Raw genomic sequence first — 55,594 nt, 5'->3', positions numbered from 1 at the left:
CGGCCCGCACCGCGCGCGAGGCCACCCGCGACCGGCTGACCGCCGCCAGCCTCGCCCGCCTGACGGCTTCTGAACCGGGGCCCGACAACGATTTAGCGGATTTCCCGGCCAACGCCCGCTTCGCCCTCGCCACGCTCCCGGCGCTCACCACCCGCCCCGACCAAATCAAACCCCTCCGCCAGACCATCCTCAACCTCGCCGTCCGCGGCAAACTGGTGAAGCAGGACCCGACCGACGAACCGGCGTCGGAGTTGTTGAAGCGGATCGCGGCGGAGAAAGCCGCAATGAAGGGGCGTAAGGGCGCTAGAACAAGGAATGAAGTTGCTTCAATTGCGCCTTCGGGCATGGCTATTCCGCTCCGCTGGGAGTCCGTGCGTTTGGACGCAATTTCAACTTTCGAAAATGGTGATCGAAGTTCCAACTACCCCAGCGGGCCTGACATCAAATCTGAGGGCATCCCATTTTTCAGCACTAAAAACCTCTCGGATCACCGCCTCGGCTTCACCGACTTGGATTTCATAAGTCCTGAGAAGTTTAGCTCTTTGCGCAGCGGGAAGCTGAAGAACCTAGATGTTCTAATCACCCTTCGCGGCTCAGTTGGTAAATTCGGATTGTTCAAAGCGACTGAACATATAACCACGGGCTTCATAAATGCTCAGTTGCTTATCATTCGCTGCCTTGATCCTAAGATAGTCCCATACCTCGTGACTTGCATGCAGTCGGATGATTTTGAGCAACAGATCGCTCTGCTATCAAGTGGCGCAGCCACACCACAATTATCGGCAGGCAAACTCGCTGAAGCCATGATCCCCCTCCCACCCCTCGCCGAACAACACCGCATCGTGGCGAAGGTCGATGCCCTCATGGCCCTTTGCGACCGGCTGGAGGCTGCCCTCACCACCGCCGACACCACCCGCGCCCGCCTCCTCGAAGCCCTCCTCCACGAGGCGCTAGCGCCGGTTGCCGAAGCGGTCTCGGAGGCGGCGGAATGAACTCTTCACCACGATCGACCTGACGAGGCCCCATGCCAATCGCCACCGAGCAAATCCTCGACGTCCTGCGCCAATACGGCATCTATCCGCTCGACGACGACTATGCGGAGATCGACCTGCCTGGGATCGGCGTAATCGAGGAAGGGGAAGGCGTGTATTCCACCTCGCTGAATGAGGTGCTTGGGCGTGGCGACGAAGGCGAAATGGCTTATCCCGATTGGCCTCTCGCCGACGACCCAAGGATGCGGGAGTGGTTAGACGAACTTGAAAAGATCATGGGCGGATCAAATCGTAAATTCCCGGTCCATCGGAAACCCCGCCGAGCCGAACAGCCCGAACCGCATTGCGCCTGGTACTGTCCGGTCCACTTTTTCGGCCACGGTTGGGGCATCTACATCCGCGAAAGCTGCATTCTGTCGCACGCGCTCGACATCGCCACGTTTGTTGACTGGCGGGGTGTCCATCTTCCCCATGGGGATATTGCGCACCACCTACTGCGCAGCGCCTTTTACGTTTTCTTTCTGCACGAGCAGTTCCACCACAAGGTCGAAAGCCTCGGCCTGCGGCTGCTTATTTCGACTGCCAGCGACCGTTATCGACCCTACAAGACCAATGTCTATCGCCGCACCTTCAACACCTCAGACTGCATTGAGGAAAGCCTTGCCAACGCCGAGAGCTATCGCCGCCTGAACGAGCCGCGCTATACCCGGCGCGTCGACCCGGCGATCCGTGCGGGACTCCGGCGCTATCTGAAATGGTCGATCCCACAGCAACCGCTAGGCTATAGGGAGGGTGTAAACTTTCTGTTGGAATCGCCGTATCGTGATGGGCTCTACGACCTGCAATCACAAATGCTGGACGGCAGGCTTCCAACAAGCACGCCGAAGGCAAACTGGTCTGTCGCGCCCAACATGATCACCTCCCTCGCCGACATCACAGATGACATCTACGTCGTTCTGCCGAAGGGCGCGCGCCCGATCTTTCGCCCGACAAGTGTAGACCCCGGCTCCACAGTGTCGAGCCAGGCGTTGGAAGGTGCTTTGACCCGGCACTATGGCTATCGGCCCGTCGCCGGCGGGAAGGGATCGCACGTCAAGCTGAAGAAGCCGGGGTCACCGACGATCATCCTGCCCGGAAATCGGTCGACGGTTTCGCCGGGCGTCGTGAAGAACGTGCTCCAGGCGCTTGGCGGGCATCCGATTTCGCGCCTCCCCGATCTGCTGGATGGAAAGATAGCCATGCATGTCTGAGCCATTGTTTCTATCGCTTAACTCCAGCTCAACCGCCGCACCAGCAGATATCCTGCGTCGCCCGGATCCCGATGTTGTGCGCTGGGACAACGAACATGCGCTTCGGAGGTGAAACCATGATCCGCCTTGCCGATATCTGGCCTATTGCAGACGTCGAGACCTACAAGCTGCACTTCGCGCGATGGAACCAGGAAAGCCAGCCGCTTGAGGTATGGGCGCGGGACAGGCGCGAATGGCAGGGCTGGCAGGAGTACCGACCGGCCCGGAACGAATTCAACCGGCCCTTCATCTTCGCGCTGATCCAGTTCTATCACGAGACAGACAGCTGGCTTTTCGGCGGCGTCTACCGTGTGGTAGATCGCCTTCCGGAGCGCTATGTGATCGAACTGACGGATCAGGGACAGGGCTTTCGTGGCCGGCTCAAGATCGGCTCCACCTACCGGCAGCGGGCAACCCGCGTAAACTTCGAGAACCATTACGACGACCTCGAAGTGCAGGAGATTTTCCGCGAGCCCTATTCCGGCCGCGCCTTCCCCGGTTTCGAGGACATAGACCTCTCTTTCGAGGAACTCGAAGCGCTGGTGCGCAACGACCGCGCGGATTGGAAGGCTGCTCTTGCGAGCGTCAAAGGCATCTACCTGCTGACGGACACCACAACCGGCAAACGCTACGTTGGCTCGGCTTACGGCGATGAAGGTATCTGGTCGCGCTGGAGCAGCTACATTTCCAGCGGCCACGGCGGAAATGCCGAGTTGCGCGCCTTGGCGACAGATCCGAGCCTGGAGTATTGCCGCAGATCCTTTCGGTTCGCTCTCCTTGAATACCGGTCGAACCGCACGCCGGATGAGGTCATTATCGGCAGGGAAAACTTCTGGAAGCGCATTCTCCTCACCAGAGGTGAGCACGGCCTGAATCGGAATTGATAATGGGCATCAACCTCGTCATCGCCGTCACCGATGGCGACTGGTTCGACATGCTGCGGCGGCAGACGAACCTTGCCGAGGTCAATTTCTGGGCGCCGTCGGCGGCCAACTTCCGCGCCCTCGAGCCGGGTGAACTGTTCCTATTTAAGCTACATGCGCCGCGCAACGTGATCGTCGGCGGCGGCATCTTCGCCTACGCCAACGCGCTGCCGTGTTCGCTGGCCTGGGAAGCCTTCGGCGAGGCGAATGGCGCTCGATCGGCGCAAGAGATGCGTGCCCGCATCGCACGATACCGTCGGGCCGATCCGGGCGATCGGAGCGATTTCGAGATCGGCTGCCGTATCCTGACGCAGCCGTTCTTCTTCGCCGAGGCCGACTGGATTCCCGTCCCGCCAAGCTGGGCGCCGAATATCGTGTCCTTCAAGACCTACAATACCGGCGATGCCGAGGGACTTGCGCTATGGGACGCGGTGAACGAGCGGATGAGCCGGCCAGACTTCCCCGGAATGGCGGAACCCCAGGCTCGGTTCGGCGAGCCGCAGCTCATACGGCCACGCCTCGGGCAGGGAGCGTTCCGGGTGCTTGTCACTGACACCTACAACCGCCGTTGCGCGATCACACGGGAGCGAACCCTTCCGGCGCTCGACGCCGCGCATATCCGACCATATGGCGATGGCGGCGCGCACGAGGCGCAGAACGGGCTGTTGCTTCGGCGCGACGTCCACAGCCTGTTCGACGCGGGCTATGTCACCGTGACGCCCGACCTGCATTTCGAAGTGAGCCGCCGTATCAAGGAGGAGTTCGACAACGGGCGGCACTATTATGAGCTTCACGGGCAAACGATCCACGCTCCTGAAGATGCCTTGCGCCGCCCAGATCTCGAGGCGCTGCGCTGGCACAACGAACATTGTTTCCGGAGGTAGAGTATGTCGCGATGACCCGTACCGACCGGGACACCCTGATGCGGATGGCGGCTTTCGAGCATGTTCGAAGGCTGGGCGAGGTGCATGACCATCTGACCGCCAAAGAATTGAAACCGGGTTTCATTTTCGAGGGCGAGCGCATTCCGCTCGTCAATCCCCAGCGGGGCATCTTCAAGCCGCGACAGATGCGGTATCTGCTATCCATCAAGACGGTCTTTCCGCGACCAGGCGCGCGTGTTTGGTACGACGATCAGCGGGACGTTCACCGCCAGATCTTCGAGGGCGACGATATGGTCGAATACGCCTTCATGGGGCAGGACCCGGACGCGGCCGACAATCGATGGCTGCGCGAGGCGTTCGAGAATGGGACACCGGTAATCTATTTCCTCGGGATCGCGCCGGGCCGCTACCAGGCCATGTTCCCCGCATTCATTTCGGGATGGGACGCCAATGCCCTGAAGGCACGCGTCGCGTTTGGCGTGCCTGAGCAGGAATCGCTGTTCCCGCCGGAAAATGCCCTCGAACGGCGATATGCGCTGCGTGCGGTAAAGCAGCGGCTTCATCAGGCCTCATTCCGCGAAGCCGTCATAACGGCCTACGATGGCCGATGCGCCTTGTCAGGCTTGCCCGAACAGCGGCTGCTCGACGCGGCGCATATCATCTCCGACAAGAATGAGCGGTTGGGGCAGCCCATCGTCCCCAACGGCCTGCCGCTCTCCAAGATCCATCATGCCGCCTTCGACGCCCACCTAATCGGCATCGATCCCGACTATCGGCTACATGTTTCGGACCGGTTGCTGGACCAGAACGACGGTCCGATGCTCGAAGCCCTCAAGCAGTTGAATGGCGAATCCCTCCACTTGCCGCACCGGGTCAAGGACCGGCCGGACCGCGACCGGCTCGCCATGCGGTTCGAGCGTTTCAAGGCGGTGGCCTAGAATGCCCGCCTTCGCCCGCACCATCGGTATCGACTATTCCGGCGCGCAAACGCCAACGGCGAGCCTGAAGGGGCTGCGCGTCTATCTGGCCGAGGGCGGCGACCCGCCCGCCGAGGTGCCTCCGCCGCCGAGCCCGCGCAAATACTGGACCCGCAAGGGCGTTGCCTATTGGCTGGTCGAAAGCCTGTCCGGGGACGTTCCGACGCTGGTCGGTATCGATCACGGGTTTTCCTTTCCGCTGCGCTATTTCGAGGTTCACGGGCTCGAACCCGACTGGCCGGCCTTCCTCGACGATTTCAAGCGCCATTGGCCGACCGACGAGGAACATACCTACGTCGATTTCGTGCGGACCGGCGCCGCTGGCAACGGTGCGGCGCGGACGGGTAATGCCCGCTGGCGTCGTCTGACCGAGGAGCGGGCCGGCGGGGCGAAGTCCGTCTTTCATTTTGACGTGCAGGGGCAGGTGGCCAAGTCCACCCATGCCGGGATTCCGTGGCTGCGTTTTATTCGCCGGGAACTGGGCGAGCGTATCCATTTCTGGCCGTTCGACGGCTGGGACATTCCGCAGGGAAAGTCCGCCATCGCCGAGGTCTATCCCGCGCTCTGGTCCCGTAGTTTCGTACGCGAGGGCCGCACAGGCGATCAGCACGACGCCTATTCCATTGCCGCCTGGCTGTCGCGCGCCGACAGGGACGGCAGCCTCGCCGGTTTGCTTGCTCCGAATCTGACCGCGCCCGAGCGCAGCGTGGCGAGGGTGGAAGGCTGGATTCTCGGCGTTCCCGGCCTGATCCGCGAGAAAGACCGGATCAGGGTAAACTGACCGTCGCGACTTGATATAGGAAGGTGTTTAGTTTATACTAAACAACATGGCAAACAAGACAACCAAATCCAAAAGCGAGGCCGCCGACGATGTCAGCCGGGCGGTGCTCTATGCCCGTGTTTCGTCGAAGGAGCAGGAGAAGGAAGGCTTCTCGATCCCAGCGCAGATCAAGCTGCTGAAGGACTATGCAGCGCGCGAAGGGCTGTCCGCCGTCGAGGAATATGTCGACGTGGAGACAGCGAAGCAAACCGGTCGGACCAGCTTCTCCGAGATGATCGCGTTTCTGCGGGCCAATCCCCGGGTCCGGGACATCCTGGTCGAGAAGACCGACCGGCTTTATCGCAATCTCAAGGACTGGGTGATGCTCGACGACCTCGATGTCGAGATCCATCTCGTCAAGGAAGGGGCGATCCTGTCGCGCGACTCGAAGTCGTCGGAAAAGTTCATGCATGGCATCAAGGTGCTTATGGCAAAGAACTACATCGACAATCTATCGGAAGAGACCAGGAAGGGCATGCTGGAGAAGGCGGAGCAGGGCATCTGGCCCTCGGCCGCGCCGCTTGGCTACCGCAACGTGGACGGGGCCACCGGCAAGCGCGTGATCGAGCCCGATCCCGAGGTCGCGCCGCATGTGACCAGGATGTTCGAACGGTACGCGGCCGGCGGACTGGCATTGCGCGACGTGGCGAAAAGGGCGCGTGCAGACGGCTTCAGCTACCGCAAGAGCGGCAAGTCGGTGCCGACCAGCACGGTGCACAAGATCCTGCGCAGCCGACTCTACATGGGCGAGTTCGAATGGAATGGCCGTCTCTATCAGGGCAGCCACCAACCCCTGGTCAAGCGGGACTTGTGGGAGCGGGTGCAGGACATGATGGACGGCCGCAATGCCAGCAAGCATCGCCGCGTGAAGCACGATTTCGCCTTCTCGGGCCTGATCGCCTGCGGCCATTGCGGCTGCTCGGTGGTCGGCGAGATCAAGAAGCAGCGCTACATCTACTACCACTGCACCGGCTACAAAGGGAAATGCGACGAGCCCTATGTCCGGGAGGAGGTCCTCGAAGAGAAGTTCGGCGAGCTACTCGGCCAGTTGGCGTTCGACGACGAGGTTTTGGACTGGGTGCGCGACGCCCTTCACGACAGCCACGCCGACGAGAGGCGCGAGCACGAGGAAGCCATCGAGAAACTGCGCGCCGAATACGACCGGCTCCAGAACCGCATCCACGCCGCCTATGTGGACAAGCTCGACGGCACCATCGACGCGGCCTTCTACGAGAAGATGGCCACCGAATGGCGAGCGGAGCAGGAACGGTGCCTGCGCGACATCGAGCGGCACCAGGGCGCGGATCAGTCTTATCTGGATGAAGGCGTGCGCCTTATCGAACTGGCGCAGAACGCCCAGCGGCTTTTCGAAAAACAGGATTCCCGCAAAAAACGGCGTCTTCTCAATTTTCTAGTTTCGAACTGCTCATGGGCCGACGGCGATCTCTCGGTGACCCTGAAGCAACCCTTTGATCTGATTGCCGAAACAGCGATGCTCGACGCACAGAAAAAGGCCGCTGGAGAGGTCTTCAACGGCCTTTCTGTGAATTGGCTCCCCGGGCCGGACTCGAACCAGCGACAAAGCGGTTAACAGCCGCTTGCTCTACCAACTGAGCTACCGGGGAACACGGCAGTGCGCCTGATCTGTTAACCTCAAGCGCCGTGCGAGGCAGGGCTATAGCAAAGCGATCGCCGCCTTGCAAAGTCCGATTTCGTGAGATTGATACAAATCTCATAACGATCCGGTTAATGCGTTGGTGTATGCACCCTGCGTGACTATGTAGGCGTTTGCCGTTGGGCAGCCCGTATTTGAAAGAATGAACGGACGAATGGCCCGAATCAGACTTGGCAAGCGCTACTACAATGTGCCCGGCTCGAAGCCCGTGCGGATCGCCATCGGCGTTTTTCTGGTGCTGTTCGGCATGGTCGGCTTTTTGCCGGTGGTGGGGTTCTGGATGATCCCCATGGGTCTGTTGATACTGTCCATCGATTCCTACCGCATCAGGCGCATACGACGCCGCCTTGAGGTTTGGCGTGGCCGACGCGCCGCCGCAAAGGCCGCAGCGAAAGACGCGACCCGCCAAAAGGCAGACCGCGACCCGAAAGAAACCGGGTAGCCGATATACAGGCTTGCTTGATGAGTGCTTGAAATTGGAGGCCACGCCCGGAATCGAACCGGGGTAAACGGATTTGCAGTCCGGCACGTAACCACTCCGCCACGTGGCCTCACTGGGTACTACGCGCATATTCTAGCGCGTGTTTGCCAAGCGGGCGAGGCTATAGCACCCGAAGGACGCGCAAACAATCGGCATCAGGCCAAAAACAGCGTTGTGCCACACTGCGCAGCATTGCATTGTCAGTCACCGCGCTGCTGACTATAAGGCGGAAAAGCTCCGCAGTTTGCCCGTAGCTGCCCTCTCAGGCTCCATAACCAGGCTCAACCAATGCTCGATTTTGCATCCGCCCGTCACAACATGATCGAAAGTCAGATCCGCACCAATGATGTGACGGACCGCACCGTGCTGGACGCCATGGGCGCAACACCGCGCGAGCAGTTTGTGCCGGCCGCCAAGCGATCTATCGCCTATCGTGATGAGGATATGCCGATTCACACCGGGGAAGATGGCACAATCCGCTGCCTCATGGAGCCTTGGGTATTTGCCCGATTGCTCCAGCTTGCCGACATTTCGTCGGGTGATCTTGTTTTGTATGTGGGGGCAGGCCTTGGCTATGGTCCCGCTGTCGTCTCGAAACTTGCCGAAACCGTTGTGGCGCTTGAAAGCGACGCCGCATTGGTGGCGACTGCCGGGCAGAACCTGACCAAAGCAGGGGTGGACAACGTGGCGGTTATTGAAGGCCCGTTGCCCAAAGGCTGCCCGGCGCAGGCACCATTTGATGTAATCGTGGTGGAGGGTGCGCTTCCTGATGCGCCCGAAGCATTATGCGCGCAGTTGAAGCAGGGCGGCAGACTTGTGTGCGTTATTGGCCGCGGTCTTGCTGGCAAAGCTCATGTTTTTCAACGCTCAGGTGAAACGTCGAGCGCTCGTGCAGAGTTCAGTGCTGCCGTTACACCGCTGCCGGGCTTTGAACCGCCGAAGGGTTTTGTTTTCTAGCCGTTGTCGCGGATCGGCCTTACCGCGACGGGTTTATTGAGTTTCGACCGTTAGACAGGTCCACAACCTGCTACAGGGAAACCGCAAAACCGCCGGAAAATCGGCATAGAGTACAAGATTAGTGGGTTTCATCATTGAACCTGCCAGAGGCATTACACTATATAGACACAGACCCTATATAGGTCCGGCATACTCAAATTGCTGTGCACTGGCACACGCGGGGGGACGTTTTGACGACACATAGGGCTGATTTTCGCACGGGATTGCGCACTGAATTGCGCATGCGCCGCAGCAGCCATCCAATTATGGGGGCTGCTCTGCTCATTGCGGCTGCGCTGGTGTCGTCGTCTCACGCAGGGGCTGAAACGCTTAATGATGCCCTTACAGCTACTTATGCCAGCAATCCCACTTTGCAGGCTGCACGTGCTGAATTGCGGGCAACGGATGAAGGCGTGGCCCAGGCACTGTCAGGCTGGCGGCCGTCCATCAGTGCCACGGGCACATCTCAGTTTTCGCAATCCGACAACGAACTGGCGACAGGCGCCGGGTTCGGGGCCATCAACAGTACGCGCGACGACCGCACCACCAATACGGCGGCTGTTACCGTTCAACAGAATATTTTTCGCGGCGGGCGCACAACCGCTGAAACCCGTCAGGCGAAGTCACAGGTTGCTGCCGGGCGTGCTCAGCTTGCGGGCACCGAGCAGGATGTGTTGCTGAGTGCAGTTACAGCCTACATGGATGTGCTGCGTGATACCGCGACAGTTGCCCTCAACCGCAACAACGTCACGGTCCTTCAACGTCAGTTGGAGGCCTCGCAGGATCGTTTTGACGTCGGCGAGATCACCCGCACGGATGTGGCCCAGTCAGAGGCTCGCCTCAGCCGCTCGCAGTCAGCGCTTATCCGTGCTGAGGCCAACCTAACCAATTCGCGTGCTGCCTACGAGAACGTCGTGGGCATGGCACCGGGCACACTGGATGCAGCGCCTGATCTGCCGCCCTTGCCGGCAACGGAAGAAGAAGCGCTGGCCATAGCTATTGCCAACAACCCCACTCTGCAGGCCGCGCGATTTGCCGAGGAAGCCTCCCGTCACGCCATCCGATCTGCCAAGGGTGCTTTATTGCCGACGCTCACTGTGCAGGGCGACTACAGCTATTCTGAGAAACCAAGCTCATCGCTTGCCAACTCCGAGGCGGCGACGGTAACCGGGCGGCTGACCGTTCCGCTTTATCAGTCGGGCGCGGTGTACAGCCAGGTACGTCAGGCAAAACAGCTCAACAGCCAGCAGCGCCTTCAGATTCGCGCCGCCATGCGCTCCGTCGAAGAGGGTGTGGCCAGTGCGTGGGAAGCCTATCGGGCCGCAAATGCACAGATCACGTCTGACCGTGAGCAGGTGCGCGCCAACGAAATTGCCCTTGATGGTGTGCAGCAGGAAGCACAAGTAGGCTCGCGCACAACGCTTGATGTGCTTGATGCCGAGCAGGAGCTTCTGGATTCACGTGTGGCGCTGGTGACATCAGAACGCAATGCCTATGTGGCTGCCTATCAGCTTTTATCTGCAACCGGTCGGTTGAGCGCCGGGTATCTAGCATTGCCGGTGGAGCAGTATGACCCTGCCGCAAACTACGACCGGGTCAGTGACAAATGGTTTGGATTCGGCGTCACTGACGAGCCGGATGAGCTTGCTCCCGAATCAGGAACTGACGCTGCGGGCGACCTTTAAGGCTGATTTTGGTTTGGTTTACCGTCTGTCAGCCCAATCCTAGGGTCGGGTTAACACTTTTTCCCCAAACTTGAGGCTAATTACAGAGGCGGCTTCTGTGCGCCTTTAATTGGCCTGACGGCTGGGTTAGGGTTTTGCAGATCAAGGGGCCGGGACTTGTGTGCTGTTGTCGGGGTATTCCTAAGATGGAATATTTGGCAAAGCCACGCAGGAATTCCAACAGCAGGCGCTTTTGCGCGGGATGCGGTGAGTAAAACATGAGCGATCAAAGCACGCAGCAAGAACCATCCATGGAGGAGATTCTCGCCTCCATCCGCCGTATCATCTCCGAAGATGGTGACGAAAACGGCGCGGACGCAAAAGCCGCAGCACCTGATGCCCCAGATGGGGATGCGGATGGGGATGATGACGCAATTTCCGTCGAGGATATTCTTGAGGATGACGCTGAAGACGATGACGTTCTTGAGCTGACTGACGTGGCCGAGGCACCGTCAATTCCTGAACCAGAACCTGAGCCGGTGGTTGCCGCTGTTCATGAGCCAGAGCCGAAGTCGGCACCTGAAACACCCACAGACCCTTTTGACACCGGCGATGACAGCGACCTTATGGCTATAGACCGCACGCCGGACCCGGAGCCTGCTCCAAAGCCCGCACCTGTGGCCATGCCTGTCTCAGCCCCCAGGCCTGCATCCTCTGAGAAAATAGAATCCCAGGGTCTTATGTCGGAGGAAGCAGCTTCGGCAGCCACAGCAGCTTTTGAGCGGCTCTCGGACGACATGCGTATTTCATCTGACGGCACATCGCGGACCATGGAGGATCTGGTTCAGGATCTGTTGCGGCCAATGATGAAGCAGTGGCTGGATGAAAATCTGGCCTCCATCGTGGAAGCAGCCGTAGCAGAAGAAGTTGAACGGGTATCGCGCCGCCGCCGGCGGTAAAGCGACGCCCCCGAACGAGGGGCAGGGCGGTTGTACTTAGCCCTGCTTGCGTTAAAACCAGCCGGTTCCTATGCAGTACCTCGGACACGTTCCCGGTACTGACCAGGGACCGGCTTTTTTGTTTTCAATTCGCTTATCCAAGCCCTCACCAAAGAATGCGCGACCCGAAACACCATGCTTGAAAAAACCTTCCAGCCGCAGGCCGCAGAGCCGCGTATTTATGCCGAGTGGGAAAAGACCGGCGCCTTCAAGGCGGGACAGCCTGATCGGGTGGCGGCAGGGGCCAGGCCCTATTCGATTGTTATCCCCCCACCCAATGTTACCGGCTCACTCCACATGGGCCACGCGCTCAACAACACGCTGCAGGACATTCTGGTGCGGTTTGAGCGCATGCGCGGCAAGGACGTGTTGTGGCAGCCCGGCACGGACCATGCGGGCATTGCCACGCAGGCAGTGGTTGAGCGGCAACTGGCAGAGCAGGGCGACAACAAGGGCCGCCGCGACATGGGCCGCGATGCCTTTGTTGAGAAAGTGTGGGAATGGAAGGCTGAAAGCGGCAGCACCATCACGAATCAACTACGTCGGCTGGGTGCGTCATGTGACTGGTCACGCGAGCGTTTCACCATGGATGAAGGCATGTCGCAGGCCGTGCTCAAGGTGTTTGTGGAACTGTATCGCGAGGGCCTGATCTACAAGGACAAGCGCCTTGTGAACTGGGACCCGACGCTTGAGACAGCCATCTCGGACCTTGAAGTGGTGCCCACGGATGTGGACGGCCATCTGTGGCATTTCCGTTATCCGCTGGCGGACGGCAAGACATATGAGTTTCCTGTCGAGCATGACGAGGACGGCAACCCAACAGCGTTTGAGACCCGTGATTACATTGTGGTTGCGACCACGCGGCCTGAAACAATGCTGGGCGATACCGGCGTTGCAGTGAACGCTGAAGACCCGCGTTACGCTCATCTGATTGGCTCTCATGTTGTGCTGCCGTTGGTCGGCCGACGCATTCCCATAGTTGCTGACGAACATGCAGACCCGACGCAGGGCTCAGGTGCTGTGAAGATCACGCCGGCGCATGACTTCAATGACTTTGAAGTGGGCCGACGTCACGACCTGGCGATGATTAACCTGATGGACACGCGAGGGCGCCTGGCACTCGACAGCAACGAGGCTTTTCTGGAGAACGCGCCGCAGGGGCGCGAGGCTGTTGCTGCCTATGACGGCAAGGACAGGTTTGAGGCGCGAAAGCTGATCGTCGCGGCGCTGGATGACGCCGGGTTGCTCGACAAGATCGACGATCACAAGCACGCTATTCCTTATGGCGACCGCTCCAATGATGTCATCGAACCGTTTTTGACGGACCAGTGGTATGTGGACGCTGCAACGCTTGCCAAGCCCGCCATCGAGGCTGTTGAGCGCGGTGAAACCGTGTTTGTGCCGCGCAACTGGGAAAAGACGTATTTCGAGTGGATGCGTAACATCCAGCCGTGGTGCATCTCGCGCCAGCTATGGTGGGGTCATCGCATTCCCGCGTGGTATGGGCCGGACGGGGAAGTGTTTGTTGCGCACACCGCCGACGAAGCACACGCGCTTGCCAAAGAGCATTACGGCAAACCCACAGAGCTTCATCAGGACGAGGACGTTCTGGATACGTGGTTCAGTTCCGGCCTATGGCCGTTCTCAACGCTGGGCTGGCCGGAAGAGACACCGGAAGTCCAGCGCTATTACAAGACTGACGTTCTGGTCACAGGCTTTGACATCATCTTCTTCTGGGTTGCCCGGATGATGATGTTCGGTCTGCACTTCATGAAGGAAGTGCCGTTCCGCGATGTGTATATCCATGCGCTCGTCCGTGACGAGAAGGGCGCAAAGATGTCGAAATCCAAGGGCAATGTCATTGACCCCCTGGAGTTGATTGATGCCTACGGCGCCGACGCATTGCGCTTCACGCTCACCGCCATGGCGGCGCAGGGCCGCGACATCAAGCTGGCCACGTCGCGGGTTGAGGGCTATCGCAACTTTGGCACCAAGCTGTGGAATGCTGCGCGGTTCTGCCAGATGAACGAATGTGCCCGCATTGCCAGATTTGATATCGCCGGCGTTTCCGGCACGGCCAATATATGGATTGCAGGCGAAACGCGCCGAACGGCGGCGCGGGTGACGGAAGCCATAGAGGCTTACAAGTTCAACGAGGCAGCGGCGGCGCTCTATCACTTCGTCTGGGACGTATTCTGCGACTGGTATCTGGAGCTCAGCAAGCCTGTGCTCAACGGCAGTGACGAGGCCGCTAAGGTTGAGACCCGCGCCACGGCGGCGTGGGCGCTTGACCAGATTTTGCTGATGCTGCATCCGATGATGCCATTCCTCACCGAAGAGCTGTGGCGCGACGGCGTTGAGGGACCCGCCCGCGACACCATGCTGGTGACGGCGCAGTGGCCTGACTATGCCGCCGATCTTGGCAGCGCTGACGCCGACGATGAAATTAACTGGATTATTCGTCTTGTTACCGAGGTTCGTTCCGTCCGTTCACAGATGAATGTACCAGCCGGGGCCAAGATCCCGCTCGTGTTACGAGGCGCATCACCTGAAACACGCGAACGCATGACGCGCAACCGCGAAATGATCGAAAAGCTGGCACGCCTTGACAGCATGAAAGCAGCCGATGAGGCCCCTGCAGGCGCTATCCAGGTGGTGGTGGATGAGGCTACGGTTTTTCTGCCGCTCGCTGATGTGATTGACCTCGATGAAGAGCGTGCGCGCCTCGCAAAAGAGGTCAGTAAATGGGACAAGGAAATTGCCAAGATTGACGGCAAACTGGGCAACCAGAAGTTCTTGTCCAAAGCGCCCGACGCGGTGATTGAAGAACAGCGCGAGCGGCGAGCGGATGCTGAACAGACGCGTGCAAAGTTAAGCGACGCGCTGGGGCGTCTGGAAGGGGTGGCATCATGAGTATGGCTCGTCTGCTTGGTGTGGCCGTGGCGTTGTTTGCATGTGTGCTACCGGCATACGCTGCTGAAGAAGATGTGCTGGAAACCATTTTTGTATCTGACACGGTTGAACGCACACTGTTTTCGCCAGCGCTTTTGAACCGCGCCAATGTGGAAGAGGTGGTTGCCATCGTGCGGGGCCTCAAAGGAACGCTGGGTGGCTTTCGCGGAGTGCAGCGCGAGGGGCCAAACACATTCACGGTATTTCTCGAGCGCGGGCGGGTGCCTGCGGAAATCCAGCTTGATGATGCGGGTCTCATCACTTTCCTGTTTTTCCGCCAGCCCACTGCTGCAGGGCTGACCCCGCAGGAGGCGCTGGGCGGCTTTGTGCGGCTTGAGCGTTCAGGTGGCGGGCAAATATCCGTGCTTGTGACCCGTGATGATGTGGATCAGGTGGCGCTTGCACCGGATGCCCCGCTGGACGTGGGTTCATCGTTCAAAATGGCTGTGCTCAAGACGCTGGCGCAAGCCGTGGATGGCGGAGACATCAGTCTCGCTGACGTTGTTCAGCTCGAACCTGAATGGCGCTCACTGCCCAGTGGCGTTATGCAGGCGTGGCCTGAAGGCACTTCCGTAACGCTGGGCACACTGGCGATCCTCATGATTTCAATATCCGACAACACCGCAACGGATGCACTGATTTCGATTTTGGGCCGTGATACAGTTGAAAAGCATGTGATGCAGACGCCGGTGCTGACAACAGCCGAGTTTTTCAAGTTGAAGGCGGACGTCAACAACACGCGCGCGCGGTATCGCGCGGCTGCTGATGAGGACCGGCCAGACGTGCTGGCTGACTTGGCCGGTTCGCCACTGCCGACAGTCTCTGACCTGGACGACAGCCCGTCGCCTGAAATCGGCTGGGTGATGACTGCGCGTGCACTTTGCACGCTGGCGGGTGAAGTGGCGGACCAACCGGCCATGCAGGTTAATCCCGGTGTGGCCAATCCTGATGACTGGCGGCAGATTGCCTACAAGGGCGGGTCAAACTTCGGGGCCTACAACATGACCACGCATCTGGTGGACGACGTCGGCACGCGCTGGTGCGTCACAGCCACATGGAACACCGAACATGCAACGCTGGACCAGGCTGCTTTTACCAATGCCTATCTGGCGATGATCGGCAGTCTGCGCCAGGCAGACATTCCGTGAACTCTGATGCAAAAGCCGGTTTAACCTTGCACATCAGATATCCATCAGGGCAGTGGATGACAGCCACTCTTGCCCGTATTATCGCGTCCGTTCCTTATTGCTCACAGAGAGTTGTTTCCAATGGCCACGTCCCGTTTCGATAAGTCCAAGCTCCCCAGCCGCCATGTAACTGTTGGTCCGCAGCGGGCGCCGCATCGTTCATATTACTACGCGATGGGGCTGACGCAGGAGGAGATTGACCAGCCGTTTGTAGGTGTCGCTACCTGCTGGAACGAAGCAGCACCCTGCAACATCGCGCTTCAGCGCCAGGCGCAGGCTGTAAAGGCCGGCGTCAAGATGGCCAATGGTACGCCGCGCGAGTTCTGCACCATTACAGTGACCGACGGCATCGCCATGGGCCATCAGGGCATGAAATCGTCACTGGTCAGCCGTGATGTCATTACTGACTCTGTCGAGCTCACCATGCGGGGCCACTGCTATGACGCGCTTGTGGGGCTTGCGGGCTGTGACAAGAGCCTGCCGGGCATGATGATGGCGATGCTTCGGCTCAACGTGCCCAGCGTCTTCATGTATGGCGGGTCTATTCTGCCGGGCAATTTCAGGGGCAAGGACGTGACCGTTCTTGATGTGTTTGAGGGCGTGGGCCAGCACTCAGCCGGCAACATGTCGGATGAGGATCTGCATGAGCTTGAGTGCATTGCCTGCCCCAGCGCGGGGGCGTGCGGCGGGCAATTTACCGCCAACACCATGGCGTGTGTATCTGAGGCCATCGGCCTTGCGCTGCCCAACTCGGCTGGCGCACCGGCACCCTATGAAAGCCGCGACCAGTATGCCGAAGCATCAGGCCGGGCGGTGATGGATCTTATTGCGACGGGTCTGCGTCCACGCGACATCTGCACGCGCAAGGCATTTGAGAATGCGGCAACTGTTGTTGCGGCATCTGGCGGATCGACCAATGCCGGGCTGCATCTGCCTGCCATGGCGCATGAGGCAGGCATTGATTTTGATCTGATGGAAGTCGCCGAGATTTTCCGCAAGACGCCCTACATTGCTGACCTCAAGCCGGGCGGCAATTACGTGGCCAAGGACATGTATGAGGCCGGCGGCGTACCGATGCTGCTCAAGACACTGCTTGACGGCGGGTTCCTGCATGGTGATTGCATTACCGTGACCGGCAAGACGCTGGCTGAAAACCTTGAAGACATAAAGTGGAACCCGGATCAAAAAGTGATCTATCCGGTATCCAACCCCATTACGCCGACCGGCGGGGTTGTCGGCCTCAAGGGCTCGCTTGCGCCAGAAGGGGCCATTGTGAAGGTTGCCGGACTGGAGAAGCAGCAGTTTTCAGGCCCCGCGCGATGCTTCGATTGCGAGGAAGACGCCTTTGCTGCGGTGGAAGACCGTCAGTACAAGGAAGGTGAGGTTCTGGTCATTCGCTATGAAGGCCCCAAGGGCGGACCGGGTATGCGCGAAATGTTGTCCACTACCTCCGCACTGTATGGCCAGGGCATGGGTGACAAGGTTGCGCTGATTACGGATGGTCGGTTCTCCGGTGCCACGCGCGGCTTTTGCATCGGCCATGTTGGTCCCGAAGCAGCCGTTGGCGGCCCCATCGGGCTGATTGAGGATGGTGACATCATCACCATTGATGCCGAAGCCGGGACACTTGACCTTGATGTATCCGAAGATGTGTTGGCCGAGCGCCGCAAGGGCTGGCAGCCACGTGCCACTGACTATAATTCGGGCACATTGTGGAAATATGTTCAGCTCGTGGGGCCTGCTTACAAGGGCGCGCTTACGCACCCTGGTGCAAAGGAAGAGACGCATGTTTATGCGGATATCTAAGGCTGCGGCTGCCTTGTTTGGTGCGCTTTTGATTGGCGCGCTGCCTGCCTATGCAAGCCTTGAAAAAGGCATTGAGGCATATGCCTCGGGTGACGCATCTGCAGCCGCAGCCGCGTGGGTTGAAGGCGCGGCCGCCGGTGATGCAACTGCTGCCTATCTTGCTGCCAAAATGTATGAGGGTGGCCACGGGGTGAGTTTCATTCCCCGCAACGTGGTGAAATATCTGACGCAGGCTGCGGAAGCGGGGCACGTTCAGGCGCAGGTTGAACTGGCGGATTACTACCGATCGGGTTTTGACGAGGCAGACCTCCCGCGTGACCATTACGCAGCCCTGCAATGGTATGAAAAAGCCGCATTGGCTCAACATGCGGAAGCGCAGATGAAAATTGGCGAGATGCATTACAACGGCGAGGGCGCCGAGCGGAACCGCTACGAAGGCATCCGGTGGTACGAGATTGCCGCCGAGAAGTATTATACGCCAGCGCTCATTCACCTCGCGGGCATCTACTGGGATGGGACTGCACTGCCGCAGGACAAGCCAAAGGCATACAGTTATTTGCTGCTGGCCCGGCAGGGAGCCACGCCGGACATGCTACCCGGCGTTGACGCGCTCATGGGCCAGCGCGAGAAGCAGATGTCGCGTGTCCAGATCGAAGCCGGTGCGCGCATTGCTGAGGCTTTCAGGCTTGAGCACACCAAAAAGTAGTCTGTGTGCAGCAAAGCTGTTTGACTAAGTGCGTGGATGCTATCTTATGGCGCTTATGCACCCTCACGCAGACCCCGCCCAATGGCTCTGATACCTCAAAAGCCGCCTGCCTCAAAACCGTTGCGAATATTACCCGTTATAGGGTGGCGTGAATGGGTGGGGCTGGATGAGTTCAATGTGCCGCGCATCAAAGCCAAGATTGATACGGGTGCGCGCACGTCGGCTATTCATGCGTTCCGTGTCCGTCCTTTCAGCGAAAGCGGTGTGCCGCATGTCTCGTTCATGCTGCATCCCGAACAGCGGCGGCGGACACCTGAAATCGAGTGCATCTGTGCGGTGCATGACAGGCGCAAGGTACGCAGTTCCAACGGGCAGCAGGAGTTGCGCTATGTGGTTCGCACAACAGCGCGCATCGGTGAGTTTGAATGGCCCATCGAACTGACACTGGCTGACCGGGACCAGCTTGGCTTCAGGATGCTGTTGGGGCGTCAGGCCATGCGCCAACATTTTGTTATAGACCCCGGGCGTTCATTTGTGGGTGGCCGGACTGGCGCACAGATGCCCCTCCACAAAACCAGAAAGAAAACCCCTGAATGAAAATTGCACTTTTGTGCCGCAACGCATCGCTCTATTCGCACAAGCGCCTGGTTGAAGCCGCACGCGCGCGTGGTCACCAGATTGATGTGATAGATCATCTGCGATGCTACATCGACATCGCGTCCAGCGATCCGGAGATTCACTATCACGGGGAATCGCTCAAGGGCTACGATGCGGTTATTCCGCGCATCGGGGCTTCGGTCACATTCTTTGGCACTGCGGTTCTGCGGCAGTTTGAGATGATGGGTGTTTATCCGCTCAATGAATCGGTTGCGATTTCGCGATCGCGTGACAAGTTGCGCAGCCTTCAGTTGCTGTCGCGCGACGGTGTGGGGCTGCCCACAACAGTCTTTGCGCATCGCACATCAGATGCGAATGAGCTGCTCAAACTGGCCGGTGGCGCGCCGGTCATCATCAAGCTCCTTGAAGGCACGCAGGGCATCGGCGTGGTGTTGGGCGAAACACCCCGCGCAGCGGAAAGCATCATTCAGGCCTTCGGTGGTGTGCAGACCAATATTCTGGTTCAGCAGTTTGTGAAGGAAGCCAAGGGCGAGGATGTGCGGTGTCTTGTCATTGGCGACAAGGTTGTGGCGGCGATGATGCGCAAGGGCAAGGAAGGTGACTTCCGCTCTAATCTGCACCGTGGTGGCAGTGCCCAACTTATAAAGATCACACCAAAGGAGCGGGCGACCGCCGTGAAAGCCGCCAAGGCCATGGGCCTAAATGTCTGCGGCGTCGATATGCTGCGCTCGAACGACGGGCCGGTAGTGATGGAGGTCAACTCGTCGCCGGGTCTCGAAGGCCTGGAGAACGCCACTCATGTTGATGTTGCCGGGCAGATCATCGCGTTCATTGAAAAACATGCCAAACCCGGCAAAACACAAACCCGCACGACTAAAAAGCGGAGCGCCAAAAAGAGTGACTGAAAAGACCCCCACACGGGCACTGTTCGACATTGCCGGCAATACAATTGCACCGGGTACGCGGAAGGTCATTGATCTGCCGCTGAGCATGATGTCTGACCACACGCCTGCAACGCTGTCGGTTCAGGTCATTCATGGTCGCCGTCCGGGTCCGACAATCTTCATCAGCGCGGCGGTACATGGTGATGAGGTGCTGGGTGTCGAGATTGTGCGGCGGCTTATTCGTGCACCGGCGCTGCGGCGGCTGGCGGGTACAGTGTTGCTGGTTCCGATCGTTAATACGTTCGGGTTTATTGCCCAAAGCCGTTACCTGCCGGACCGACGTGACCTCAACAGGTCGTTTCCCGGCTCACCCACAGGGTCGCTCGCGGCACGGCTTGCGCATTTGTTTATCAATGAAGTGGTGGCGCGCAGCGACTTTGGAATTGATCTGCATACGGCGGCGATCAACCGCGTGAATCTGCCACAAATCCGCGTTGATATGAGTGACAAGAAAGCACTCAAACTTGCTGAATCATTCAAACCGCCGGTGATCGTTAACTCGTCGCTGCGCGAAGGGTCGCTGCGTCATGCCGCGGGCGAGCTTGGTGTGCCCGTCATGGTGTTCGAAGGCGGGGAGGGGCTGCGGTTTGATGAGACAGCTATTCGGGTTGGGCTCAAGGGCGTGCTCAACGTGTTGCGCTCGCTTGACATGATCGGGCGTCACCCCGCCATTCCAGGAAACGTTGAGGCCGGCACAAAGCGCAGCGTTGGTAGCACGCCAGTTGCCACGAAAAGTGCATGGATACGCGCCACGGAGGGCGGCATCGCACGTATTCATTGCAAGGTAGGTCAGTTCGTGAAGGCGGGCACGCTTCTGGGCGTGGTGTCGGACCCGTTTGGCGTGCGTGACACCGAAATGACGACCACCCGCGACGGTCTCATAATCGGTCGGTCAAACCTTCCCGTGGTCAATCAGGGTGATGCGCTCATTCACATTGCCGAGTTGAGCAAAGCGGCATCCAAAGGTGCCGGCCTCAAGGCCATTGAGGAGGGGTTCGAGGGCGACCCGTTGTTTGACGAGGATGAGATACTTTAGCGGCTCTTATCCAACAACCGGACGTTCGCGCACAAATGTCAGCGACGAGCGTTTCAGGTCGATGAACTTTCTTTCATCTTCCAGAAGCTCCGCACCGGCCTTGAGGGCTGCGTCGTCGGTCATGGCAAAATTGAGGTCATCCTCGCTGGCCCAGTAAAGTTCGGCCACCCCATCATATTTTGGCTGTGCCTCGCGCGATGCCTGCATGGCGTCATCCAGCGGGCTGTCCAGACCGTGCGACTGCACATAGCGGGCAATCCGCAGGGCGGGTGCGCGCGCTTTTACCAACGGGGCGTGCGTGTCCCACCAGTAGCTTCTGAAGGCGTCTGGCGTAAGAGACGGCAGGCGATGCAGGCAAAATATCAATTTTATCATGGCGTTAGTTTTCCAGCCTCATGTCTGTGATTTTTTGTTCTGCAAACTGTAGCCCGAAGCGCCATCGAGTCCTAAGCTGGCTGTGCGGGTGTCGCGTTATTCCACGCAAATGTACTCGCAGGGTAAGAAAAGCGGCTGTATCTCATGCGCGTTGCGGTTGGCGGTTTTCAACATGAAACCAACACTTTTGCCTCGCAGAAGGCAGATCTGGATGCGTTTTTGATGGCTGATGCCTGGCCCGCGCTGCAGGGTGGCGCGGGTTTGTTGACCACATTTGCGGCGGGGGATGATGACGAACCGTGCATGAATGTGCCCATCGCCGGGTTTTTGGCGGAAGCACCTGCCCACAATATTGTCGCAGTACCCATGGTGTGGGCCGCAGCCACACCGTCTGCTCACGTCACAACCAACGCCTTTTCGCATGTCGCAGGCATGATTGTAGCTGAGCTTGAGGCGGCGCTGCGCGACGGCCCGCTGGATGCGATCTATCTTGATCTGCACGGTGCCATGGTCACGGAAGACACCGAAGATGGTGAGGGGGATCTGCTTGAGTGGATCCGCGATACCACCAACGGACGGGTGCCGATTGTGGCCTCGCTTGATCTGCACGCCAATGTCACCGCCAAGATGATGCGCAATGCTGATGCACTGGTGGCCTATCGCACATATCCGCATGTGGATATGGCACAAACGGGCGCACGGGCGGCACAGCTTGTTGCCCGCATTGTCTCCATGGCGGGGCGGCCGGCAAAAGCCTTCCGCAAGCTCAATTTTCTGGTGCCGCTGACAGCGCAGAGCACCATGAACAATCCCGGCGCTCTGATTTATGCGGACGTAACGGCCATGACCGAGTTGTCCCTCGATATGTGTCATGGCGAGCAGACGGCCATTCTCAGTGCGTCTGCGGCGATGGGCTTTCCACCCGCTGACATCGCCGAATGCGGCCCTGCCGTCATGGCCTATGCTGAAACGCAGGAAGCCGCTGACGAAGCCGTTGACCGGCTGGCTGAAACCTTCATGGAGTTTGAGCGCGCGTTTCAGCAAAAGCTGTGGACCTGCGAAGAGGCCATTGCCTATGGCGAGGCGGGCAGCGCCAAGGACCGCGCACAAGGCCCGCTCATTCTGGCGGATACACAGGACAATCCTGGTGCCGGAGGCAATGGCGACACCGTGGGGCTGCTCCGTCATCTGATTGACGGCGCAGATACGGCTCTGTGCGGTGTCATCAATGATCCGGTTGCAGCACGTGCGGCATGGGAAGCGGGCGAGGGCGCGACGGTTCATCTGGCGCTGGGAGCATGGTCAGGCGGCATACGCGAAAAACCCGTTGAGGGGCGGTTTGAAGTGCTGGCACTTCATGATGGTGAAATTGATGCGCATGGCCCGTTTTACCGCGGCGCGCACCTGTCGCTTGGTCAATCGGCGCTGCTGCGCATGGGCGGTGTCAAAATTGTTGTTGCCAGCAACAAGGTGCAAACGGCAGACCGCGCCATGTTTACAGCCTTCGGCGTGGACCCGGCCGGGGAAAACATTGTTGCTGTCAAAAGCTCAGTCCACTTCCGGGCGGATTTCCAGAAGATGGCGCGGGATATTCTGGTGGTGGCATCGCCCGGCCCCAACCCGGCGGACCATCTGGATTTGCCGTATCGGCGGCTGCGCAGCGGCGTGCGTTTGATGCCTATGGGGCCGGCGTTTCAACGCTCGCGCAAACCGTCAAAATAGGCTGCTAGAGGTCGAACTGCGCCCAGACCGGCACGTGGTCAGAGGGTTTTTCCCAATCACGCACATGCTTGTCTATATCGCAGGCTTTAAGTAAATCAGTGGCTTGCGCGCTTAGCATCAGGTGATCGATTCTGATGCCGTTGTTCTTCTGCCATGCTCCGGCCTGATAATCCCAAAAGCTGTAACGATGCGGCGCTGTATGGCAGGCGCGGAAGGCATCCGTGAGGCCAAGGTTCGCTAGCGCGCGGAACTGGTGCAGCGTATCGGGCCTGAACAGCGCATCGTCAGCCCAAGCGGCGGCGTCATGTACGTCATCGGGTGTGGGGATGACATTGTAGTCACCCGCCAGCACCAGCGGTTCCTCATGGGCAAGCAGCGCTTGTGCATGGGCGCGCAGCTTTTCCATCCAGTCCAGCTTGTAGTCATATTTAGGGCCGGGGGCGGGGTTGCCGTTGGGCAGATATATCGATGCAATACGCACCACACGGTTTCCTGCGGGCACAACTGCCTCGAGATAGCGCGCCTGTTCGTCGTCCTCCATACCGGGCAGTCCGCGGGTTACATCTTCAAGAGGTGACTTTGAGAGAATGGCCACGCCGTTGTAAGTCTTCTGGCCGTGGGTTTCGACGTTGTAACCGGCATCCTCAACAGCACTTCGCGGGAACGCATCGTCCATGCATTTAAGTTCCTGAAGACAGACCACATCGGGCTGTGCCTCAGCGAGCCATGCCAGAAGGTTGGGCAGGCGGACCTTGATGGAGTTGATGTTCCATGTGGCGATTTTCATGAGTGTTCAAGCACCTAATGGTCGCCCTGATGTTTCCACACCTGACGGATTTTGGAGTCGGTTTCCGGCCCCATGTTGAACCAGGCGGTGCGGTTTCGGGTGGCATCCACCACAAAAATCCGATCGGCACTACCCAGATGCTGAGTCAGTGTGTTGACGACTTCGGGGGCTCCTGACGGCGAGTGAACGACCCATGCGTTGGCGGAAATCTTATAGGCCGGGCCGAGCGACATAATGGCGGTTTCAAGCGGGCCACTGGAGCGCGATTTCACATCAGTGATGATGATGATGTTGAACGAGCCGGGTCGCTTGCGCCGTTCGACCTGGTTTTTGCTTGGCCCATAGCTTCGTCCATCCGGCGCAACGTTTGAGGCCGGAGAGCCGGGGTCTGGATTGTGCTCGTTACGACTGTGTGGCTGAGCGTGCGGCCGGGGGGCATTCTGATGGCCCGCCATGTCATCAAACAGGGTTGCCAGGACCGGATCATCGCCTGCCGGCATCCATTCCTCCTCACCGGCAGGCTGGCCCGTGCGCGCGACGGTAGAATGCACGGCAACACGGCCCTCGCGCGCGTATTCGCGCAAGGCATGACCGGTGTAGGGGCCATAGATGCGCCCGTCCACTTCCAGCACCCAGCGTGCATCAAGCGGATCAGGGGCGGGGCCTGTCTGGTCAGGTGAGAGCGACATTCCGGCGCTTAAAGCCAGCCTTCAGGGTCAGCAACCGGCTTGCCATCGGCTAGCCGCAGCCAGCCCTTGACGATGCGATAGACCAGCCAGATGGCCAGCGCCAGTAGTAACAAAAAGCCGATACCGACAATCATCAACACAACGCTGATAAGCCCGACACCAAGAGATATCCAGAAGGTGCGGATCTGGTAGGTGAAATGGCTTTCCAGAAATGTGCCGCGCACATCATTGCGACGGACATACGCAATGATAAGACCAACAATGCCGGTGAAGCCATTGAAGAAGCCAAGTGCGTACAGGCCATAAACGATATGGGCCATCAAGGGGTCAGGCGCTGTGCCTGCGGGCGGCGCGGTGGGTTGTGGTGCCGGCTCCGGTGCGGATGAGGGTGTCTCGCTCATAAGGCTTTTTCCTTCTGACAAGGGCGCTGCGAAGAGGGGCCGAATCAGCCGCTGCCTGCAATGCAAAAACATAGGCAACAGTTGACGCAGGGTCCAACACGGTAATCACGGGTTGGCGGTTCATGCTCTTGATGCGCCAGCGCTGCCGTCGCACTGTTGGCGCGAACAAGCGCCGATAAATGCGCTGACACACTCACTCATCCAAACAGGGAGGAGCCTTTCCATGAGCGACGCCTTTACCAATCTTGAGTTCTCAACCGCTGAGCGCGACGGCAACGTGCTGAAAGTATCGATCAACCGGCCAAACCGGATGAATTCGCTGCACCCGCCGGCAAACTTTGAACTGGAAAAAATCTTTGATGCGTTTGAAGCCGACGACGATCTGTGGGTCGCCATCATTACCGGCGAAGGCGAGCGCGCTTTTTCAGCGGGCAATGATCTCAAGTGGCAGGCTGAAGGCAACGCTATTGAAGTGCCCAAGTCAGGCTTTGCCGGGCTCACATCGCGCTATGGCCTTACCAAGCCGGTGATTGCGGCTGTCAACGGTGTGGCCATGGGCGGCGGTTTTGAGATTGCGCTGGCCTGCGACCTGATTATCGCCGCCGACACGGCAACCTTCGCTCTGCCTGAACCCAAGGTGGGACTTGCAGCACTGGCGGGCGGGCTGCATCGGCTGCCGCGTCAGATTCCGGTCAAGCAAGCCATGGGCATGATTCTGACGGGCCGTACGGTGCCCGCAGCAGAAGGCCAGACGCTGGGCTTCGTTAATGAGGTTGTTCCGGCTGCGGAGCTTATGGAGGCGGCCATGCGCTGGGCCAGGCTGATTGAAGCCTGCAGCCCGATGTCGATCCGTGCGTCCAAGCAAAGCGTCTATGCGGGGCTGGACGAGGCTGATCTGGAGAAGGCTGTAAACGGCAAATATGACGCGGTACATGCGCTGTTCAAAAGTGAGGATCTGATTGAGGGGCCAATGGCCTTTGCCCAGAAACGCGCGCCCGTCTGGAAGGGACGCTAAAGATAGTCGCCTTGGAAAAACCGGGAGGGCTGGAACCGCTGTCCGGCGGAACCAGCCCTCTGTAGTGGCCTTGCTGTCCGGCAAGGCCGGTAGCTTCGTGGCCGACTTGACCCTTGTCGGGGTCGGCGTGATTAGAGGCCCAAGGGACCGCCAGCCACGAACGTGTTGCTCTGGAGGCCGGCGGTGTGGGGCGCTGTGCCCTCACCGTTCAGCTTGACCCAGTGCATGGGGTGCTGGCGAGACTGGCGCATGAGCCAGGTGTAGGGCGCCTTGTCAAAAGACACGATGCCCATTGCCAGATTGTCGAGAACGAGATCGCCTTTATCGGTGACGACGGTAAGCACCGCGTGGCCCTGGCCATTCCACTGCCGAACAACAGTGATGAGCAGCGCATCAGCAGGCCAGCCACGGTCGATCAGGGCCCGGCGCTTTTCGAGAACATAGTCCTCGCAGTCACCGGCCGAGTTTATGGCGTAGCTCCACCATTCAACCTTTTGCACGAGGTCGATATCCTCGACCGGGCGCACCGTGCGGTTGAAGTAGGTATTGACCTCATTGAGTTCACGCCAGCGTTCCGACGTGAGTGCAACGGCGCCAGGCAGACCGGCAGTTGATGACGTCGTGATGTCGCCAGACGATGTATCGGTCTGCGGCTCGCAGTCAGCGCGGTGGCGCAGACAAAAGCCGATATAGCCGATGGGCGGACGCGCTGCCGGGCCTTCCACCATGGAGACGGCGGTGGCTGACGGCGTGGCGGCAGGCGTGTTTGAGAATGATGCCGGAACCGATGTGGCGCCGGTGGTTTGGCAGGCAGCCAGAGCGATAACGACTGCGAGCATTAGACAACTGCGAAGTATAAACATAACCAACCCCTTGGTTACCTCAGAATGTTCGCTGAGGATGGCGGTTATGTTTTTCTGTATTTGAAATATTGGCGTCTGTATTTAAATCAAAGACACTGTAAACACTATCTATATTCAATTAGAGTGAAGTTCAATTCAGATTAGATTGCCGTTCGATTTTTAATAGGTTTTAGCTCGAACCAAGGATTTGGGTGAAAAACGGCGCAATAGCTGGTGTTTTGGCAGCCTTACACCGGGCGGGCCGGGTCGGCGCAGACTTTCTGACGGGCAATACAACGCGGCGCACATCGAGAATGACGTCGAAAATACGGGGTTCGGGACCCCAAATTATTTTTGAAAGTGGGCGAAAAACTTTTGGTCTTCCGCGTCGAGCCGCGCCTGCGGCGCTGCTTCGAGCCTAAAAGTGAAAAGCTGCTGAGATCGAGCCGAACTCATCCCAGGCTTTTTGCTTCACAAACTCCCTGCTGCGCCAGATATTTGTGAAGCTGACGCGGGCAGGCCCAACGGTTACTGCCAGCCCGGCCTGAAAGTCCACCACCACGGGTTCTTTTTCAACGCGGTGGCTTTTTCGGAATGTATTTCCGTCGAGGAAAATGTTGCGGGCGACGGCACGCACCTCTGCACCAGCAAACAACTGCCAGTCCAATCCATCACTTGGCTCGAAATAGCCCGACCCCGGCAGGCTGGGGCGGATACGCGGTACGCCATCCGTTGTGTTGAGGCCCGTGCCTATTTGCACAGTGCCTCCGGCGGCTGCATGAGTGAAGACGTTGCCCAGGGAAAAGCCGAAATGCGGGGTGGCATGGGCTTCAAGATTAAACGGCAACAGCGCCTCAAACCATTCAAAGTCTATATCGCGCGGCAGGCGGCGCTCATATGTCAGCACTATGCCGACTTCATTTCTGAGCTGATTTGACCAGCCGCGTGGCTCGTCAGCACCAATCCAGTCATGCCAGAGTATTTGCGTATCGTCAGCCTGCGACAGCGGGCCGATGACGCCGATGGCGAGTTCGACCGCGTCAATGCGGGTTACATGCTCGTCAACGCGCTGATTGCAGTCGCGGTGGAATGAGACCGCACCAAAGCCCACATGGGTCCAGCCCGCATAGGGACGGTCATTGCGCTGAAGTGTCGGGATGGTGATGTCGTCCGGGGTGAATATTGACTGGCCCAGGGATACAGAAAACTGCATCCGGTCACCCTTGCGAAAGCCGGGGGTGCCTTGCGCCAGGTCCTGCACAATCTGCGGGACGCGTCCGCCGGTCATGTAGGTTAGCTGGGTGCCATGGGTGTAGTTTCTGTCGGCCCCATTGCCGAACATGTCGTTTTCCACCTGCCCGGAGACAATGCGATGGGGCTGAGGAGCGCAGGCATCCGCCTGTGCTTTTGCAGGCGTGACGGAAAGCATCAATACCGCGGCAATTGTGGCGCAAGCGGCGGCAAACGTGAAATGTGTTGGGTGCATGTGCGCCAAGCTACTGCCGACGGGCAAGCTGCGTCCAGCGCGTTTGTGGGTATCAGGATTGTTTCGGCAGGTCAGCCGACGTGGTGTCCTGGCTCGAAATGCCGCATCACGGCTTTTGGCGTGGGAGCAACTTCCGCAAACTCAACTGCAAACCCGTTTTCATGGTGGCGAACAACGCGGCCATGCATACGGCCCACATCCACAAACACGCCAATGGTAGGGCGCAGATTGGTTTCCACCGAAGCACCGCTCAATGACATATCAATGATGCGGCAACTGCCGGTGGAGCCATTTGCCAGACGCAGAGTGGTCGGCTTGTCGGCGGCATCCACGCGTGGGTGGCGGCGGATCTCATCCAGCGCTGCTTCATCGCCTTTTGCAATGCGCTCAAGCGTGACTGCAAGCCTTTCACGTTTGGCACCGGTCATTTCCATGGCAAGGGCAAAGCCTTCTTCGGTGCTGCGGCTGACCAGCCCCTCAAAGCGACCAAGCCTGTCGATATAAACCACCACGCGGTCATGGGGGGCCGGCCGTGTTGCAAAGGCATCCATTGCCAGAAAACAGCCGGCTGCTGATACGTCACGCAACCGGGCCGGATACTCACCGCCGTCCGGCATAAGGCATCTGGCATCGTTTGACAGCATGATACGCGGAAACGCGCGGCGGTCCTCGCCGGTCTGGGGGTCGTAACGGTCTGCCATGTGCTGCTCCGATTGAACGGCGGGCCAAATGCTGATCGTTATCATTTCATGTCACGTCTTAACGGGCCGTTGATATTTGGGGCTGGTATCGCGCCACGTCAGGTTCCATATATGCGTTTGAAAATAAAACGGATGATCAGGCGGGAGAGAGATCAGTGAAGATCGAACGGGGAAAAGTGGCGCTGATCGTTGGCGTCGGTGCATCTGAAGGCATCGGCGCGGCGAGTGCCCGCAAGGCGGCGCGCGAAGGGCTGCATGTCTTCGTTGCCGGACGCACCCAGGCAAAACTTGACGTCGTTGTGGGCGATATTACAGAGGCCGGGGGCAGGGCGACGGCCATCGTCGCCGACACGACCAACCCGGACGATGTCAAACGGATGTTTGACATCGCCGAAGCTGAGGCCGGAGTTCCGGACTTTGTTGTGTATAACGCGGGTAACAACCGCTTTAGCGCACTCACGGATATGAGCAACGATTTCTTCGAGGATCTGTGGCGGCTATGTGCGTTTGGCGGGTTTCTGGTGGGCCGTGAGCTTGCCACACGCGCGCTGCCTTCCGATGGGTCCCGTGAGACGCAGGCAACGCTTGTCTTCACGGGCGCAACGGCCTCAATTCGTGCAAAACCTCCGTTTACGGCCTTTGCCTCCGCCAAGGCTGCGGAGCGGGCACTGGCGCATGGCATGGCGCGCGAGTTTGGGCCGCGCGGGCTGCATGTGGGGCACGCCATTATTGATGGTGGTGTTGACGGCGAGCAGCTCAAATCGCGTTTTGCAGAGTTTCTGGATGCGAAAGGCGAGGATGGCGGGCTGAATGTGGATGCCGTGGCGCAGGCCTACTGGGCGTTGCACATGCAGCACCAGACTGCCTGGACGCTGGAGTTGGACCTGAGGCCCTACAAAGAGCAATTCTAGCGCGGGCACACATGAAAGGCCCTCAATTCTGCCATTGGCGTGCCGCGTCTGCGCTGGTAGTGTCCGCCAACTGAACAAGGTTAGTAGGGCGTTGGGGATCAGCAGGCACATGCGGCAGTTTTTTTCGGTGACTATGCGGCAGGCAACCATTGCGATGGTGGCTCTGTTTTTGGTGTCTTGTGCAAGCTATCAGCTTGATGATGCGCGGGAGATGACGCCAACGGGAGATGCATTCACGCAGGCGCTTTACAGTGCCTATCTTGACCACTCCGCGCGCGCCTATGAAGAAGACAACGAAGAGCTGTCCAATGCCTTTGCCGCCCGTGCAATTGCCGCAGCCAATGGCACCGTGGTTGCGCCGGTGGTGCCGGTATCCGACGCGCTGCAGGCGGGCAGTGCGCCCATTGCGATGTTTGATGGCGCGCGCGGTCGCTTGATGTCAGCACTTGCAGCCGGACGCAGCGCCCAGCCTGCACTTGCCGCGCGTGCGCAGGCTGCTTTTGATTGCTGGTATCTGCGCTCGATTGATCCGGAGTCGGACGGTTCATCTGTTTCGCGCTGCCGCACCGAGTTTGATACAAACCTTGCAACTCTTGAGGCCGCTGTCGCACCGCCGCCCGTGGTGCTTCCGAATGCTGCAAACTTCACCAGTTACTTTGGTTTTGATGAGTGGTTTTTGCGGGCAGATGCACTTGACGTGATCAGTGACGCGATGGAAACGGCGCGCATTGGCGGGCATGGTGAAATTGTGCTGGGTGGCCACACGGACACTTCAGGCCCGGCTGATTACAATGACGCATTGTCACTGCGCCGCGCGGAGGCCGTTAAAGCCACGATGGTGGAACTGGGTGCCCTGCCCGAAGCTATTCGGGTTATTGCCTATGGTGAAACGCAACCTGCCGTGCCGACGGGTGACGGGGTGAAAGAAGCGCTTAACCGGCGCGTTGAGATACAGCTCGTCCCGTAAGCGATTTCACGCGGCGTCGGTTTCAAAGTCCACAAGCTGCACGCGCAGTTCTTCGGCACCGCGCGCGCCGCGCAGGTCAATGCCTCGCAATTCCGCGCCGCGCAGATCAGCACCGCGCAGATCAACGTCCACAAGAACTGCGTTCGTGAGGTTGGCGGAGCGCAGATCAGCCTTGAACAGCGAGCCGCCTGACAGGTCTATGTCGCGCAGATCCGCCTTGCGCAGGTCAGCACCAGCCAGCACTACATTGTGTGCATGTACCGGCCACTTCTTGCTGCCAAGCCCGCCGATGGGCATGGGCGACAGATCCACACCAGCCAACTGAGCACCTTTGGCTCTCGCATTGTCGAGTTTGGCACCGCGCATGTCAGCCTGGGTGAGGCGTGTCTGTGCCAGCATGGCACCTGTGAGGTCGCTCATGGTGAGGTTTGCGCGGGCCAGATTTGCCCCTGCCAACACCACGTCACGCAGGTCTGCAGCCGCCAGCTTGCTACCCGGGGCTTTGAGGTCAGATGCATCCATGCCGATGGCGACAAGCTGTCGGCCGTGTTCGCCGAGGCTGGCCAGCCACAAATGATGATCGTGAATCATGTCTTTGAGCGTCTCACCGCCCGCCGTGCGGCGTTGCGGCAAAATTGCGCCGGTCACATCCGCCCGCGTCAACGCGCTCCGGGTGATCTGCGAGGCTGTGAGGTCGGCGCCGGTCAGGTTGGTACTATCGAGCACACTACCGACCAGCGAAGCGCCGCGCAGGCAACAGCCTGACAGGTCGGCTTCGGTCAGGTCACACCCTGTGAATATGGCTCCGGAAAGCTCCGAGTTCGACAACTGCGTACTGCGCAGCTTTGCATTCGCAAAGTTGGCGTCGGTCAGGTCTGTGCCGGTGAGTTCGGCGCGCACAATGCGGGCACCATCAAGGTTTGCGTCACGCAACGACGCGCCGGTCAGGTCAACACTCGAGCGGCCACCGTTGAAGTAGGACAGGTTGCCGCCACCGTCGCGCGCCATGATCTGGCCATCGCGAATGTCGGCATTTTCCAGGTTGGCACCTTCAAAATCGGCGCGGCGTAACATCGTGCCGCGCAGGTCAACGCGTGTCAGGTTGGCACTCCTGAACGTTGCGTCAGACAGGTCAGCGCTAAAGAAATTGGCTCCGGTGAGATTGGCGCCATCAAAGCAGGCACCTGCGCCGCTGACGCCGACAAACTCTGCCTCACGCAGGTCGGCACCGCTGAAGTCATGACCTTCGATGCCCTGAAACGACAATACAAGCCGTTGACCGCCCTTTCGACCCGATACAAAAAGCCGATGCCGCGCCAGCGCCATAGTGAGGGTCTGGGCATCCGGGCTGCGGCCTGTTGCCATTTTCCAGGGCGTCGAGGAGTGACCCGCCTGATCCGGCATTTTTGAAAGCCGACCACCTGGTCCAAGCGCTGATCGGATTCGCTCCCGGCCACGGGTGCCCGACGTGTTGGGTGACTTGTTGCGCATAATGCCATGCCTCCTGACGAGCGGAAGCCTAGGCTTAAAGATTTGCACAGCCCGATAAGACTGAGCCACAAAGGCGCTTAAAACGCACCTCAAAGGCCCGCCAAAAAAGCATTAAATGCAATTCAATTTTGAATCGCTGCTATTCAGCGGCAGCGGCAGACTGCCGGTCTTCGGCAATCTGCACGTTTTCTGGCGCGAGCTGCTTGCGACCCCGGATCATGTCTGCCGCTTTTTCGGCAATCATGATTGTGGGTGCATTTGTGTTGGCTCCTACCAGCGTCGGCATGATGGACGCATCCACAACCCGCAGCCCCTCGACACCGCGCACCTTCATGGACGGATCAACAACTGCTGTTTCGTCCGTACCCATTTTACAGGTGCCGACAGGGTGATAGAGCGTCTCGGCCGTTGCCCGGATCCAGGCGTCCAGCTCGGCGTCGGTGTTGACGTCAAGCGGCGGCTTGAGGCGCTCACCGCGATAGGCATCAAACGCTTTCTGGCGAAATACTTCTTCGGTGCGGCGAATGCCGTCGCGCATGGCGCGCTTGTCGTTTTCGGTTGAAAGGTAGTTGGGTTGAAGCAAGGGCGCGTCCAGCGGGTCAAGCGACTTGAGCGCCAGGTAGCCACGGCTTTCAGGGCGGGTGGGGTACATAATGCAGGAAAAGCCGTGCTTGTCCGTAATGCCGTCGCGGCCGTGCGGGTCGCCCATGGCAACGCTCACATAATGAAGCTGCACGTCGGGCAGTTCCAGGTCGGGACGGGTTTTGATGAATGCGCCACCGGCTGTCGGCGGAAACGATGCATCGCCCTTTCCAAACAACAGATAGGACAGGCCAGCCTTGATGCGGTTCAGCGGGGAGGCCGCACGGTGCAGTGTTACCGGCTGTGTACAGACGAACTGACTGACAACGCCCAGATGGTCCTGCAGGTTCTGGCCGACACCCTTGACGTCCGATACAACATCAATGCCCCACTTCTTCAGGTAGTCCCCATCACCGATGCCCGACAGCAGCAGTAGCTGCGGTGTGTTGATGGAGCCGCCGGACAAAATCAGTTCGCGGGCGATCCGCACCTGTTTAGTTTCGCCTTTTTGTACATACTCGATGCCCACAACCTTGCTGCCGTTGAACAGAATGCGTGTGGTGTGTGCTTCGGTTTCAGCGACCAGATTTTCGCGGTCAAGGGCAGGCACAAGATAGGCCTGCGCGGCAGAACAGCGTTTGGAACCCTTGATTGTGTGCTCGTAGCGGGCAAAGCCTTCTTGTTGCGCACCGTTGAAATCATCCGTCAACGGATGACCTGCCTCGTGTCCGGCCTTAACGAAAACATCCAGCAGTTCGTCGTTTTCGCGGGTTGATTTTTGCACGTGCAGTGGGCCGTCGTGGCCATGAAACACGCTGTCGTCGCGGTTTGAGTGTTCGGCCTTCTTAAAATAGGGCAGGCAATCCGCGTAGGACCAGCCGGGGTTTCCAAGCTGACGCCACAAGTCATAATCGCGTGCATGGCCACGGGTATAGACCATGGCATTGATCGACGATGACCCGCCCCAACCGCGACCACGCGGCCAGAACAGTTTGCGGTTGTTAAGGTTGGACTGGCCTTCTGTTTCGTAGGCCCAGTTATGCGGGTTTTTGTTACCCACCAGCTGAGCATAACCTGCAGGCATGTGAATGAAGGTGTTCTTGTCCTGTGGGCCTGCTTCCAGCACGAGCACGCGGGCGTTACCGTCTTCGCTCAGACGATTGGCAAGCACGCACCCGGCACTGCCCGCGCCGACAATCACATAATCAAACTCTTCACCCGTTACGGCCATCTCATTCCCTATCTTTGGTTGCGTTCTCTTTGGGTATGTTGTCATGCAGCGCCAAAGTGGCAGCCGACACGAACGCCAAATCGTGTTTTTTGAGGTGCGGCAGCGCATCAAACGCTTAGCCCGCGCCATATTGTGCTGACAATACTGTAAAACATGACGCCCGCGTCAAGTTTTATCGGGCTGGCGGTTTGCAGGTAGTTGCGCGTACTGATTGCCCCGCTATGGTCTGGCCCGCATTGTCCCTGTATCAGGGGATTCCATCGGCTGCGGGCTTGGCGGAATTGGTAGACGCAAGGGACTTAAAATCCCTCGGACGGTAACGTCCTTGCCGGTTCAAGTCCGGCAGCCCGCACCACTGGCCTGTTATCCATCGTTCCCGTCCAGCTTTATCCCGGCCAGCTTTTGGGCTTGTACCGCGTGCTCCTGCCGGACGCGGGTGGTTCGTGCAGCCGGGCGGGGAGCCGTATCCATCATTGCATCGCACCGGGTTCGTGCGTTTTCGATGAGGGGGGCTATGAGGGACGCTTCAGGCAGGTTGTGCCAGTACTTTTTCGGCATTTCCGAGGTCATTGCTTTCACCATCAAGCGGGCAGGATTGAACGTGCTCGCGAAGTATGTGCGCCACAAATCCTCCGCCGGATCATCCCTGGGAGCCGTGCTTTTGGGAACACCCGCCGTCATGGTCAGCGCCGCACCGTCCCAGTGAGCACATCTATCGGGTGTGAGGATGGACCATGTCTGCCCGGTATAGCGGCGCACGAAGAATGGCGCTGTTGCATCCAGCGTGTGGTGCGAGGGTTCAAACCACGCCACAAAATGAGGCGGGAGCGCTGGATCATCTGCGCGGCTGACTTCCCGAAACCGCACGAAGGCTTTCATCTTGTGTGCGTCGCGTGACACGGCTTTGGCCAGATTGCGCGCACGATGAACATCATCATCCGACAAGATTGCCATCAGGCGCGGCGATTGGCGCAGACGCTGGTACAGCCGATAGGCGAGGGTGAACCGATCCTCCGTCCGGTGGCACATAATCTTGTTGGCGAGCGCGACAAATGTGCCCGGCACCTTGCGCATATTTGTGTCGGGAAGTGCGGTCCATGGCTGCGTGCGCTCCTTGAACATATCCGTCATCAGGCTTGTTTGCGCCCCACCGGCTATCTGCCAGTTGATCTGGTGCGGCGGCACGCCTGCGGCATCCAATCGACGGCTTGCGGCGCGCCACGTTTTGACATCAGCCGCGTGGGAAAGGTCCACCGTATAGATAACGGTACTCACTGGGCGAACATGTCCAGTTGCTTAGGCTTTCGCAGTCCGGGCTCAAGGCCCGTTGCATCCAGCATCTTGCCCGGCTGCCAGTCTGCCGCCACGAGAAACGGCAAGGCACGTTTGAGGGCGCGTGTCATTTTGCGCAGGTCGCCAAGACGCAGGGTGCGATGCCGGCGCGTTTTGAGAATGGCGGCCACCGCCGTGGTGCCGATGCCGGGAATACGCAGCAACATGGTTTTGTCGGCGCGGTTGACGTCCACCGGAAACTGACCGCGATTGTTGAGCGCCCAGGCGAGCTTTGGGTCAATTTCCAGGTCGAGCATACCGCCCCTGGTAGCCGTAACAATCTCCGGCATGTCAAAGCCGTAAAACCGATGCAGCCAATCCGCCTGATAAAGCCGGTGCTCGCGTTGCAGGGGTGGGGGTTTCACCGGCAGGACTACCGAAGGGGCGGGGATCGGGCTGAAGCCTGAATAGTACACCCGCCGCAGGCCGAAGCCCGCATACAGTCCGGCGCTGGTACTGAGGATTGTGGCATCATCGGCGTCATCAGCACCGACAATCATCTGAGTGGACTGACCGCCGGGCGCAAAACGTGGTGGCTTTGCGCGGCGAAGCGTTTTGTCCTTTCGTGCGGCGGATGCGTCGTCAATCTGAAGCCGCAGGCTGCCCATGGCCCTGCGTATGGTGCCCGCGTCTTTTTCAGGAGCCAGGCGGCTGAGGCCTTCGGGAGTTGGCAACTCCATGTTGATGGACATTCGATCCGCCAGTCGGCCAGCCTGTGTCAGCAGTTCGGGCGCACATTCAGGAATGGTCTTGATGTGAATGTAGCCGCCGAACTTATGCTCGGTTCGCAGCAGGCGAACGGCGTCGAGCATGAGTTCCATGGTGTAGTCCGACGACCGTATGATGCCGGACGACAGGAACAGACCTTCAATGTAGTTGCGGCGGTAGAACGTCATGGTCAGATCCGCGACTTCGCGCGGGGTGAAGGCTGCGCGCTCTACATTGCTCGATACCCGGTTGATGCAATAGGCGCAGTCATAGATGCAGGCGTTGGTAAGCAGTATTTTCAACAACGAGATGCAGCGACCATCCGGCGCGTAGGCATGGCAGATGCCCATGCCTTCTGTTGACCCGATGCCGCCGGATTTGAGCGACGTGCGGGTGCCTGCGCCGCTGGATGAGCAGGACGCGTCGTACTTTGCCGCGTCGGCCAGAACGGCAAGGCGGTGGCGTAACGGTTTGACGGCGTGGGGCATCTGATCCGGATTGGGAGACAAGAGAAGAGCGTTCTTCTTTTGTTCTACACTGCCGGGTTGCCGACATCAAATAGAATTGGCGGCTCTACTTTGTTTGCGTCGCCATGCCAACCACGTGGCTGAAGCACCCACGCCAAAGAGTGTGTTGAACACAGCGTTCTGCCAAAAACCCATTGCCAGCGACATGGCGGTATCGACCACAAACCACGCGCCGAACGATAACGCGAAACTGCGCACTGCCCAGTTATCCGGATTATTGGCGTCCGGCCCCCGAACGATCAGCCAGAGGGCCACGGCCCAGCCGAAGATGACCGCGCCCAGCACCTGATAGATGAAACCTGCGTAGCGTCGCGTTTCACCCTCCATCATGTCTGGCGGTACCGGGCTCTCGGTGGTTCCGCCATACACCATCCAGTCGAAGAAGCTGAGGGTGAGGGATGGTGCAAGGACAAACGTGAGGCCCATGGCGCCAAAGCCCGCCGTCAAGGTCATGAGTAATGCGCGCGCGGTCATGCTTTCCGGCCTTCGCGAAAATAGAGCAACAGTGGCAGTCCGCATGACACGCCGATCGGAAAAGTGCCCGCAATAACCGTAATAATACGAGCGGTTCCAAGTTCGCCAAGATGAAAAAGAGCAAAGAACGTGAGGACGACGGCGGACAGAATAATGTCCCATGTGAGCATGGTGGCGATAGGATTGGCGGTTGCCAGGGCGAGAAATCCGATGACGTCGCCAGGATTTTCCAGAAACCATGGGACGAAATAGAGGTACGGCATGACGATGCCGATCACCGTGAGGGCGAGATAGATTGATTTGCGCGACATGCTGACCTCCCTTGCCGGATTGATACCGGACTATGGAAGGGGCATGTGATGTTACCAATTACTGCTGAGGTAACATCGGGGCGAGCCTACCGCCGGTCCGGGCCGGTTGGTTCTGGAATGAGGATCGCGCTTTGCGGGTTGCTCTGGGTCGCCTCCAGTGTGGCTTTGAAGCGATACAGGGTTGAGCAGTAGGGGCAGATGATTTCGTCGTCCGCACCCATATCAAGATAGACATGGGGGTGATCGTGGGGCGCACTTGCGCCGGTGCAGTGAAACTCTCTGACACCAATTTCTATGATCGCAACGGCATCATCGTTCTTGAACTTGGGGACCACGGCTCCGGCCATTTTTATTCCTGCATACGTAACGTGTGAATCAAGGTCAGCGCGCTGATTGCCCGCGATGTCTGCTCCTTTCTAGCGCCGGGCAAGCCCGTGCTGCAAGCGCTAGCTGTGCGGGTCAAAAAACGCGGCAAGCAGCGGGTTGGCGGCGCGATGGCGCTTGTAGTTCAGCCCGTGGTCCGCGTTTTCGAGCAGATGGATTTGCGCTTCGGGAATGTAAGCGGCCAGTTTGTCTACACTTGCAGGCAATACGGTTGGGTCATCCTTCCCGAAAATGGCGGCGACAGGAATGCCGGTTTGCGCCAATCGCCGGTAGGTTTCAGCACGGTTGCTCATTGGCATGTTGCGCATTGTCGCGAGCAGTGCATCAAGGTATCCGCGATACTCCATCTGTGTGCTGACATTTCCGGCAAGGCGATTTTCGGGCGGTTCGCCGCGCTCGTTGTATTGCGGATCATTCAGCAGCACGGAGCGACCGATGGCACGCCACATGAGGTCACCCAAGCCGGGCACATTGAGGAGCCGTGCCGCAAAGCCCGTTAGACCCGCAACATCAAGGCCTGCAGGAACGAACAGCAATACGCGGTTTACACGCTGGGGATGGCGGGCCGCAAACTCGGCAACAATCGGCCCGCCCATAGAGAGGCCCACGAGACCAACAGGGCCGGTCAGGCTCAGGCCATCGAGCAGGTTCAGCAATGCCTCATCGTAAAAGTCAGCGTCGTATCGCGCGATGGGGCGATCCGACCAGCCGCGTCCGAAATGGTCAAACCGCAGCACGCGATAGCCCTGGTCGGTCAGCGCGGCGACATTCTGTTCAAAAATAAAATGTGGGGTAGAGAAGCCGTGCACCATGACGACAACCGGGCCGTCAGCGGGGCCATCCCAGGTGTAATGAAGCAAGCCCGCACGAGCCGATATGAACGCACCGGGTGCCTTGGCGCGGGCGGCCTCATCAAGCGGCTTTAGCCACAAATCAAGCATGACATACGCGCTGACACCGAGCAGGCCAACTGCCATGACCACCAGCAAAGACCAGATCATCTTGTTCTCCCGCTTTGCTAGATGCCGGTGTCGATGCCCAGGACGCGCGCAAGCCAGTACAAAGGCCAGACGAGTGCTTTGCCAAGGGCGATGAGCAGCGCGACACCCCATCGCGGGCTGTCCCAGGTGGCAGGCAGGGCGCTGCTGTCAGTCACCATGTCCTGCCAGACCAGAGCAAGAACACTGGCGGAAAACCCTACGGCATACAGAGCTTCGAGAGTGGCGCCGAGACGGTGCGGCATTGTGTTTTTCGATAGGTCGCGCATCGTCGTGTTGCTTCCGCTTGACATGACGTGATCCTTACACGCGGGAAGGGAGCGTAGTGCGGATGCAGGCTGCAAACAAATGCTGCCGCAACGCACCCTGAGACGAACACGGAAAAATCAGCAGTTTCACAGCGAAGTTTGCTTCTCCACTTACATTTTTGTGCGTATCATCGCGCCAACAAAAAACGTGAGTGCGACGCTTCACACATCGGAGCGGCAAAATAAAGCAACCACACATCACGTTGGCGGTGACCCCACAAGACACCCCAACCAGGCAGGTGACCCAAGGAGGACGAGGGCCGCATGGACAGTAGCGTTGCGCCTGATGGCCAGAACAGCAGCATGAACAATCCAAACCCCGGTAACACACGAGCTTCAGGTCTCAGCCGTTGGCGCATTGGTGCCTTTGCGCTGCCTGCGGCCCCAATCGCCGCCATGGGCCTGCCTATCGTTGTGTATCTGCCGCCGTTCTATGCTGGCGAGATGGGGCTGGGACTGGCTGTTGTCGGCGCCATCTTCATGATTACGCGCTTCTGGGATGTGTTTACCGACCCGGTACTGGGCGTGCTGTCAGATCGCTTCAAAACCCGCTGGGGCCGTCGCCGCCACTGGATCGTCATTTCCGTGCCGATCATGTTGGTGTCGGTTTATATGCTGTTCATGCCAACGGCACCTGTCTCGGCGAGCTATCTGCTGTGGTGGATGGTGATTGCCTATATCGGCTGGACGCTGCTTACCATCTCGCACATGTCGTGGGGCGCTGAACTCACACCTGATTACAACGAACGCTCCACCATTCAGGGCTTTCGTGAAGTGGCGTTGATTGCCGGCATGATTTTGGTGCTGTTGGTGCCGGTTTTCATTGAAGCGATGCAGCCCGACAACGTGGCGGCGGCGCGCGTTGCCTCAATGGGCTGGTACGTGCTCATCCTGCTGCCGATTACGGTTGCCATCGCGGTGTGGGTGGTGCCCGAACGCAAGGTAAAGGATCCGGTGCATGTGCCGTGGCGTGAAGCCATCAGTATCCTGATCCGCAATCAACCGTTGCGCCGCGTGCTGCTGGCCGACCTGTTGGGCGGCATCTCCGGCGGCATTGTGACTGCGCTGTTCCTGTTTCTGGCAGCGGACGTTTTGCAGCTTCAGTTTGCGAGCCTGCTCATCCTTGTTTACCTCACATCGGGCTGCATCTTTGTTCCGATCATGGTGCGGCTGTCGCACCATTGGGGAAAGCACCGCACACTGGCTTACTCGTCGCTGTTTTCGGCGGCCACTATTCCGTTCATTTTCCTGATTGAGCCCGGCGACATGTTGTTTGCCGTGCTCGTATGGATTTTGTTGGGTATCAATATGGGGGCCGGGCCATTCCTGTTCCGCTCCATAATGGCTGATGTGGCTGACCACGATCACGTTGAAGGCGGCAATCAGCGCACGGGGCTGTTTTATTCACTTCTTACCATGACGAACAAGCTGGGCGCGGCCCTAGCCATTGGCATTGCGTACCCCATTCTTGATATTGTGGGATTTGTTCCTGGTACGGAGAATACGCCTTCCGCCGAGCTTGGTCTGTTGTTGGTATATGTGCTGCCGCCTGCGCTTATTGGTGTTCTTGTTGCCTGGGTCATGTGGAGCTTCCCGATTGATGAAGCACGGCAGAGCGAGAACCGGCGTATTCTGTCAGAGCGTGATGCTGTTGCTGAAGGGGCAGGTGGCACGCAAGGTGCGTCCGTCGCGCCGCTTGGGCGGTCTGCCGACTGACAGGCATTGTGTTGAGTAAGAGCGTTTTTCCATGGCCAGCCTGAAACTGACACCGCTGCGGCTGTTGGCCTTTGCCTCTCCAGCGGCACCAATCGCCGCCATGGGGCTTCCCATCGCGGTGTACCTTCCGCCGTTTTATGCCAGTGAAATGGGCCTGGGCCTTGCCGTCGTCGGCTGGGTTTTCATGATCGCGCGGTTCTGGGACGTGTTTACAGACCCCGTGCTTGGTCTGCTGTCAGACAAATACCGCACGCGCTGGGGCAGGCGTCGCCACTGGATTGTGGCTTCGCTGCCGATCATGCTGATCGCCACCTACATGCTGTTCATGCCAACAGCGCCGGTCTCTGGCGGATATCTGCTTATGTGGATGGTGATCCTGTATATCGGCTGGACGCTGCTCACGCTGTCACACATGTCGTGGGGGGCAGAGCTAACGCCTGACTATAACGAACGCTCGCTGGTGCAGGGTTGGCGTGAAGGCGCGCTTATTCTGGGCATGTTGCTTGTGCTGATAACGCCCGCGGTGATTGACTATATCGGCCCGGAGGATGTGGGCCGTGCACGCGTGGCGGCCATGGGTTGGTTTGTCATTATTCTGCTGCCCATTGCGGTGCTTGCAGCCGTCACACTTGTGGGCGAGCGAGAAGTGCCCGCGCCAAAGCATGTGCCGTTTCGTGAGGCAATCCGTGTACTGATTTACAACAGCCCGCTACGGCGGCTTCTGGCGGCTGACCTGGCGAACGGTATCGGCTCAGGCACCATGGCGGCATTGTTTATTTTTGTGGCGGCAGATGTGCTGCAAATGGGTGCATGGTCGAGCGCTATTCTGCTGGCATATTTCGCGGCCGGCGTTGTGTTCGTGCCGGTGATGATCCGGCTGTCTTACTACTTTGGCAAGCACCGTACATTGGCTTTGTCCGCCATTCTGAATGGCATCGGCCTGCCGCTGATTTATCTGGTCGGCCCCGGCGACGTGCTGATCATGGTCATTTTTACCGCGCTGTTTGGCATCAATCTGGGCGCCGGTTCTTTTCTGCTGCGCTCGGTCATGGCCGATGTCGCGGACCAGGACGAACTGGCCACCGGCAATCAACGCACCGGCCTGTTCTTTTCACTGTTGACCATGACCAGCAAGATCGGCGCGGCGCTTGCCGTTGGCCTCACCTATGCGCTGATTGATTATCTGGGGTTTGTACCGGGCAGCGATGCCAACACTGCCCTGGCCCTTGAAGGTGTGCGCGGCACATTCGTGTGGCTGCCAACGGCCATGTATTTTGCCGTCGGCCTGATCATGTGGAACTTCCCGCTCGATGAAGAGCGTCAACGTGAAAATCGCAGGCTCATCATGGAACGCACAGAGCGCGAACCGCCAATTGTGCCGTTTGAGTAAGGGCAGTAAACGCTAGCAGCAGCCACAGCCGCCAATGTCGGCCAGCCCATCCGGGTTGTAGGCACGGGTAACAGCGTCGCGGGAGACGTCAGCGCTGGCTGCAAAGTCTGCCTTGGCTCTGGCCTGCATGTCGGGCGACATCATGAAATCCAATGCCGTCATTGCAAGTGACTTTGCGCCATCGACAACAGCCTTGTCCCCAAGATCGGACCCTGCCCATTTTGCAAACTCAGGATTGTGGATCACCACGTTTGCCGGTGCACACGAAATCATCGGGTGAATGGATGGCACCCGGTGGGAGACATTGCCCATATCGGTTGAGCCTGCTGACCCGGACGGCAGCGCGGCCAGATCAACGAACTCGCGGCCGAGAGACCTGGCGTTGTCCACATATGCGCCGGAAATCGCCGTGCTTGTTTTCATGTCCAGATAGTCAGCCTTGGCCCATTCCACTTGGGCCTTGCAGCCTGACGCGATGGCACCTGCATCAAAGCAGGCCTGTACGCGCTTTTTGAGCTCTGCCAATGCGGGGGCATCTTTCGCGCGGACATAAAAAATACCGGCGGCCTTGTCTGGCACGATGTTGGGGGCAAGTCCCGTCTCAGTAAAAATACCATGGATGCGTTCTGTCGGGCGAATATGCTGACGAAGCTGGGCAAGCGTCTGATACGCGGTTACAAGTGCATCAAGCGCGTTCAGTCCGGCATGAGGCATGGCGGATGCGTGTGCAGAGCGGCCATGGTAGGTGACGCGCACTTCGCTGACGCATATGCAGGGCATTGTTTCAAGATCAATGCCTGCCGGGTGCACCATCATGGCAGCATCCAGGCTTTCGAAGGCCCCTTCCTGTGCCATCAGTTCCTTGCCACCGCCCATTTCCTCGGCTGGCGTGCCCAAGTATCGCACGCGGCCGGGCAGGCGGCCGTTGAGGGCTGCGAGGCCAAGGGCGGCACCAAGACCGCTGGTCGCGATGATGTTGTGACCGCAGGCGTGGCCAATGCCGGGCAGGGCGTCGTACTCAGACAGGATGGCCACTTCCGTATCACCCCGGCCAAAGCAAGAGGCGTAGGCTGTGTCCAGACCGAAGGCATTTCGGGTTGCGGGCAGGTCGTGCTTCTCAAGCGTGTCCGCCAGCAGGGCCGCTGCGAAGTGTTCCTGGAATGCCAGTTCAGGCTTTGCGTGAATCTGGTGGCTGATGTCAATCAGCTCTGGCGCGATGGCATCGATACGGTCACAGGTCTCGCGTTTAAGGGCGTCCAGATCACTCACAGGGTCGAGCTCCAATGCATCGTTTGAAGGGCGCAAGCATACCGGAGGTATGCGGTATTTGACAGGGTCGCCTACGGCGGATCACGTTCCTTTGTGGCCGCAATGGAGTTCTCCGGATTTTATCGGATGCAGACGCAGTTCCAGGCATCGGAAAACAAGTGCTTTGAGGGAAGCCGTGTTGATCCGTCTTTGTCCCTGGGCGGTGCTGCACGCATGGATGATTGCCAAAACTTCTCCGGGCAGCTTTGGAAGTTCGTTCCTGCCGGAAACTAAATCCGGTGCAGATATCAAACAGAGGTACGTGCCACGCGGCGCACCCCTTTTTTGTTGCCGCCAAACCCGCTAGGTGGGTAGCTCGCTCTCGCTAGAAGTGGCTGGCCAATGATGAAACAAGTGACACGCGCAGACGCAGTTATTTATGTGTACGAAGCGGATGCCGGGGAGCGTCCGGTCATGCTGGTTCATGGATTTGCTTCAGACCACCGCACCAACTGGGTTGCGCCGGGATGGATCAAGCCACTGTCGGACGCAGGTCTGCGCGGCGTTGCACCCGACCTGCGTGGCCATGGCAGAACCACAAAGTATTATGACCCGGCGGCTTATGCACTTGAGGAGTTGGCAGCGGATGTCGCTGCGGTAATTGAGAGCCTGGATGCAGGTGCGGTGGACGTCATGGGATACTCCATGGGCGCATTTACGTCAGCCGTGCTCGCGGCGGCGCGGCCGGAACTTGTGTCACGGCTTGTGCTGGCGGGCGTCGGTGAAAACATGCTGCGTGAGACGGGCCAGCGTAACGAAGATATTGCGCAGGGCCTGCTTCGGGATGATGTGCCGCCACAAAGCCAGGAAGTGCCGCGTCGGTTTCGTTTGTTCGCGGATCAGACGGGTGCCGACAAACAAGCTCTTGCCGCCTGCATTCGCGGCGTCGGCAAGGTTTTTACGGCGGATGATCTGGGCGCCATTTCAGCTCCGACGTTGGTCATAGCAGGGGAGACCGACGATGTGGCGCGCGACCCTGCGCCGTTGGCGGCGCTCATTCCTGGTGCTGAATGTGTGGTAGTGCCGCGCCGGGATCACATGCGGGCGGTGGGCGACAAGATCACCAAGTCGGAAGTCATTCGCTTTCTCGCCCAGACCAGATGAAAACAAAACAGGCCGGACCACTCCCCCAAGTGATCCGGCCTGCTTCAGGAGGGACTAGCTCCTTGGCGCAACGGGTGGCTACACCCCCCTTAGAATGAGTAGCCAACTCCGAAGGTCAGTGCTTCATTGTCTGAGGTGCCAAGATCGACAGTCTCAGAGTAGGTGAGGCTCAGGTCCAGTCCGTAGAGTGTGTAGCCCAGCCCCACATTCCAGTCCTGATAATCGTCCTGTGCGCCTTCTTCAAACTCCTGGAAGTTGTAGCCGGCAGCAAAACCGACGTCGAAGGGCAGCGGCACTTCAAGGCCAAGCTGGTAGTAGTAGGCGTCCCCTGTGTCGCCGAAGAACTCAGGCGACCAGGCAAGACCGAAGCTGGCTGCGGCAAAATCGAAGTCGTAGCCGATCGAGCCGTAGAGTTCGACGAAGTCATAGTCGAGACTGCTCGTCGCGCCCGGGTACCAGTAGTAGAGGACGCCCACATCGTAGGAGAGTGCCGGAAGGCTTTCCAGCGAGTTGCTGAAACCGCCATACACGTCCACCTCGACGGATGCCTGGTCTCCATCGTTGAAATCAACGTTGGAGCCCCATGCGCCGATGTAGAAGCCTGATGTGTGCGCCCAGTCGATGCCGCCCTGAATGGCAGCTTCATTGTTGGTCTGGCTCACGCCGCGATAGATGTAGTCGGTGTAGAAACCAACGTTGCCTGACAGTTCACCGCCGAAGACAAGCCCGTCGTCAGCAGGTGCTGCTTCTTCCGCCAGCGCTGGCTGTGCGGCAAAAGATGCTGCAGCAAGAACAAGCGCTGATGCTGAGAGCTTCAGGCCGCGCAACCCTTTTGGTGTGCTGAGTGCCCCATAGTCTTTCATAGTCAAAACCCCTGGTTACATTCGGCAGATTTCAGCTTTACTTAAACTGTAAAAAGGCCGAGTTGGTTTGCTCGCAGAAACACAGTTTTTGCGACTGAGGAAAAAGTATTCCTCGCGTTAAGTGGTCTGCACGACATCGGGAGGAGTGATGCCTTGCATACCTCTTCGCTATCAATGTTCTGACATATCGTCAAAGTGCAAAAAGGTGAGAGTTAATGCGGGTTTCGCCCAAGTATTAGTCATCTGTCACATATCAATTGCACAAGAATTATGCTGCATATGCGAATGCCTAAGTTTTGCGCCGCACAACGTGCCGCAAAAAACTGCAACCTCTCCGTCACATAGGCGCGACAAAAATGTCACACATCTGAAAAACTGCGTTTTCCAGCCAAATAATCGCAAGATTCAGGAGGGGTGTAGTGTCTGCCAGCGGGTGACTGTGACGGTGCAGGCCGCTTTGAATCAGATGTGGACTGCCCCGTCAGCTCTTGACGGCTGTCACTTCCATTTCCACCAGCAGGTTTGGCGAAGCCAGTGACGAAACACCAATCATGGTGACGCACGGGGCCTGGCCACCAAAGAAGGCTGGCAGGGGGCTGTAGGCGTCGCCGGCGTTGTCGTCGGTCAGACCAACCACATAAATCCGCATTGATGTGACATCAGCGGCGGACGCACCGGCTGCCGCCAGACCGCGCTCGACATTGCGAACCGCGATTGCGGCCTGCTCTGCCAACCCCTCAGGCACTGGTGTGCCGTCGCGGCTCCAGCCAACCTGGCCGGACAGAAAAATCATCGTGCCGGGCTGGGCTGTCGTCACCTGCGTGTAGCCCATGGCGCCAGCGTCAGGCATGTCGTCAGGATTTATTTTGGTGATGGCCATTGATTTTCTCTCTCACTGCCGCGCTTGTTAGCGGGCGACTTGCGGTGCGTAGCCCATATGCATACCAGCATCGGTAATCAGCGTTTCGCCGGTTATGTGCTCGCCGCCTTCGCAGGCAAAAAACACGGCTGCATCTGCAACAAGCTCCGGCGTCCCCGCTTGCCGGAGTGGCATCGTGGCTTCCTGATTGGCCACAATCTCCTGAAACATGTTGTCGCCAAACTTGTCCTTGAACCACCGTGTACCAATAAAGCCGGGACAGATTGCATTAACGCGCACTTCAGGTGCGAGCGAGCGGGCCAGTGATAGTGTCATGGTGTTCAAGGCACCCTTGGAAGCAGCATATGCAACCGATGATCCGATGCCGACAACCCCGGCGATGGACGAGACATTCACAACCTTGCCTTTGCCGTGCTCCTTGAGGTGGGGCAGGCAGGCGCGGATCATCTGATAGGGGCCAACAACGTTGAGCCCGTATATCCAGTGAAAGTCCTCTGCGTTCAGATCATCGAGTTTATCGTGATCAGCAAACTTGGTGCCGCCTGCGTTGTTAATCAGAATGTCGATGCGACCGAAGGCATCCACTGTTTCTTGCGCCATGCGTCGGCAGTCTTCGTCCTTCGAGACATCCGCCTGTACCAGCACAGCCTTGCCGCCGGCCTGTTCACACAGCTTGGCAGTTTCTTCGGCTTCTGTTTTGCTTTTGGTGAAGTTGATAACCACATTGGCACCACGTTCAGCCAGCTTGATTGCGATGGCGGCACCAAGACCTGTTGCTGATCCGGTTATGATGGCACTCTGGCCGTCGATGCGCATGGATGCTCTCCCTGTCGTCTCGCATTTTGCGTTTGTATTTTTGCCAGTTAGCGGGGAAACAACGTATGCATCAAGTCCAACCTGACGAAAACAGGCCAGTCTGGCAGGCTCAAATGAGTGAAGGATTGAACAATGAGTGAAACGGCACGGACGGTTTCAGGCGCGCATCTGCCTTCGCGGCTGGCGGAGTTTCCAGACCGCATCCGCCTTGAGCCGGTTACAGGGTGCGTGGTTGTGACACTGAATGACACTGAGATTGCACGCAGCAAAAACGCCATACGCCTGCATGAGGGAGAATATGCTCCGGTGCTCTATGTGCCGCGCAGCGACGCCGATATGCCGGGCCTTAAACGCACCGATCATTCGACGTTCTGCCCTCTTAAGGGCGAGGCTTCCTATTTTTCTGTCATCGCGGGTTCAGATGCGGGGGTCAATGCTGTGTGGAGCTATGAAGACCCGTTTGTGCCGCTGGCGCAGATCAAGGACCATCTGGCGTTTTATACAGACCGCATCACAGTCACCGAGGAATAACCCCATGCGTTGCTTTCTGATTGCAGGTTTGTTCTCAGGGTTGCTTGCCGCATCGGCAATGGCACAACCTGTCAGCCAATACTCCGACATTGATCTGGATGTCTGTCCACAAGGACAAGACTTCGGTGATGAGCCTGCCTATGAAGCGGTTTGTCCGGGCCCGGAGGGATGGGAACTTCGGGTTATGGAAGGTGATTTGCGGTTCTGGGTGGAGCCGCGTCGCACCGGGGCGCAGACGGCCATCCTGTTTGAAACGCTGGGTCCGTTCAATACCGTCAACACCAAAGCCGAGTGGCGCGGCGAGATGGCTGCAGGGTCGTTCGAACCCTATGCGCTGATCCTGCGATATTTCACCGACAGCGGCATGGGCGAGGGCGGCTTGGGCGAGGGAGGCATGGGCGAAGAAAACGGCAAGGGGAACGTGCTTGTGGTCAGCAAGGTGCCTGCAACGCCGGATGAACGGTCGTGTCACATCGGCTATGTGGATGCCAAAGCGGTGAGCAATGCCAACGAGGTTGCGCGGCAGGTGGCTGATACGATGCGGGACAGTTTTGAATGTGGAACGCACACGCCGGTCACGGTTGTTCCAGGGCAACCAGGTTTTTAGCAAACCTTATTAAAATCCTTGCTCTACCGACCCTGAAACCGAGGCTCGCGTTTTTCAGCGAAGGCCTTTCGACCTTCCGCAAAATCGGCGCTTTGGCCACATTGGGCAATCAGCATTTCAGCGTCACGCAACAATGTCCTGTCACGGACGAGGGCAGCTATGGTTGCTTTTGCTGCGCGCACAGTAAGCGGCGCATTGCGAGCAATCTGTTCGGCCGTTTTCGTTGCCTGGGCAAATACACTCTCGGGATCGGTAACCTGGGTTATGAGGCCCATGCGCATTGCTTCGCTGGCTGACAATCTGCGGGCGGTTGCCAGCACCTCAAAGGCGTTGGCCGCGCCGACAACGCGCATCAGGCGGGCAACAGCGGGTGCTGCATAGCCAAGGCCCAGCCGGGCAGCGGGAATGGCAAAGGATGCATCATCTGCGGCTATACGCATGTCGCAGGCAAGCGCAAGTGCCATGCCACCCCCCATGCAGGGTCCGCGCACGGCGGCAATTACGGGTTTTGATGCGTTCTCGATGCTGGCTTGGGCTGCCTCAAAGTCATGCTCGAAGGCTGCAAGTGCATCGGGATCATCGCCCATCTGTTGCAATTCCAGAATGTCCGCACCCGCGGCAAAGGCGGCTTCGCCTGCGCCACGCATAATGATGACGCGGACTGCGTCGTCGGCGTCGAGATGTTCAACCACGCGGGGAAGCTCACGCCACATTGCCGTGGTCAACGCGTTGCGGTGCGTGGGCCTGTCTATGACAAGCCAGCCTATTTCTCCGGATGTCTCGCAGATGATTCCGGCCATCAGGTCGCAATGTCCAGAAAGGACATGATGTCGTTCCATGCGGCACGATCCTGCAGCAAAAACAGGTGGCCGCCGTCATACATTTTAAGCGTCGCATCGGGAATGCGGCCTGCCATGCGCTGTTGGGTGAGCGGCGTGGCAATGCCGTCGTATCTGCCACCGCAAACCAACGTTTCATGCGGCATGGCTGCAAGGCCTTCCCACGCGTCATGATGCTTGCGGGCCTCCAGTTGCCACACAGCACCTTGCGCACGGCGCCGCTCATCAACAAATGGTTTTTCAGCATCGACCTGCATCTTGATGAGACTTGCAAACAGCTCGGCGTTCTCACGCTGCCAGTTGGCATCGCTGCGAGTGTCTGAGATAGGAGCCATGAAGCGAATGCGTTCTGCTTCCTCCATGTCTGCGACCGTATGCAACGGATAGGAGCTGCCGCCGGCACCGCCCGGTGACGTGCAGCACAGCACCAGCTTGCGGATTTTCTCAGGATGCCGTTGGGCCAGGTGCTGCGCCACCATGCCGCCAAATGAAACACCAATGACATGAGCAGATGGCCAGCCGACAGCTTCCATCAGCGCGGCTGCATCGTCCGCATACTGTTGCATAGTGTACGGCGCATCGGGTTTCTCGGTCTGGCCCAGACCGCGCTGATCATAGCTCACAACGTTTGCGTATTTCGCCAGCGGCCCGTCAAACACGTTAGGCTTTTTGCGCAGGTCACCGCCAGAGCCACCGATGAAGAATACGGGCGTGCCATCGGCTGGTCCATGCTGCTCCCAGTAAACGTTAATGTCGGCGGCCTTGATGAATGGCATCTGGATCAGGTATCCGTAAGATCAATAGGGTAATTGTAATTCGTTCGCAGCCACTTATGTGATATTTTCGAGAATGAATAAATCACGCAGTGTATTTGCGTTGTGGGGAGGCTTGCATGTCTCAGTCTATGAAAACATCCGGCTCGCCGCTCGCGCAGGTTGACCCCGTATGGGAGCGCATTCGCCGCGAGGCTGAAGAAAGCGCCCAAACCGAGCCCATTCTTGCAAGCTATCTGCACGCGGCCATTCTCAATCATCGCTCATTTGAGAGTTCGCTGGCATATCATCTGGCGGAGGAGCTGGGCAACAAGCAGGCCGGTGCCATGCTGTTACAGCAGGTTTTTGATGAGGCCTACGAAAGCACTCCCGACATTGCAGATATGGCGCGTGCTGACCTGATGGCGGTTTTTGACCGTGACCCGGCGTGCGATTACTTTCTTCAGCCGTTGCTGTACTTCAAGGGCTTTCAGGCGTTGCAATGCTTCCGCGTGGCACATTGGTGCTGGAACCAGAAGCGGGTGGCCATGGCATATCACCTGCAAAGCCGCATCTCGGAGGCCTACGGTGTTGATATTCATCCCAATGCCAAAATTGGCCGTGGCGTGATGATGGATCACGCGACCTCGATTGTCATCGGCGAGACGGCCGTTGTGGGGGATGATGTGTCGATGCTGCATTCAGTCACGCTTGGCGGCACCGGCAAGGAAGACGGTGACCGTCACCCGAAAATCGGCCGTGGTGTTTTGCTGGGGGCTGGGGCCAAAGTGCTTGGCAACATCACGGTGGGTGACTGTTCACGGGTTGCAGCAGGATCGGTTGTCACCAAGGATGTGCCGCGGAACACAACAGTGGCGGGGGTGCCCGCCAAGGTGATTGGTGAATCAGGCTGCCCGGAACCCGCCCGCAGCATGGACCAGATGGTGGGATGCTGCGAAGAAGAAGACGGATCCGCCATTTAGGGCCACGGCAGTTCTCGTCTAGGCCGGTTGAACCGGACGGAACCGTGCTGATGCGATAGGATAAGCAGCTTTCCTAGTCTGCTGCTGCGGCACCGCTGATTTGATATGTCATTTCTGCGCGGTCATCACACACGGCTTCGCACAGGTCCATTGCAGCTTCCCAGGGGGCTGTATCGGATACGTCCTCAACATCTTCAGCGCTTTGCCAATATGACAGCAGGCTCGCGCTTTTGCCGTCTTTTGCCTCAAGCACAACAGCGGACAAAAACCCTTTAGGTGCCGAACGGGCGAGCTCGCGTTCCACGTAGCCACGCAGGTTTGATACTGCAGCATCGGTGCTGCCGCCTGTAAAGGTAATGAGGTGAACGACGGCGGTCTCGCTGGCCATGGGAACTTTCCTGTTGTGGTGCTTGGCGCGGGATGAAAGCACGGGCACAATACGCACGAATGTCTATCAGGCAAGAGACCTAACAACAGGCGGGAAACAAATGGCCAAGCAGATGCAGGGCGGAAAAACAGAGCAGGTACTGGCGGGAAAGGTCGCCCTGGTCACAGGTGCCGCGCGTGGCCTTGGACGGGCTTCAGCGCTTGGCCTTGCCCGTGAGGGTGCATCCGTTGTGGTAACTGATCTGCGCGCTGATGAAGGTCAGGCCGTTGTGGATGAGATAGCAGGTGAGGGCGGCAAGGCTGTGTTCATCGGTCATGATGTGACCAGCGAAGAACAGTGGGAAGCAGCATGTGCCAAAGCCGAGGAGGCTTTTGGCGCGCTGCATATTCTGGTCAACAATGCGGGCATTGCACCCGCCGGCGAGTACATTGAAAACCTTGAGCTGGCCGACTGGAAACATGTAACGGCGATTGATCTGGACAGTGTGTTTCTTGGCTGCAAGCACGGCATCCGCACAATAAAAAAATACGCCACTAAAGAAAATGCGGATGGGGCGATCATCAACATTTCGTCGATCATGGGGCTGGTCGGGTTTCCACGCAACGCGGACTACAACGCCTCCAAGGGCGGCGTGCGCCTGCTGACCAAGGTTGCAGCGCTTGAGTGCGCCGAGCTTGGCTATGGTATTCGGGTCAATTCAATTCATCCCGGCTTCATTGATACAGCGCTGGTGCGCGATGCCGTGGAAGAAGGCACCAAGCGGCCTGACGCCGTATTCCAGAGTTCAAACGAGATGATTGATATGCTGGTGATGGCGCACCCGCTGGGCAAGCTGGGTGACCCGCGCGACATTGGCGATGCGGTTGTGTTCCTTGCCAGCAACAAATCAGGTTTTATCACCGGCACCGAGTTTGTTGTGGATGGTGGGTACACTATTCAGTAGGCGGAACGTCCAGCGACCTCATCCGAACCCTCTCCCGCTCCAGGACTCTGAAGGGGAGAGGGAACCGGCTGTGAGGCCCTGTTTGTCTGCCTAGAATGCGTATTGCCACCCTGCCATAAGCGACCAGTCGCGTTTCATCTGCGGACCATTGAGGTCTTGCATTACCGGCACGTTTGCTTCGATGGCGAGGCGGTGGCCGCGGATGTAGCCCTCCTGGCCGACGAGATTGACACCCAGACCGGCTTCAATGAACCGTCCACCAATATTGCTTGGGTCGGCTGTTTGCACCGGACCTGCGATACGGGCGTCCTGACCTGAAATCTTGCCGATGGTTTCACCCTTCAGGCGGAGTGATGTCGAGACCCACGGGGCAAACTGGTAAGCCGCCCATGTCGTTAGCTCACCGGCATTTCCCAATTGATAGTTCTCGCTGTTCCTGCCGGAGCGCAACGTTGCCATGGCTTGCGCGCCCCACGAAATATCACCGGAGCGATCGGTGTATGTAATGCCGGGCAGCACATCAACGGTGCCGGAGCCAAGCTGCATGGGGTAGGGCAGACGTACGCGCGGACGCATACCCATAGGCGTTAGGATTGCGCCCTCTTCGGTGATTGACCCGGTGGGCAGGCTGACCCCGATGTTCAGGTGTACTTGTGTGGGGCCTTCGTCCATCAGGCGCACAAGGCCGGAAACCTTTGTGTCGGCAAGTCCTTCAACCTTGGTGGTAAAGCCGCCGATCTGTGCGTTGCCCGGAGGGTTGAACACGATGTGGTCCATCTCCTTTTTCATATACATGCCCATGACCATCAGCGTCAGATTGTCGTTGGGGGCATACATTGCCCCGATCATGTGCATATCCATGGTCATTTCAGTGGGAATGATACGCAGACCCGGCGGCTGCATGGGCGCGCCAAAAAAGCGGTTTGGCGTTGCCAGTACCTGGGCGTTGGACAGGTCGTCCATGCCGTCGCGCACGCCGGACATGTCCATGCGCTTGTAGCGGTAGGAGAACATGACCTCGCCGGCCTTGTGCATATGGTCGCCCATCACACCGATGGGGGCATGACTGTCAGCACGGATGGGCGCAGGTTTTGAATGGTCGATGCCGTCATGAGCCAGAGACGAGGCAGAGAAAAAGAAAAGCGCAGCACACGTGGCTGCAAGCAGGCGTCCATGACCTGCAACAGATGTCGGTTTCATTGGAAAAATCCTGATCGAACAAAAAAAAGTGTGCCGAAATCAGCTCACGCAGAGCTTGATCCCAAAGGCACGGATGTTTGGGTCAGGATTGTGGGGGTGGTGCGCGTGTAGGCGCGGTGGGGTTCAGGTGAAGGGCATGAACCAGCGACAACACCGTTGGGCGTTCGATATTGGCTTCGGCATAGCTGACGGGTATAGGGGCCGCATCAGGCTGAGAGGAAGCGGCAATGGCGGTAACGCCCTTGAGCGCCAGATCACACGCGGTGCGCGGAAGCTCAGGAGCCCGGGTTTGCTCCGATAGGTCCAACCCCAGATCGCGGGCGTCCATGGTAACAGGGCCGTGGACGGTACAGATCACAATCTCAAAAGGTTGGGCCTCAGCGGCGGCCAACGCGGTGGCCACCGGCATGACGGCGGCAAGTGAGAAGGCCGCGAAATGGACGGCAAGCGCCAGCAAGCCCATGAGGGCCGTCCCTTTGCGATTAAGCCGCGTGTGGGCGGTGCTGGCTGCCGATCTCGTCATCAGATGTTTGGGCTACCTACTGGCCGGTATGGTCCATGCCGCCATGATCCATTGCCCCGTGGTCCATTTCCCCGTGGTTTGCGGGCGCTCCGCCACCAGTTGCAACAACCGACACCATCGTTGAAATCTCGCCGGCCTTTTCAAAGGTGAGGGTCATCGGCACTGTTGCGTCAACCTGCAATCCTTCCATCACCTCAAACAGCATCAGGTGAAGGCCTCCGGGTTGGAGCGTAACAACATCGCCTGCGGGAATATCGATGCCGTCGATCATCCGCATCCGCATGACGTCGCCATCTTTTTCGTGGGTGTGCATCTCAACACTGGTCGCGTTGGGCGATGAGGCCGCTATCAGCCTATCGTCGCCGGACCCGGTATTGCGAATGACCATGTAGGCGGCACCTGTTGTGCCAAGGCCGATGGTCTGGCGGGCATAGGGCTCTTCGACACTGATCTCGCTGTCACCGCCCTGAGAACAGGCAACAATGGCAAGCGGGGCCGTGAGCGTTAGAGCAAGCAGAATGCGGCGGATCATGAGCATGGCCTCCGGAGCCGATTGTGGTTGCATGTGTTTACAGTGCGCGCGCCACTCTACATAAGCGGACGCAATGACGCATCATATACCGGCGGAATATCCCCCGTAACGACGGCTGAAAGACGGGAAAAACCCTGACCCTTCAGTCTGCCAACGTGGCATCAGCGGCCTGTTTTTCTTCAAGCTGGCGGCGAATCTCGGCTTGCGCGGCATGGTCAATCGGGTAATTCCAGATCAGGGCAATGGCAGCCACCAGGAAGACAATCGGCAGCAGTGCGAAGATCAGGCGCAGTCCATCAAGGGCTTCTGGCGTATTGGTGGTCGATGAAGGATCGAACCCGACCCATGCCAGCAGGGCGTATGTCACGCCCACAGACACGGCCGCGCCCACTTTTGCGGTGGTGGTCAGCAATGCGTAGAGCAGGGCAGTGCGGTTGTGTCCAGTATCCAGACGGTCCTTATCACAAACATCAGCCATCATGGAGCGCAACAGGAACGGGCCTGCGCCAAATGCAAAACCAAGGAAGAATGTGGCGAACAACGCCAGCCCGAAATCACCCGAACCGGGAAACAGATACACAAGCTGCGCGACGATGCTCCAGATGAATGCAACGCATAACGCACGGTGCTTCGACATGCGTTTGGCCAGCCACATCCAAAACGGCATTCCGGCAAAACCAAGCACGAAATACCCCAGCAGCATCAGGCTTGAATAGCCGGCCAGTTCCCAAACAAAACGCGCCAGAAACAGATAACTTGAGCCAATGATGCCAATAGCAAGGCTGGTCATCATGTCGGCAGCCACAATACGCGCCATGCTCCAGTTGGTTGCCAGCACGCGCAGCGCCTGGCGCCATTCTATTTTGCGCTCTTCGTTCACCGGGGCTGTCTTGTCCGGCACCAGCATGATGGCGGCCAAAGCGGTCAGCGGCAGCGTTATTATGAGGAACCACCCCATGGCACCGACCTTGCCGAATGCATCCACACCGGCTGTGAGTTCCAGCGCGGCTGGCAGGCCGAGCACGGAAA

At 58.7% G+C, this 55,594-nt stretch carries 56 protein-coding genes, 3 tRNA genes and 1 pseudogene (2 of these 60 only partly in view); 30 read left to right on the top strand and 30 right to left on the bottom strand.

The window, feature by feature from the left end:
* From RIB87_RS02080 to RIB87_RS02050, 7 genes and pseudogenes are all read left to right on the top strand, one after another.
* Window positions 1–992: the 3' portion of a restriction endonuclease subunit S gene (locus RIB87_RS02080; protein ID WP_350142999.1), read on the top strand. It extends 778 nt beyond the left edge of the window; the window shows 992 of its 1,770 coding nt (coding positions 779–1,770); the start codon falls outside the window, past its left edge; it ends in the stop codon at window positions 990–992.
* A gap of 32 nt (window positions 993–1,024) precedes the next feature.
* Complete coding sequence (locus RIB87_RS02075) at window positions 1,025–2,242, top strand: type II toxin-antitoxin system HicA family toxin (protein ID WP_350142997.1); 1,218 nt, start codon at window positions 1,025–1,027, stop codon at window positions 2,240–2,242.
* A gap of 116 nt (window positions 2,243–2,358) precedes the next feature.
* On the top strand, window positions 2,359–3,165 hold the full coding sequence (locus RIB87_RS02070; protein WP_350142995.1) for a GIY-YIG nuclease family protein: 807 nt from the start codon (window positions 2,359–2,361) through the stop codon (window positions 3,163–3,165).
* Between the two features lie 2 nt (window positions 3,166–3,167).
* The gene (locus RIB87_RS02065; RefSeq protein ID WP_350142993.1) at window positions 3,168–4,088 is read left to right on the top strand and encodes an HNH endonuclease; all 921 of its coding nucleotides are present in this window, start codon (window positions 3,168–3,170) and stop codon (window positions 4,086–4,088) included.
* An 11-nt stretch (window positions 4,089–4,099) separates the two neighbouring features.
* Window positions 4,100–5,026, top strand: a complete 927-nt coding sequence (locus tag RIB87_RS02060) for an HNH endonuclease (RefSeq protein WP_350142991.1) — start codon at window positions 4,100–4,102, stop codon at window positions 5,024–5,026.
* A gap of 1 nt (window position 5,027) precedes the next feature.
* Window positions 5,028–5,846 (top strand): hypothetical protein, encoded by an 819-nt coding sequence (locus RIB87_RS02055; RefSeq protein WP_350142989.1) that lies wholly within the window; start codon window positions 5,028–5,030, stop codon window positions 5,844–5,846.
* Between the two features lie 46 nt (window positions 5,847–5,892).
* Window positions 5,893–6,903, top strand: a pseudogene (locus RIB87_RS02050) (recombinase family protein); the annotation flags it as partial.
* 18 nt (window positions 6,904–6,921) lie between these two features.
* Here the strand turns inward: RIB87_RS02050 and RIB87_RS02045 are convergent.
* Entirely contained in the window at window positions 6,922–7,179 is a 258-nt protein-coding gene (locus RIB87_RS02045; protein WP_350142987.1) for a hypothetical protein, read from the bottom strand.
* Between the two features lie 255 nt (window positions 7,180–7,434).
* Window positions 7,435–7,510: transfer RNA gene (locus RIB87_RS02040), tRNA-Asn, on the bottom strand.
* A 192-nt stretch (window positions 7,511–7,702) separates the two neighbouring features.
* On the opposite strand from RIB87_RS02040, the gene RIB87_RS02035 reads away from it, so the two are divergent.
* The gene (locus RIB87_RS02035; RefSeq protein WP_502943189.1) at window positions 7,703–8,002 is read left to right on the top strand and encodes a hypothetical protein; all 300 of its coding nucleotides are present in this window, start codon (window positions 7,703–7,705) and stop codon (window positions 8,000–8,002) included.
* 35 nt (window positions 8,003–8,037) lie between these two features.
* Here the strand turns inward: RIB87_RS02035 and RIB87_RS02030 are convergent.
* A tRNA-Cys gene (locus RIB87_RS02030) sits at window positions 8,038–8,111 on the bottom strand.
* Between the two features lie 218 nt (window positions 8,112–8,329).
* Between RIB87_RS02030 and RIB87_RS02025 the strand changes: the two genes are divergently transcribed.
* The 10 genes from RIB87_RS02025 to RIB87_RS01980 all read left to right on the top strand — a co-directional run bounded on the left by RIB87_RS02025 (window position 8,330) and on the right by RIB87_RS01980 (window position 20,948).
* Window positions 8,330–8,998 carry a protein-L-isoaspartate O-methyltransferase family protein gene (locus RIB87_RS02025; RefSeq protein ID WP_350142983.1) on the top strand — a complete coding sequence of 223 codons (669 nt, stop codon included), beginning with the start codon at window positions 8,330–8,332 and terminating at the stop codon, window positions 8,996–8,998.
* 281 nt (window positions 8,999–9,279) lie between these two features.
* Entirely contained in the window at window positions 9,280–10,722 is a 1,443-nt protein-coding gene (locus RIB87_RS02020; protein WP_350142981.1) for a TolC family outer membrane protein, read from the top strand.
* A 257-nt stretch (window positions 10,723–10,979) separates the two neighbouring features.
* Window positions 10,980–11,660 carry a PopZ family protein gene (gene popZ / locus RIB87_RS02015; RefSeq protein WP_350142979.1) on the top strand — a complete coding sequence of 227 codons (681 nt, stop codon included), beginning with the start codon at window positions 10,980–10,982 and terminating at the stop codon, window positions 11,658–11,660.
* A gap of 174 nt (window positions 11,661–11,834) precedes the next feature.
* Complete coding sequence (locus RIB87_RS02010; RefSeq protein ID WP_350142977.1) at window positions 11,835–14,612, top strand: valine--tRNA ligase; 2,778 nt, start codon at window positions 11,835–11,837, stop codon at window positions 14,610–14,612.
* Window positions 14,609–15,799, top strand: a complete 1,191-nt coding sequence (locus tag RIB87_RS02005; RefSeq protein ID WP_350142975.1) for a serine hydrolase — start codon at window positions 14,609–14,611, stop codon at window positions 15,797–15,799. Before RIB87_RS02010 ends, RIB87_RS02005 begins: the two co-directional genes overlap by 4 nt.
* Before the next feature lie 120 nt (window positions 15,800–15,919).
* Window positions 15,920–17,644, top strand: coding sequence for a dihydroxy-acid dehydratase (gene ilvD / locus RIB87_RS02000; RefSeq protein ID WP_350142973.1), 1,725 nt, complete (start codon window positions 15,920–15,922; stop codon window positions 17,642–17,644).
* On the top strand, window positions 17,631–18,350 hold the full coding sequence (locus RIB87_RS01995) for a tetratricopeptide repeat protein (protein WP_350142971.1): 720 nt from the start codon (window positions 17,631–17,633) through the stop codon (window positions 18,348–18,350). The genes ilvD and RIB87_RS01995 overlap by 14 nt, the downstream gene beginning before the upstream one ends.
* A gap of 81 nt (window positions 18,351–18,431) precedes the next feature.
* A complete protein-coding gene (locus RIB87_RS01990; RefSeq protein ID WP_350142969.1) occupies window positions 18,432–18,947 on the top strand; it encodes an ATP-dependent zinc protease family protein in 516 nt (171 codons plus the stop codon).
* On the top strand, window positions 18,944–19,873 hold the full coding sequence (rimK, locus tag RIB87_RS01985) for a 30S ribosomal protein S6--L-glutamate ligase (protein ID WP_350142967.1): 930 nt from the start codon (window positions 18,944–18,946) through the stop codon (window positions 19,871–19,873). Before RIB87_RS01990 ends, rimK begins: the two co-directional genes overlap by 4 nt.
* The gene (locus tag RIB87_RS01980; RefSeq protein ID WP_350142965.1) at window positions 19,866–20,948 is read left to right on the top strand and encodes a succinylglutamate desuccinylase/aspartoacylase family protein; all 1,083 of its coding nucleotides are present in this window, start codon (window positions 19,866–19,868) and stop codon (window positions 20,946–20,948) included. Before rimK ends, RIB87_RS01980 begins: the two co-directional genes overlap by 8 nt.
* A gap of 6 nt (window positions 20,949–20,954) precedes the next feature.
* On the opposite strand, the gene RIB87_RS01975 is transcribed toward RIB87_RS01980, so the two are convergent.
* The gene (locus tag RIB87_RS01975; RefSeq protein ID WP_350142963.1) at window positions 20,955–21,323 is read right to left on the bottom strand and encodes an EthD domain-containing protein; all 369 of its coding nucleotides are present in this window, start codon (window positions 21,321–21,323) and stop codon (window positions 20,955–20,957) included.
* 144 nt (window positions 21,324–21,467) lie between these two features.
* Between RIB87_RS01975 and RIB87_RS01970 the strand changes: the two genes are divergently transcribed.
* A complete protein-coding gene (locus tag RIB87_RS01970) occupies window positions 21,468–23,045 on the top strand; it encodes a M81 family metallopeptidase (protein WP_350142961.1) in 1,578 nt (525 codons plus the stop codon).
* A 4-nt stretch (window positions 23,046–23,049) separates the two neighbouring features.
* Here RIB87_RS01970 and xth read toward each other — a convergent pair whose 3' ends face one another.
* From xth to RIB87_RS01955, 3 genes are read right to left on the bottom strand one after another with little or no spacing between them, the layout of a single operon-like run.
* Complete coding sequence (gene xth / locus RIB87_RS01965; RefSeq protein WP_350142959.1) at window positions 23,050–23,832, bottom strand: exodeoxyribonuclease III; 783 nt, start codon at window positions 23,830–23,832, stop codon at window positions 23,050–23,052.
* 14 nt (window positions 23,833–23,846) lie between these two features.
* The gene (locus RIB87_RS01960; protein WP_350142957.1) at window positions 23,847–24,521 is read right to left on the bottom strand and encodes a hypothetical protein; all 675 of its coding nucleotides are present in this window, start codon (window positions 24,519–24,521) and stop codon (window positions 23,847–23,849) included.
* Between the two features lie 8 nt (window positions 24,522–24,529).
* The gene (locus tag RIB87_RS01955) at window positions 24,530–24,922 is read right to left on the bottom strand and encodes a DUF4870 family protein (RefSeq protein ID WP_350142955.1); all 393 of its coding nucleotides are present in this window, start codon (window positions 24,920–24,922) and stop codon (window positions 24,530–24,532) included.
* 223 nt (window positions 24,923–25,145) lie between these two features.
* Here RIB87_RS01955 and RIB87_RS01950 point away from each other — a divergent pair, with 223 nt between their 5' ends.
* On the top strand, window positions 25,146–25,937 hold the full coding sequence (locus tag RIB87_RS01950; RefSeq protein ID WP_350142953.1) for an enoyl-CoA hydratase-related protein: 792 nt from the start codon (window positions 25,146–25,148) through the stop codon (window positions 25,935–25,937).
* Window positions 25,938–26,068: 131 nt separating this feature from the next.
* Here RIB87_RS01950 and RIB87_RS01945 read toward each other — a convergent pair whose 3' ends face one another.
* From RIB87_RS01945 to RIB87_RS01935, 3 genes are all read right to left on the bottom strand, one after another.
* A complete protein-coding gene (locus tag RIB87_RS01945; RefSeq protein WP_350142951.1) occupies window positions 26,069–26,776 on the bottom strand; it encodes a transglutaminase-like cysteine peptidase in 708 nt (235 codons plus the stop codon).
* A 421-nt stretch (window positions 26,777–27,197) separates the two neighbouring features.
* Window positions 27,198–28,265: a lipid A deacylase LpxR family protein gene (locus tag RIB87_RS01940; protein ID WP_350142949.1), complete on the bottom strand. Its 1,068-nt coding sequence runs from the start codon at window positions 28,263–28,265 to the stop codon at window positions 27,198–27,200.
* Window positions 28,266–28,336: 71 nt separating this feature from the next.
* Entirely contained in the window at window positions 28,337–28,966 is a 630-nt protein-coding gene (locus tag RIB87_RS01935; RefSeq protein WP_350142947.1) for a PilZ domain-containing protein, read from the bottom strand.
* A 155-nt stretch (window positions 28,967–29,121) separates the two neighbouring features.
* On the opposite strand from RIB87_RS01935, the gene RIB87_RS01930 reads away from it, so the two are divergent.
* Both RIB87_RS01930 and RIB87_RS01925 read left to right on the top strand, forming a co-directional pair.
* Window positions 29,122–29,877 (top strand): SDR family NAD(P)-dependent oxidoreductase, encoded by a 756-nt coding sequence (locus tag RIB87_RS01930; protein WP_350142946.1) that lies wholly within the window; start codon window positions 29,122–29,124, stop codon window positions 29,875–29,877.
* 109 nt (window positions 29,878–29,986) lie between these two features.
* Window positions 29,987–30,844: an OmpA family protein gene (locus RIB87_RS01925; protein WP_350142944.1), complete on the top strand. Its 858-nt coding sequence runs from the start codon at window positions 29,987–29,989 to the stop codon at window positions 30,842–30,844.
* 6 nt (window positions 30,845–30,850) lie between these two features.
* Here RIB87_RS01925 and RIB87_RS01920 read toward each other — a convergent pair whose 3' ends face one another.
* Together RIB87_RS01920 and RIB87_RS01915 are read right to left on the bottom strand one after the other, a co-directional pair.
* Window positions 30,851–32,335 carry a pentapeptide repeat-containing protein gene (locus tag RIB87_RS01920; RefSeq protein WP_350142942.1) on the bottom strand — a complete coding sequence of 495 codons (1,485 nt, stop codon included), beginning with the start codon at window positions 32,333–32,335 and terminating at the stop codon, window positions 30,851–30,853.
* A gap of 139 nt (window positions 32,336–32,474) precedes the next feature.
* Window positions 32,475–34,148, bottom strand: a complete 1,674-nt coding sequence (locus RIB87_RS01915) for a choline dehydrogenase (RefSeq protein ID WP_350142940.1) — start codon at window positions 34,146–34,148, stop codon at window positions 32,475–32,477.
* A gap of 266 nt (window positions 34,149–34,414) precedes the next feature.
* Here RIB87_RS01915 and RIB87_RS01910 point away from each other — a divergent pair.
* Window positions 34,415–34,503 (top strand) — tRNA-Leu (locus RIB87_RS01910).
* A gap of 8 nt (window positions 34,504–34,511) precedes the next feature.
* On the opposite strand, the gene RIB87_RS01905 is transcribed toward RIB87_RS01910, so the two are convergent.
* The 7 genes from RIB87_RS01905 to RIB87_RS01875 form a co-directional block, all read right to left on the bottom strand.
* On the bottom strand, window positions 34,512–35,423 hold the full coding sequence (locus RIB87_RS01905) for a TIGR03915 family putative DNA repair protein (protein ID WP_350142938.1): 912 nt from the start codon (window positions 35,421–35,423) through the stop codon (window positions 34,512–34,514).
* Window positions 35,420–36,676 (bottom strand): putative DNA modification/repair radical SAM protein, encoded by a 1,257-nt coding sequence (locus RIB87_RS01900; protein WP_350143517.1) that lies wholly within the window; start codon window positions 36,674–36,676, stop codon window positions 35,420–35,422. Before RIB87_RS01900 ends, RIB87_RS01905 begins: the two co-directional genes overlap by 4 nt.
* A gap of 66 nt (window positions 36,677–36,742) precedes the next feature.
* Window positions 36,743–37,189, bottom strand: a complete 447-nt coding sequence (locus RIB87_RS01895; RefSeq protein ID WP_350142936.1) for a hypothetical protein — start codon at window positions 37,187–37,189, stop codon at window positions 36,743–36,745.
* A complete protein-coding gene (locus tag RIB87_RS01890) occupies window positions 37,186–37,500 on the bottom strand; it encodes a DUF2834 domain-containing protein (RefSeq protein WP_350142934.1) in 315 nt (104 codons plus the stop codon). The genes RIB87_RS01895 and RIB87_RS01890 overlap by 4 nt, the downstream gene beginning before the upstream one ends.
* An 86-nt stretch (window positions 37,501–37,586) precedes the next feature.
* Window positions 37,587–37,847 carry a zinc-finger domain-containing protein gene (locus RIB87_RS01885; RefSeq protein ID WP_350142932.1) on the bottom strand — a complete coding sequence of 87 codons (261 nt, stop codon included), beginning with the start codon at window positions 37,845–37,847 and terminating at the stop codon, window positions 37,587–37,589.
* 99 nt (window positions 37,848–37,946) lie between these two features.
* Window positions 37,947–38,885: an alpha/beta fold hydrolase gene (locus tag RIB87_RS01880; RefSeq protein WP_350142930.1), complete on the bottom strand. Its 939-nt coding sequence runs from the start codon at window positions 38,883–38,885 to the stop codon at window positions 37,947–37,949.
* A gap of 17 nt (window positions 38,886–38,902) precedes the next feature.
* Window positions 38,903–39,175, bottom strand: coding sequence for a hypothetical protein (locus RIB87_RS01875; RefSeq protein WP_350142928.1), 273 nt, complete (start codon window positions 39,173–39,175; stop codon window positions 38,903–38,905).
* Window positions 39,176–39,454: 279 nt separating this feature from the next.
* Here RIB87_RS01875 and RIB87_RS01870 point away from each other — a divergent pair, with 279 nt between their 5' ends.
* Together RIB87_RS01870 and RIB87_RS01865 are read left to right on the top strand one after the other, a co-directional pair.
* A complete protein-coding gene (locus RIB87_RS01870) occupies window positions 39,455–40,906 on the top strand; it encodes an MFS transporter (protein ID WP_350142926.1) in 1,452 nt (483 codons plus the stop codon).
* A 31-nt stretch (window positions 40,907–40,937) separates the two neighbouring features.
* Window positions 40,938–42,296, top strand: a complete 1,359-nt coding sequence (locus RIB87_RS01865) for an MFS transporter (protein ID WP_350142924.1) — start codon at window positions 40,938–40,940, stop codon at window positions 42,294–42,296.
* Between the two features lie 12 nt (window positions 42,297–42,308).
* Here the strand turns inward: RIB87_RS01865 and RIB87_RS01860 are convergent, their stop codons facing one another.
* On the bottom strand, window positions 42,309–43,565 hold the full coding sequence (locus tag RIB87_RS01860) for a M20 family metallopeptidase (RefSeq protein ID WP_350142922.1): 1,257 nt from the start codon (window positions 43,563–43,565) through the stop codon (window positions 42,309–42,311).
* Window positions 43,566–43,958: 393 nt separating this feature from the next.
* Here RIB87_RS01860 and RIB87_RS01855 point away from each other — a divergent pair, with 393 nt between their 5' ends.
* Window positions 43,959–44,708, top strand: a complete 750-nt coding sequence (locus tag RIB87_RS01855) for an alpha/beta fold hydrolase (protein ID WP_350142920.1) — start codon at window positions 43,959–43,961, stop codon at window positions 44,706–44,708.
* Window positions 44,709–44,797: 89 nt separating this feature from the next.
* On the opposite strand, the gene RIB87_RS01850 is transcribed toward RIB87_RS01855, so the two are convergent.
* From RIB87_RS01850 to RIB87_RS01840, 3 genes are all read right to left on the bottom strand, one after another.
* Window positions 44,798–45,571, bottom strand: coding sequence for a TorF family putative porin (locus tag RIB87_RS01850; RefSeq protein ID WP_350142918.1), 774 nt, complete (start codon window positions 45,569–45,571; stop codon window positions 44,798–44,800).
* A gap of 481 nt (window positions 45,572–46,052) precedes the next feature.
* Entirely contained in the window at window positions 46,053–46,451 is a 399-nt protein-coding gene (locus tag RIB87_RS01845; protein ID WP_350142916.1) for a RidA family protein, read from the bottom strand.
* Between the two features lie 27 nt (window positions 46,452–46,478).
* Complete coding sequence (locus tag RIB87_RS01840; protein ID WP_350142914.1) at window positions 46,479–47,267, bottom strand: SDR family NAD(P)-dependent oxidoreductase; 789 nt, start codon at window positions 47,265–47,267, stop codon at window positions 46,479–46,481.
* A 132-nt stretch (window positions 47,268–47,399) separates the two neighbouring features.
* On the opposite strand from RIB87_RS01840, the gene RIB87_RS01835 reads away from it, so the two are divergent.
* Window positions 47,400–47,798: a DUF427 domain-containing protein gene (locus RIB87_RS01835; RefSeq protein WP_350142912.1), complete on the top strand. Its 399-nt coding sequence runs from the start codon at window positions 47,400–47,402 to the stop codon at window positions 47,796–47,798.
* Between the two features lie 4 nt (window positions 47,799–47,802).
* Complete coding sequence (locus tag RIB87_RS01830) at window positions 47,803–48,405, top strand: hypothetical protein (protein WP_350142910.1); 603 nt, start codon at window positions 47,803–47,805, stop codon at window positions 48,403–48,405.
* 23 nt (window positions 48,406–48,428) lie between these two features.
* On the opposite strand, the gene RIB87_RS01825 is transcribed toward RIB87_RS01830, so the two are convergent.
* Window positions 48,429–49,205 carry an enoyl-CoA hydratase-related protein gene (locus tag RIB87_RS01825; RefSeq protein WP_350142908.1) on the bottom strand — a complete coding sequence of 259 codons (777 nt, stop codon included), beginning with the start codon at window positions 49,203–49,205 and terminating at the stop codon, window positions 48,429–48,431.
* A complete protein-coding gene (locus RIB87_RS01820) occupies window positions 49,205–50,020 on the bottom strand; it encodes an alpha/beta fold hydrolase (protein WP_350142906.1) in 816 nt (271 codons plus the stop codon). Before RIB87_RS01820 ends, RIB87_RS01825 begins: the two co-directional genes overlap by 1 nt.
* Window positions 50,021–50,136: 116 nt before the next feature.
* On the opposite strand from RIB87_RS01820, the gene cysE reads away from it, so the two are divergent.
* The gene (gene cysE / locus RIB87_RS01815; RefSeq protein ID WP_350142904.1) at window positions 50,137–50,979 is read left to right on the top strand and encodes a serine O-acetyltransferase; all 843 of its coding nucleotides are present in this window, start codon (window positions 50,137–50,139) and stop codon (window positions 50,977–50,979) included.
* Window positions 50,980–51,052: 73 nt separating this feature from the next.
* Here the strand turns inward: cysE and RIB87_RS01810 are convergent, their stop codons facing one another.
* Window positions 51,053–51,367: a hypothetical protein gene (locus tag RIB87_RS01810; protein ID WP_350142902.1), complete on the bottom strand. Its 315-nt coding sequence runs from the start codon at window positions 51,365–51,367 to the stop codon at window positions 51,053–51,055.
* A 100-nt stretch (window positions 51,368–51,467) separates the two neighbouring features.
* Between RIB87_RS01810 and RIB87_RS01805 the strand changes: the two genes are divergently transcribed.
* Window positions 51,468–52,310, top strand: coding sequence for a glucose 1-dehydrogenase (locus RIB87_RS01805; RefSeq protein WP_350142900.1), 843 nt, complete (start codon window positions 51,468–51,470; stop codon window positions 52,308–52,310).
* A gap of 90 nt (window positions 52,311–52,400) precedes the next feature.
* On the opposite strand, the gene RIB87_RS01800 is transcribed toward RIB87_RS01805, so the two are convergent.
* The 4 genes from RIB87_RS01800 to RIB87_RS01785 all read right to left on the bottom strand — a co-directional run.
* A complete protein-coding gene (locus tag RIB87_RS01800) occupies window positions 52,401–53,510 on the bottom strand; it encodes a transporter family protein (protein WP_350142898.1) in 1,110 nt (369 codons plus the stop codon).
* 82 nt (window positions 53,511–53,592) lie between these two features.
* The gene (locus RIB87_RS01795; RefSeq protein ID WP_350142896.1) at window positions 53,593–54,033 is read right to left on the bottom strand and encodes a hypothetical protein; all 441 of its coding nucleotides are present in this window, start codon (window positions 54,031–54,033) and stop codon (window positions 53,593–53,595) included.
* A 16-nt stretch (window positions 54,034–54,049) separates the two neighbouring features.
* On the bottom strand, window positions 54,050–54,565 hold the full coding sequence (locus RIB87_RS01790) for a copper chaperone PCu(A)C (RefSeq protein ID WP_350142894.1): 516 nt from the start codon (window positions 54,563–54,565) through the stop codon (window positions 54,050–54,052).
* A gap of 142 nt (window positions 54,566–54,707) precedes the next feature.
* A protein-coding gene (locus RIB87_RS01785) for an MFS transporter (protein ID WP_350142892.1) crosses the window boundary here: on the bottom strand, window positions 54,708–55,594 show its 3' portion. 511 nt of this gene lie beyond the right edge of the window; 887 of the gene's 1,398 nt are visible here — the last part of the coding sequence; its start codon lies off the right edge, out of view — the gene reads right to left on this strand; its stop codon occupies window positions 54,708–54,710.

Origin of the sequence: Pyruvatibacter sp., from assembly GCF_040219635.1 — a bacterium.
In the GTDB taxonomy this organism is placed as follows: Bacteria; Pseudomonadota; Alphaproteobacteria; order CGMCC-115125; family CGMCC-115125; genus Pyruvatibacter.
The sequence above is the reverse complement of the archived record's forward strand: the minus strand, read 5'-3'. Positions and strand labels throughout refer to the sequence as shown.

Bases quoted from the DNA above. Each gene is read 5' to 3' on its own strand.
- RIB87_RS01805 (WP_350142900.1), top strand. From the start codon at position 51,468: ATGGCCAAGCAGATGCAGGGCGGAAAAACAGAGCAGGTACTGGCGGGA.
- rimK (WP_350142967.1), top strand. From the start codon at position 18,944: ATGAAAATTGCACTTTTGTGCCGCAACGCATCGCTCTATTCGCACAAG.
- RIB87_RS01975 (WP_350142963.1), bottom strand. From the start codon at position 21,323: ATGATAAAATTGATATTTTGCCTGCATCGCCTGCCGTCTCTTACGCCA.
- RIB87_RS01875 (WP_350142928.1), bottom strand. From the start codon at position 39,175: ATGTCAAGCGGAAGCAACACGACGATGCGCGACCTATCGAAAAACACA.
- RIB87_RS01920 (WP_350142942.1), bottom strand. From the start codon at position 32,335: ATGCGCAACAAGTCACCCAACACGTCGGGCACCCGTGGCCGGGAGCGA.
- RIB87_RS01945 (WP_350142951.1), bottom strand. From the start codon at position 26,776: ATGCTCGCAGTCGTTATCGCTCTGGCTGCCTGCCAAACCACCGGCGCC.
- RIB87_RS02065 (WP_350142993.1), top strand. From the start codon at position 3,168: ATGGGCATCAACCTCGTCATCGCCGTCACCGATGGCGACTGGTTCGAC.
- RIB87_RS01810 (WP_350142902.1), bottom strand. From the start codon at position 51,367: ATGGCCAGCGAGACCGCCGTCGTTCACCTCATTACCTTTACAGGCGGC.
- RIB87_RS02005 (WP_350142975.1), top strand. From the start codon at position 14,609: ATGAGTATGGCTCGTCTGCTTGGTGTGGCCGTGGCGTTGTTTGCATGT.
- RIB87_RS02025 (WP_350142983.1), top strand. From the start codon at position 8,330: ATGCTCGATTTTGCATCCGCCCGTCACAACATGATCGAAAGTCAGATC.
- RIB87_RS02060 (WP_350142991.1), top strand. From the start codon at position 4,100: ATGACCCGTACCGACCGGGACACCCTGATGCGGATGGCGGCTTTCGAG.
- RIB87_RS02010 (WP_350142977.1), top strand. From the start codon at position 11,835: ATGCTTGAAAAAACCTTCCAGCCGCAGGCCGCAGAGCCGCGTATTTAT.
- RIB87_RS01845 (WP_350142916.1), bottom strand. From the start codon at position 46,451: ATGGCCATCACCAAAATAAATCCTGACGACATGCCTGACGCTGGCGCC.
- RIB87_RS01935 (WP_350142947.1), bottom strand. From the start codon at position 28,966: ATGGCAGACCGTTACGACCCCCAGACCGGCGAGGACCGCCGCGCGTTT.
- RIB87_RS01840 (WP_350142914.1), bottom strand. From the start codon at position 47,267: ATGCGCATCGACGGCCAGAGTGCCATCATAACCGGATCAGCAACAGGT.
- RIB87_RS01900 (WP_350143517.1), bottom strand. From the start codon at position 36,676: ATGCCCCACGCCGTCAAACCGTTACGCCACCGCCTTGCCGTTCTGGCC.
- RIB87_RS01990 (WP_350142969.1), top strand. From the start codon at position 18,432: ATGGCTCTGATACCTCAAAAGCCGCCTGCCTCAAAACCGTTGCGAATA.
- RIB87_RS01940 (WP_350142949.1), bottom strand. From the start codon at position 28,265: ATGCACCCAACACATTTCACGTTTGCCGCCGCTTGCGCCACAATTGCC.
- RIB87_RS02035 (WP_502943189.1), top strand. From the start codon at position 7,703: ATGAACGGACGAATGGCCCGAATCAGACTTGGCAAGCGCTACTACAAT.
- RIB87_RS01950 (WP_350142953.1), top strand. From the start codon at position 25,146: ATGAGCGACGCCTTTACCAATCTTGAGTTCTCAACCGCTGAGCGCGAC.
- RIB87_RS01835 (WP_350142912.1), top strand. From the start codon at position 47,400: ATGAGTGAAACGGCACGGACGGTTTCAGGCGCGCATCTGCCTTCGCGG.
- RIB87_RS01870 (WP_350142926.1), top strand. From the start codon at position 39,455: ATGGACAGTAGCGTTGCGCCTGATGGCCAGAACAGCAGCATGAACAAT.
- RIB87_RS01970 (WP_350142961.1), top strand. From the start codon at position 21,468: ATGCGCGTTGCGGTTGGCGGTTTTCAACATGAAACCAACACTTTTGCC.
- RIB87_RS01850 (WP_350142918.1), bottom strand. From the start codon at position 45,571: ATGAAAGACTATGGGGCACTCAGCACACCAAAAGGGTTGCGCGGCCTG.
- RIB87_RS01955 (WP_350142955.1), bottom strand. From the start codon at position 24,922: ATGAGCGAGACACCCTCATCCGCACCGGAGCCGGCACCACAACCCACC.
- xth (WP_350142959.1), bottom strand. From the start codon at position 23,832: ATGAAAATCGCCACATGGAACATCAACTCCATCAAGGTCCGCCTGCCC.
- RIB87_RS01890 (WP_350142934.1), bottom strand. From the start codon at position 37,500: ATGTCGCGCAAATCAATCTATCTCGCCCTCACGGTGATCGGCATCGTC.
- RIB87_RS02070 (WP_350142995.1), top strand. From the start codon at position 2,359: ATGATCCGCCTTGCCGATATCTGGCCTATTGCAGACGTCGAGACCTAC.
- popZ (WP_350142979.1), top strand. From the start codon at position 10,980: ATGAGCGATCAAAGCACGCAGCAAGAACCATCCATGGAGGAGATTCTC.
- RIB87_RS02020 (WP_350142981.1), top strand. From the start codon at position 9,280: ATGCGCCGCAGCAGCCATCCAATTATGGGGGCTGCTCTGCTCATTGCG.
- RIB87_RS01795 (WP_350142896.1), bottom strand. From the start codon at position 54,033: ATGACGAGATCGGCAGCCAGCACCGCCCACACGCGGCTTAATCGCAAA.
- RIB87_RS01915 (WP_350142940.1), bottom strand. From the start codon at position 34,148: ATGGCCGTAACGGGTGAAGAGTTTGATTATGTGATTGTCGGCGCGGGC.
- RIB87_RS01885 (WP_350142932.1), bottom strand. From the start codon at position 37,847: ATGGCCGGAGCCGTGGTCCCCAAGTTCAAGAACGATGATGCCGTTGCG.
- RIB87_RS01800 (WP_350142898.1), bottom strand. From the start codon at position 53,510: ATGAAACCGACATCTGTTGCAGGTCATGGACGCCTGCTTGCAGCCACG.
- RIB87_RS01830 (WP_350142910.1), top strand. From the start codon at position 47,803: ATGCGTTGCTTTCTGATTGCAGGTTTGTTCTCAGGGTTGCTTGCCGCA.
- RIB87_RS02055 (WP_350142989.1), top strand. From the start codon at position 5,028: ATGCCCGCCTTCGCCCGCACCATCGGTATCGACTATTCCGGCGCGCAA.
- RIB87_RS01790 (WP_350142894.1), bottom strand. From the start codon at position 54,565: ATGATCCGCCGCATTCTGCTTGCTCTAACGCTCACGGCCCCGCTTGCC.
- RIB87_RS02075 (WP_350142997.1), top strand. From the start codon at position 1,025: ATGCCAATCGCCACCGAGCAAATCCTCGACGTCCTGCGCCAATACGGC.
- RIB87_RS01960 (WP_350142957.1), bottom strand. From the start codon at position 24,521: ATGTCGCTCTCACCTGACCAGACAGGCCCCGCCCCTGATCCGCTTGAT.
- cysE (WP_350142904.1), top strand. From the start codon at position 50,137: ATGTCTCAGTCTATGAAAACATCCGGCTCGCCGCTCGCGCAGGTTGAC.
- RIB87_RS01825 (WP_350142908.1), bottom strand. From the start codon at position 49,205: ATGGCCGGAATCATCTGCGAGACATCCGGAGAAATAGGCTGGCTTGTC.
- RIB87_RS01865 (WP_350142924.1), top strand. From the start codon at position 40,938: ATGGCCAGCCTGAAACTGACACCGCTGCGGCTGTTGGCCTTTGCCTCT.
- ilvD (WP_350142973.1), top strand. From the start codon at position 15,920: ATGGCCACGTCCCGTTTCGATAAGTCCAAGCTCCCCAGCCGCCATGTA.
- RIB87_RS01880 (WP_350142930.1), bottom strand. From the start codon at position 38,885: ATGATCTGGTCTTTGCTGGTGGTCATGGCAGTTGGCCTGCTCGGTGTC.
- RIB87_RS01925 (WP_350142944.1), top strand. From the start codon at position 29,987: ATGCGGCAGTTTTTTTCGGTGACTATGCGGCAGGCAACCATTGCGATG.
- RIB87_RS01995 (WP_350142971.1), top strand. From the start codon at position 17,631: ATGCGGATATCTAAGGCTGCGGCTGCCTTGTTTGGTGCGCTTTTGATT.
- RIB87_RS01820 (WP_350142906.1), bottom strand. From the start codon at position 50,020: ATGCCATTCATCAAGGCCGCCGACATTAACGTTTACTGGGAGCAGCAT.
- RIB87_RS01895 (WP_350142936.1), bottom strand. From the start codon at position 37,189: ATGACCGCGCGCGCATTACTCATGACCTTGACGGCGGGCTTTGGCGCC.